Source organism: Hymenobacter fastidiosus (genome assembly GCF_039539565.1).
GTDB lineage: Bacteria > Bacteroidota > Bacteroidia > Cytophagales > Hymenobacteraceae > Hymenobacter > Hymenobacter fastidiosus.
On record NZ_BAABDJ010000022.1, the window covers coordinates 54877 to 110526 of the forward strand.

Consider the following 55650-nt stretch of genomic DNA (forward strand, 5'->3'; position numbering starts at 1 on the left):
CATGTGCGAGGAGCTGTTCGGCCCCGTGCTTACCGTGCACATCTACGACGCCGACAAGTTTGAGGAAACCCTGGAGCTGGTCGACTCCACCTCGCCCTACGCCCTGACCGGGGCCATCTTCGCCCAGGACCGCTATGCCATCGACCTGGCCTCAAAGAAGCTGGTGCACGCGGCCGGCAACTTCTACATCAACGACAAGCCCACGGGTGCCGTGGTCGGTCAGCAGCCCTTCGGCGGCGCCCGCGCTTCCGGCACCAACGACAAGGCCGGCTCGCTGCTGAACCTGCTGCGCTGGGTGTCGCCGCGCGCCATCAAGGAAACCTTTGTGCCGGTTACGGATTACCGCTATCCGTTCCTGGGCGCGGCCCCGGCCGAGGATCTGAACCGCGACAAGGGGCTGTAAGCCGTTTGGTTTTGACTGCAAAAGGCCGCTCCGGGATTCCGGAGCGGCCTTTTTAGCGTTTTCCACGCTTATTTCAATTGAAACTGCGGTGGCTGATCAAGCTTCACGCGGGCATATAGCTCAGCCAACGGCACCCGGATACCCAAGGCCGACAAGTGCAGTTCATCAGTGAGAGCATCATAGATCTGGAGCGTCCACTCGCTCTCCGCGTCCACGGCTTGTGCTTGCCGCGTTAGGCACTCCGCCCAGCAGTAGTCCTGACGGACCAGCACATAATGGCGCAGGCTGGGCAATTGCTGATACAGGCGCAACTTACTCGTCCGGTCGTAGTCGGCGCTACTGGGAGAAAGCACCTCGAAGATTACGACCGGATTTCGCAGCAACTTGGTCGATTCCAGGTCATCGGGGTGGCAGGACACCGTGAGGTCGGGATAGAGAATACAGGCTGCGCTTACCTGCACCATTGCCCCATCGACAAACGGTTCGCAAACGGTCAGGTCGAGTCGGTCGCCCAAGGCCCGGTAGCCGTTGCCGATAATTCGGTTATGCGGCAGTGATGCTCCGGACATGGCGAAGATTTCGCCCTGGTAAAACTCGTGGCGAATTTCGGATGCCTCCTCTAAGGCCAAGTATTCGGCTATTGTATAGCGGGGCGGCAGGCTGGTGGGCTGTTCCATAGGGCTCCCATATTATTGTTCTGTCGGCGGCTGGGCCCGCATCGGCGTGATGCTGATTTCATCGTAGATATCGGCCACCCGCAGCGTAATGGCCAGCTCCGGGATTTCCAGCGTGTCCGTCAGCTCGCCCAGCGGCGTGAATGACCACACGCCCGTGGGCTCCCGCCGAAACCACTCCACCAGGCAGGTATGCTGGGCCACCAATAGGTAGTGCTGCAACGACGGCAGCTGCTTGTACTGGTTGAATTTCCAGCTCCGGTCGTGGTCGGCGGTGGAAGGCGAGAGGATTTCGATGATGAGCACCGGATGGCGTATGATGCGCTCCTCATTCACATCTTCAGGATGGCAGGTCACGAACACATCCGGGTAAGTGTAGTAGCGTCCTTCGGCTACCGCCAGCTGCATTCCCTCATCATATACCTTGCAGCCCCGGCCTCGCAGGGAAGTCCGCAGGCTGATGACGCAGTTTTGCCGAATGGTGTGGTGCGTGGCCGAGGCGCCCGACATAGCAAACACGTCGCCCTCGAAATACTCGTGCCGCTGCTCCGACACGGCTTCTAGGGCCTGGTACTCTTCTACGGTATAGCGCCGGGCGGGGGTTTGGTTCTCGGGCATGGGGCCAAAAGCTAATTTGTCCAAATATACGCCATTCCGCCCCCCACCCCGCCGAACCTTTGTTCCCAACCCCGCAGGCCCTACCTTTGCCCTCTAATGCCTGTTTACACGGGCCCTAAACCGCTGAATCGTATGCTTCTCGCTGTAACCACTAATTACCAGCCGGTTGATTTTCTGCCCATTGTGGTGCAATTCGGCCTGGCCATTGCCTTCGTCGCCTTCGCCATGATTGTGTCTCACCTCGTGGGCCCCAAGCGTAAAAGCACCGTGAAGGACTCGTCTTTCGAGTGCGGAATCGAGTCGGTGGGCAACGCCCGCACCCCGATTTCGATCAAATACTTCCTCACCGCCATTCTGTTCGTGCTCTTCGACGTGGAGGTTATCTTCATGTATCCCTGGGCCGTGAACTTCCGCACCCTGGGCTGGGACGGCTTCGTGCAGATGATTGTATTCCTGACGCTGCTGATGGCGGGCTTCGCCTACGTCATCAAAAAGGGCGTTCTGAAGTGGACCGGCACCCACGCCTAAGCCCGTTTCGACCAAACCTTTACCGGCCCGCCGGTGTTCGGAAACAGGGAAACCCTCCCTTCCAAAACGACAAGTCCGATGAGTGATATTCGTGTTCCTGAGATAAAAATAGCTGAGGCTCCCGACGGAGTGGAGGGCGCAGGCTTCTTTGCCACGTCGCTGGAGTCGGTGGTGGGCATGGCCCGCGCCAACTCCCTGTGGCCGCTGCCGTTTGCTACTTCCTGCTGCGGCATCGAGTTCATGGCCACCATGGGCTCCCACTACGACATTTCCCGCTTCGGCTCGGAGCGCCCCTCCTTCTCACCCCGGCAGGCCGACCTGCTGATGGTGATGGGCACCATTGCCAAGAAGATGGCCCCCATCGTGAAGCAGGTGTACGAGCAGATGGCCGAGCCCCGGTGGGTGCTGGCCATGGGCGCCTGCGCCTGCTCGGGCGGCATCTTCGACTCCTACTCCGTGCTGCAAGGTATTGACCGGATCATCCCCGTCGACGTGTACGTGCCCGGCTGCCCGCCCCGCCCCGAGCAGGTTATCGACGGCCTGATGCGCGTCCAGGACCTGGCCCGCACCGAGTCCATCCGCCGCCGCAACGCCCCCGAGTACCAGGCACTGCTGGCTTCTTACAACATTAAGTAAGTAATGAGTATTGGGTATTGAGTAGTCAGACTAAACAGTCAGTATCTCAATACTCAGTACCAAATACTCAATACTAGACATGGCTGAAAACACCGAAGAATCGGCTGCCGCGCAGGAAACGGCCGTAATCCAGGACCCGCAAGCGGCCAAGAACGCCCAGCTGCTGGCCTTGCTGCACCGCCTGTTCGGCGCCGACGCGTTTACCGACGTGGAGGAACCCTACGGCATGCTGACGGCCACCACGACGCGGGAGCGGATTCACGCAATCATCGCCGGCCTGCAGCAGGATCAGGAGCTGCAGCTCCATTTCCTGACCACGATGTGCGGCATCCACTACCCCGAGAACGAGGGTAAGGAGCTGGGCATGGTGTACCACGTGCACAGCCTGGTGAACAACCTGCGCCTGCGCCTCAAGATCTACTTCCCCATTGCCGACCCGACCGTACCCACGCTCACCGACCTCTACGCCGCGGCGAACTGGATGGAGCGCGAGGCCTACGACTTCTACGGCATCATCTTCACGGGCCACCCCAACCTGATCCGCATCCTGAATGTGGAGGATATGGACTACTACCCCATGCGCCGCGAGTACGCGCTGGAGGATGGCACCCGCGAAGACAAAACCGACCTTTTCTTCGGACGCTAACCTTTTAGTACAGAGTAGCGGGTATTGAGTACTTGGTACTCCGAACTGATTTTCAACTTTTCGTCCTTACTCACTACTCAATACTTCCTACTCACTACTAGAATGGCAGTAAACGACACGCTGGAAGGCACTCACAAAATAGTCGAGTCGGCGCAGCAGCAGCAGCAGCACAGCGGCCTGATTCCGACGCTCAACGACTTCAGCCAGGAGCTGACGACTCTGAACCTGGGTCCGACGCACCCGGCCACGCACGGCATTTTCCAGAACATCCTGCAGATGGATGGGGAGCGGATCATTTCCGGCGTGCCCACCATCGGCTACATCCACCGGGCCTTCGAGAAGATTGCCGAGCGCCGGCCCTTCTACCAGATTACGCCCCTCACCGACCGGATGAACTACTGTTCGTCGCCCATCAACAACATGGGCTGGCACATGACGGTAGAGAAGCTGCTCGGCGTGACGGTGCCCAAGCGCGCCCAGTACATGCGCGTCATTGCCATGGAGCTGGCCCGCATCACCGACCATTTGATCTGCAACTCGATTCTGGGCGTGGACACCGGCGCTTTCACCGGCTTCCTCTACGTGTTTCAGGAGCGGGAGAAGGTGTACGAGATTTACGAGGAAATCTGCGGGGCCCGCCTTACCACCAACATGGGCCGCGTGGGCGGCATGGAGCGCGACTTCTCCGATGTAGCCATCCAGAAGCTGCGCGACTGGCTGAAAACCTTCCCGGCCGTGATGAAGGAGTTTGAAACCCTGTTCAACCGCAACCGCATCTTCATGGACCGGGTGGTGAACGTGGGCCCGATTACGGCGGAAAAAGCGCTGAACTACGGCTTCACCGGCCCCAACCTGCGGGCCGCCGGCGTCGACTACGACGTGCGGGCCATGAACCCCTACTCCAGCTACGAGGACTTCGATTTCGAAATCCCCATCGGCACCAAGGGCGACACCTACGACCGGTTCATGGTGCGCAACGAGGAAATCTGGCAGAGCCTGCGCATCATCAACCAGGCCCTGGAAAACCTGCCCGAAGGCCCTTTCCACGCCGATGCGCCCCACTACTACCTGCCCCCCAAGCAGGCCGTGTACCAGAACATGGAGGCCCTGATTTACCACTTCAAAATCATCATGGGGGAGATTGAAGCCCCGGTGGGTGAGGTGTATCACTCCGTGGAAGGCGGCAACGGCGAGCTGGGCTTCTACCTCGTCTCGGACGGGGGCCGCACGCCCTACCGCCTGCACTTCCGCCGCCCCTGCTTCATCTATTACCAGGCTTACCCCGAAATGGTGGTGGGCAGCAGCCTCTCCGACGCCATCGTGACCCTGTCGTCGATGAACGTTATTGCCGGCGAGCTGGACGCGTAACCGGTAGCTGACCATGCACCTCACCGACCAGGAATTAGAAACCATCCGGACGTTTTTCAGCGCGCAGCCCGTGCTGAAGGCCTACCTGTTTGGCTCCTATGCCCGTGGGGAGGCCGATGAGAAAAGTGACGTGGATCTGCTGGTCGAGCTGGACTATGAGAAGCTCGACGCGCTGGATTTTTTTCTCTGGCGCGAATACCTGGCCGAGCTGCTGGGCAAAAAGGTCGACGTGGTGTCGGGGTTGAAGCCCGCCAGCCGATTTGCCCGGGAGATTCAACCTGATTTACAGCCCATCTATGAAAAAGCCGCTTAGCGACCAGCAGCGGCTGACCCCTATACTGGACGCCGCCAACCAAATCATCCAAGCCTACGAAAGCCTGCCGGACGGCACGCTGCCCGACGGTGATTTCCGTTTCTTTGCCTTCGTAAAGCTGACCGAAATCATTGGCGAAGCGGCCAGCAAGCTAACGCCGGAGTTTCGCCAGGAGCAGCCAGCGGTACAATGGCGAAAAATCATCGGGCTGCGGCACATTCTGGTGCACGACTACGACACGATTGACGAAAAAGCCCTGTGGCAGGTCATCCGCCACGACATTCCCGTTTTGCGCGACTGGCTGCAACAATTTTTAACTTCCCCTGCTCTATGAGCTTACCAACTGAATCGATTCAGAAACCGCAGTTCTCCGCGGCGGCCCAGGCTGAAATAGACCGTATCTGCCAGCAGTACCCCGCGGACCGCCGCAAGTCGGCCATGCTGCCGGTGCTGCACATTGCCCAGTCCGAGTTTGGCGGCTGGGTAGCGCCCGAGGTGCAGGATCTGGTGGCCGAGGTGCTAGGCGTGAAGCCCATCGAGGTATACGAGGTTTCGACCTTCTACACCATGTTCAACCTCAAGCCGGTGGGCAAGCACGTGCTGGAAATCTGCCGCACGGGCCCCTGCCAGCTGCGCGGCTCCGACGAGCTGACCCTGGAGCTGGAGCGCATCACCGGCGCCAAAGTCGGCGAAGGACCTTCGGCCGACGGGCTGTTTACCCTGAAAGAGGTGGAGTGCCTGGCCGCCTGCGGTTTTGCCCCCGTGGTACAGGTGCGCGAGAAATACTACGAGCAGCTCGATACCGAGGAGTCGGTAGACGCCATGCTCAGCGAGCTGCGCACGATGGTGCACCGCCCCGCCCTGCCCTGGGAGCAAACCGGCCGGCCCAACGCCGTAGCCAACAATTAACTACTTGTTGCTGCTATGGAAGACCGGAATAAGGACCTGCCGCTGATTGTCTCGGAAATTCTCATTGAGATGCACGAGATGAAAGAGGGTATTCGCGAGATGAACCAGACGCTGACCCGAGTGGCATCGGTTGTGGTCAAGCAGCAGGAGCACATGAGCACGATGTTCAGCACCTTTCAGGAGGAGAATAAAAAGAACATGGAATACATGACCTCTTTGATAGCTGACGTGCAACGGGACAATCTCTCTCTCATCCATAAGACCAGGCAGGAAAATCTTGAATTGATTACGGGTGTACGGCAGGAAAACATTACTCTCATAGCTGCTATTCGGCAGCAGAATAAGGAAGACCGAGAGTTCCTGACCTACTCGCTCAACAAAACGCTGGGGCAACAGCAGCAAACCAACGGCGACTTTGAAAAGCGCCTCGCCGAATTAGAGGCTAAATACAACGGCTAACCGCTCAGACACTATGGGACGCAAACTGCTGACCGAACATATCAACGTTGAAGGCATCGATACCATTGAGGTATACCGCAAGCATGGCGGCTACCGCTCGGTGGAGAAGGCCATCAAAACCATGACCCCCGACGAGGTGGTGGAAGAGGTGAAGAAGTCGGGCCTGCGGGGCCGCGGCGGCGCCGGCTTCCCCACGGGCCTGAAGTGGAGCTTCCTGGCCAAGCCCGAGGGCGTGCCGCGCTACCTGGTCTGCAACGCCGACGAATCGGAGCCGGGTACCTTCAAGGACCGGCAGCTGATGTCGAAACTGCCCCACCTGCTCATTGAGGGCATGATTACGAGCTCCTACGCCCTGGGCGCCAACACCTCGTACATCTACATCCGCGGCGAGCTGCTCTACGTGCTGCGCATCCTGGAAAAGGCCATTGCCGAAGCCTACGCGGCCGGTTTCCTGGGCAAGAACATCCTCGGCTCGGGCTACGACCTGGACCTGTACGTGCACCCCGGGGGCGGCGCTTACATCTGCGGCGAGGAAACGGCCTTGCTGGAAAGCCTGGAAGGCAAGCGCGGCAACCCGCGTAACAAACCGCCGTTTCCGGCCGTGTCGGGCCTTTACGCCCGACCCACGGTGGTCAACAACGTCGAGTCGATTGCCGCCGTGCCGGTTATCGTAAACGAGGGCGGCGACGAGTACGCCAAAATCGGCATTGGCAAGAGCACCGGCACCAAGCTGATTTCGGCCTGCGGCCACCTCAACAAGCCCGGCATCTACGAAATCGAGATGGGCGTGCCGGTCGAGGAATTCATCTACTCCGATGAGTACTGCGGTGGCATCTGGAAGGGCCGGGAGCTGAAGGCTGTAGTAGCAGGTGGCTCGTCGGTGCCGATTCTGCCCAAGGAGCTGATTCTGAAAACCGCCGCCGGTGAGCCCCGCCTGATGACCTACGAGTCGTTGAGCGACGGCGGGTTCGTGACGGGCACCATGCTGGGTTCGGGTGGCTTCATTGCCATGGACGAAACCACCTGCATCGTGCGCAACACCTGGAACTTCAGCCGCTTCTACCACCACGAGTCGTGCGGGCAGTGCTCGCCCTGCCGCGAGGGGACGGGCTGGCTGGAGAAAATCCTGCACCGCATCGAGTACGGCCACGGTACCGAGCGCGACATCGACGTGCTGGCCAGCGTGGCCAAGCAGATTGAGGGCAACACGATTTGCCCCCTGGGCGAAGCAGCCGCCTGGCCGGTTTCGGCCGCCATCCGCCACTTCCGCGACGAATTTGAGTGGCACATCCGCCACCCCCAGGAAGCCACGCGCCCCGGCGCGGTGTTTCCCGGCAAAGCAGTGCTGGCCTAGCGGCAATTAAGAATTGAGAATTAAAAATTAAGAATTGACCTCTGCGAACCTCAGCGTTTCCTCTGCGCACCTCTGCGGGAACCGACGTTGAACAACTCAAAAGGGCCGATTTCTGGACTCTGAACCAATGGCTAAAATAACCTTCGACGGCATCGAGGTGGAAGTTCCGGACGGAACCACCATCCTCAACGCGGCCCGCACCATCGGCGGGGGCATTGTGCCCCCGGCCATGTGCTACTACACGCCGCTGAAAGGCTCGGGCGGCAAGTGCCGCGCCTGCCTCGTGCGCGTGGCCGCCGGCTCGGCCAAAGACCCGCGCCCCATGCCCAAGCTCGTCGCCTCGTGCGTGACGCCGGTGCAGGATGGGATGGTGGTCGAGAACACGACTTCCCAGCAGGTGCTCGACGTGCGCAAGGGCATCGTGGAGATGCTGCTCATCAACCACCCGCTCGACTGCCCCGTGTGCGATCAGGCCGGGGAGTGTGATCTGCAGAACTTCGCCTTCGAGCACGGCGTGAGCACCACCCGCTACGAGGAAGATCGCCGCACCTTCGAGAAAATCGACATCGGGCCGCTGATTCAGCTCCACATGACGCGCTGCATCCTGTGCTACCGCTGCGTGTACACCGCCGACCAGCTCACCGAAGGCCGCGTGCACGGCGTGCTGGGCCGCGGCGACGCCTCCGAAATCGGCACCTATATCGAGAACATCCTCGACAACGAGTTCAGCGGCAACGTCATCGACGTGTGCCCGGTGGGCGCGCTGACCGACAAGACCTTCCGCTTCAAGCAGCGGGTGTGGTTTACGAAGCCCGTAAACGCCCACCGGGCGTGCGAAAACCCGAAGTGCTGCGGCCAGGTGGTGCTCTGGTACAAGGGCAAGGACGTGATGCGCGTGACGGCCCGCAAGGACCAGTACGGCGAGGTGAAGGAGTGGATCTGCAACACCTGCCGCTTCGACAAGAAGGAAACCGCCGACTGGACCATCGAAGGCCCCGCCCGCATCGACCGGTCGTCGGTAATTTCGGCCAACCACTACGAGCTGCCCGTGCTCAATGCCCAGGTTATTGCCGACCTGCCCGAAAGCTCCGTCCGCGACCTGGAACAGAATCCTCCCATGCGCCTCGGGAATTAGTTTTTAGTTGTTGGTTTTTGGTTTCTGGCTTTGTTCCGACATCTGCCAGTCCAGAGGCCAAAAACCAAAAACCAGAAACCAAAAACCAACCATGATCGAACTACCAACCCTCGGCTGGCAATCCATTGTTATCCTCGTCGTTTTCGGCGTTTCCCTGCTCATTGCCACGTATTGCACCTACGCGGAGCGCGTCATTGCTGCTTTCCTGCAGGACCGCGTGGGCCCCGACCGCGCGGGTCCGCTGGGCCTGCTGCAGCCGCTGGCCGATGCCGTAAAGCTGTTCACCAAGGAAGAGTTCTTCCCCGCCGGGGCTAACCGCGCCCTGTTCATCATGGGTCCCTGCCTGGCCATGATTACGGCGCTGATGTCGTCGGCGGTAATTCCGTTCGGCAACGTGATTCAGTTCGGCAACAACGTCTTTAATCTGCAGGGCATCGAAGTCAACATCGGCATGCTGTGGATTTTCGGCATCGTGTCGCTGGGCGTGTACGGCGTGATGATTGGCGGCTGGGCTTCCAACAACAAGTTCTCCCTGCTCGGCGCCATCCGCGCCGGCTCCCAGAACATCAGCTACGAGCTGGCTATGGGCATGGCCCTGATTGCCGTGCTGATGATTTCGGGCACGTTGAGTTTGCGGGAAATTACGCTGCAGCAGTCGGTAGCCGGCGAGTGGCACTTCTGGAACATCGTGAAACAGCCGCTGGGCTTCATCATCTTCCTGGTCTGCGCCTTCGCCGAAACCAACCGCACACCCTTCGACCTACCCGAGTGCGAAACTGAGCTGGTGGGCGGCTACCACACCGAGTACAGCTCCATGAAAATGGGTTTGTACCTGTTTTCGGAGTACGTAAACGTGTTCGTGGCCTCGGCCGTGATGAGTGTGCTCTACTTCGGCGGCTTCAACTTCCCCTTCCAGTACGAGCTGCGCGACTGGTTCGTGAACAGCCAGGGCTGGGCCCTGACGTCGGCGCAGAACCTGATTTCCGTAGTGGGCCTGCTGGGCCTGTTCGGGAAGATCTTCGCCTTCATCTTCTTCTTCATGTGGATCCGCTGGACCCTGCCCCGCTTCCGCTACGACCAGCTGATGCGCCTGGGCTGGACCATCCTGATTCCGCTGGCCATCTTCAACATCCTGCTCACCGGCGGCCTGATTCTGGGCGGTATCATTAAGTAATCGAACCTATGCAGTCCTTAAGCAATAGAGCGAAAAAGCTGGAGGTGAAACCGATGACCCTGGCCGAGCGGGCCTACCTGCCGGCTATTTTCCAGGGCCTGAGCATCACGATGCGCCACTTTTTCCGGGCGGCGACCAAAAAGCAGATTACCATCCGCTACCCCGAAGAGCAGCGCCCCTTCTCCCCCATCTTCCGCGGCCTGCACGTGCTCAAGCGCGACGAAGCCGGCCGGGAGCGGTGCACGGCCTGCGGCCTCTGCGCCGTAGCCTGCCCCGCCGAAGCCATTACGATGGTGGCGGGGGAGCGGAAAAAGGGCGAGGAAGGGCTCTACCGCGAGGAAAAGTATGCTGTCAGCTACGAAATCAACATGCTGCGCTGCATCTTCTGCGGCCTCTGCGAGGAAGCCTGCCCCAAAGCCGCCGTGTACCTGCAGGCCGACAAGATGGCCCCGCCCCGCTTCGAGCGCGACGAGTTCATCTACGGCAAAGACCGCCTCGTGGAGCCCACTGCCCCCGACGCCCGCTCCGCCCGCGGCATCCAGCTCACCCCCGAGCAGGCTGCCGCCCTGGCTCAGCGCATGGCCCAGCAGTCGGCTTAGCCCATATCTGTCATCCTGAGCTTGCGAAGGACCTTCCTCTTTTCGCACTGAAAAACTCCTTTCAATGCTTAGCGTCTTTTACCGTCCGCTCGGAAAAGGCTTTGCTCATTGAAAGGCACTCGCAGATAACGAAGAGGAAGGTCCTTCGCTCTGCTCAGGATGACAGACGTTTTTTTTGCACCTCACATTCGCGCTATTTTCCGCCCATGGCCTCTTCCTCCCTGTTTTTCTTCCTGTCGTTCGTGGCGCTGTTTGCGGCGCTGGGCGTGGTGCTGGCCAAAAACCCGGTGCACAGCGTACTGTTCCTGATCCTGACGTTCTTCTCACTCTCGGGGCACTACCTGATTCTGAACGCGCAGTTTCTGGCCGCCGTCAACATCATCGTGTACGCCGGGGCCATTATGGTGCTGTTCCTGTTCGTGATTATGTTCCTGAACCTGAATGCCGACACCGAGCCCCACAAGCCCCTGCTGGCCAAGGTAGCCGCGGCCGTAGCCGGGGGCTCACTGCTGCTGGTGCTGGTTGCTGCCCTGCGCGACGTGCAGCCCGGCACCACCTACAATGCCGCTACCTTCGACTCGCAGATCGGCATGGTCAGCCAGCTGGGTATGGTTCTCTACACGAAGTACCTGCTGCCCTTCGAGCTGGCCTCGGTGCTGTTCCTGGCCGCTATGGTCGGGGCCGTGATGCTGGGCAAGCGCGAAACCGGGGAGCGGAACTTCTAGGATTTGGCAGCTTCTTAAGCAACGAAAGCGGCGTCTGAAGCATCAGGCGCCGCTTTTCATTTGCTACTCAGCCGGCGCGTTTAACGCCGTTTCGGCGGGCTGCCGGCGCATCCAGGGCGGGCTGCAGCTGGTGCGCATTTTCTGGCGGAATTGTTCCTGCTCCTCCGGCGTCATGCCGGCCAGGCGGGATTCCATCTGTTGCTTCCAGTCGTTTTTATGCTGCTGCCACTTGCGGCTGAAGCCGGGCCGGGCCCCACCGCCCCGGAAGCCGGTGAGCAGGCGGGTGAGCAATAGCAGGCCGATGGTCTGCCAGAAGGTGAGGACGGGGCCGTGGAACAGGTCGGGCACGAGCCAGTTCCAGAGGCGCATCGTGACGAAGCCCATGACGGCGACGAACAGCAGGCCGAGAAGAATGAATTTGAGGACGCGAAGCGGCCAGAGGGTACGGTTCATGAGTTTAATGTGCTGATGTGGAAATGTGCTGATCTGCTAGTGTGCTCTTTTGTGCGTTGTTGAAATTCAGTACCCGTTTGTTTTCGGCGACTTTTGAACAGCACATGAGCACATTAATCATTAGCCCATTGAGTTAGTCCGTGAACAGGTTGTTGTACAAGACTTGCAGGCGCTGGCGCAGGTGCTGCACGGCGTAGTGCTTGCGCGAAATCAGGGTTTTGAGCGGCACCCCGGTTTCGGCGGCCAGCTCCTTGAAGGTCTTGCCTTCCAGCTCGTGCCAGACGAAAACGTCGCGCTGGTTTTTGGGCAATTCATCCAACGCTTCGGCCAGGGCTTCCATGAGGGTTTCGCGCAGCAGGCGGTTTTCGGGGGCATCGTCGGCGGCGGGCAGCACGTCGGCCAGGAGCAGGGCGCCTTCCTCGTTGTCGTCGGCGTAGCGGAGCATTTCCTCCTCCAGCGAGGCCGTTTTCTTCTTGCGGTAGAGGTCGGTGATACGGTTGCGGGCCACGCGGAACAGCCAGGCGGCCACTTTTTCCACGGGTTTGAGCATCCGGTAGCTTTCGACCAGCTCCCCGAACACATCCTGCAGGATGTCCTCGGCGTCGGCGGGGTCGGGCACGCGGCGGCGGATGAAGGCCAGCAGCCGGCCGCGCTGTTCCTGCACGGCGGCTTGAATCTGCTGGTCCTGTCCTCTCATCGAGCCTAGGGGTAAGGCGGTTAATGCAAGTGCTTCCATTCTGAGCAAGCAGACGCGGCAGGCGGAAAAATACTTTATCGGCAGCAGAAAATTTTGGTAGGCCCATAATCAGCAACCGAAGCTGTTTAGAAAGTCAAAAGAACGTCATGCTGAGCGAAGCCGAAGCATCTCTACCGCTTCGTAAACAGTTCTAACGAAGCGGTAGAGATGCTTCGGCTTCGCTCAGCATGACGTTCTAATTGATTTTGGCGACTTTCTAAACAGCTCCACCATAAGAACATCATGCCGAGCGCAGCCGAGGCATCTCGCGTGCTGACGTTGGGTTACTAACTCAACGAAGCGAGCGAGATGCCTCGGCTGCGCTCGGCATGACAATACCGTTTTCGCAGTGCCTAGGCTACCCTGTTGCATACCATCGATTTTTGCGCCATTCCTTCCGATTCTTCCTATCAGCACCTGGCCCGGCACAACTGTACTTTTCCCTGTGGTTTTCCCGATTGTCTGGCTACCTTTGCCAGCTAATTCACCCCGGCTGCGCTTTAGCCGGGCTTTGCCTTGTCCGCTGAACCCATTGCATGGAACAGACCATTCCGGAAGTCATCCGCACCGTCCCACTGGAGTATTACCTCTACTTCGCCACGGCGCTATTCGCTATCGGTGTTACAGGCGTACTTACCCGGCGCAATGCCATCATCATCTTTATGTGCGTGGAGCTGATGCTCAATGCGGTGAACGTGCTGCTGACGGCCTTCTCGGCCTACCGCTCCGACCCCAACGGCCAGATTTTCGTGTTTTTCATCATGGCCGTAGCCGCCGCCGAAGTCTCGGTCGGGCTGGGCATCATCGTGATGATTTACCGCAACTTCCAGAACACCGACGTCAATCTGCTTAACCGCCTTAAGTGGTAGCCCCACCCCCAACCCCTCCCCAAAAGGGAGGGGCTTTAGCTTTAGCCTTCTACTTCGTTAGATTCTAAAACTAAAGCCCCTCTCCTTTTGGGGAGGGGTTGGGGAGGGGTTCCAGCATACTCTCTATGCAAGAAACTGTAATTCCCGCGGCCAGCGCGCCTTACTCCACGCTGCTGTACATCCTGATTCCGCTGCTGCCGTTCCTGGGTTTCCTGATCAACGGGCTGCTCAACAAGAAGCTTTCCGGCACGGTGGCCGGCGCCATTGGTAGCCTCACGGTGCTGGGCTCCTTCCTGATTTCGGTGTACCTGTTCAGCACCTTTCAGTACCAGTACACGGTGCACCTGTTCGACTGGATTTCGGTCGGCTCAATGCAGATTCCCTTTTCCTATCAGATCGATCAGCTCAGCCTGATCATGCTGCTGCTGGTCACGGGCGTGGGCTTTCTGATTCACGTCTACAGCATCGGCTACATGCACCACGACGAGAACGTGGGCAAGTTCTTCGCCTTCCTGAACCTGTTCGTGTTCAGCATGCTGGTGCTGGTGCTGGGCGCCAACTTCGTGATTCTGTTCATCGGCTGGGAAGGCGTGGGGCTGTGCTCCTACCTGCTCATCGGGTTCTGGAACCAGGACCACGCCAACAACAACGCCGCCAAGAAAGCCTTCATCATCAACCGCGTCGGCGACCTGGGCTTTTTGCTGGGCATCTTCCTGATCTACCTCACCTTCGACTCGGTACAGTACGCCGAGGTGTTCCAGAAAGCCTCCACGATGCAGATCGGGACGGGCGTGCTGACGGCCATTACGCTGCTGCTGTTTGTGGGCGCGATGGGTAAGTCGGCCCAGCTGCCGCTCTACACCTGGCTGCCCGACGCCATGGCCGGCCCCACCCCGGTTTCGGCCCTGATTCACGCCGCCACGATGGTCACGGCCGGTATCTACATGGTGCTGCGCGCCAACGTGCTCTTCACCCTGGCCCCCGACACGCTGAGCGTCATTGCCTGGATTGGCGGCATCACTGCCCTGTTTGCCGCCACCATCGGCCTGGCCCAGAACGACATCAAGAAGGTGCTGGCCTACTCCACGGTGTCCCAGCTCGGCTACATGTTCCTGGCCCTGGGCGTCATGGGCTACAGCACTTCCCTGTTCCACGTCTTGACCCACGCTTTCTTCAAGGCTCTGATGTTCCTGGGCGCGGGCTCCGTAATTCACGCCATGAGCAACGAGCAGGATATTCGCCGCATGGGCGGCCTGCGCAAAGCCCTGCCGATTACGTTCGTCACGTTCCTGATCGGCTGCCTCGCCATTTCGGGCATTCCGCCGTTTTCGGGCTTCTTTTCCAAAGACGAAATCCTGGAGCACGTCTTCCAGCACAATAAGATTCTGTGGGGCATGGGCCTGCTTACCGCGTTCCTGACGGCCTTCTACATGTTCCGCCTGCTGTTCCTGACCTTCTTCGGCGAGTTCCGGGGCACCGAGGCGCAGAAGCACCACCTGCACGAGTCGCCGGCCAGCATGACGCTGCCGCTGATTATGCTGGCCATCCTGGCGGCCGTGGGCGGCTTCATGGGCGCGCCGATGTTCCTGGGCGGCAAGCACTACCTGGCCGACTACCTCGCCCCGCTCTTCACCTACTCCCAGCGCCTCAACCCCGAAGCCTTTGCCGGCGAGCTGGACCACGGCACCGAGCTGCTGCTCATCGGCCTGTCGGTAGCCGCCGGCGTACTGGGCATCCTGCTGGCCTACGTGCAGTACGTGAGCCGCGGCGTACGCCCGGCCACGGACGACGCCCAACGCTCGGCCCCCGAAAGCCTGGTCTACCACAAATACTACATCGACGAGCTCTATAACGCCCTGTTCGTGCGCCCCGTCATGTGGCTCTCGACCGGTCTTTACCGCTTCGTGGAGCAGGGCCTCATCGACCCGGTGGTGAACGGCTTCGGCCGCGTCACGCTCGGCGGCGGGCAGCTGCTGCGCTACGTGCAAACCGGCTTCGTCGGCCTCTACCTGATTCTGATGGTCGTCGGCATCGTGCTGATTCTGGCGCTGAACCTGGTACGGCTGTAGCTTTTCAGATATGAAAAAGTGGTATTCGATTAATTCTCAAGGTAACTACAAGGAGTATATTTCCCTAGATCATGCTATTAAAGCAAATGGCTTAGTAGTTATAGAAACAGAGTCTTCATATATCCTTAGAGACTACACAAATAAATATTTCATATACACTTTTTACCAGGATGGGCAAGAGTCCATTTCTGCTAGAATTGGTAATTGTCAGCTAATAAGTACTGAAACAACGACTCCCAACTATGGCTTCGACAAATCAGAAGTGTACGCGGTTTTTGCAGACAGTGAAGGTGTCAGAATCGATCTTGGTAAACCTTATGGATCCAGAATCTCTGGTATAGCCAACGCAGTTGATTTTTTGCGCACTCTTGAAGATTGTGGAACCTTTGAGAATTACAGTCTTGCAAAAAAAGTTGAAGAATTAGAGAACAGGTTGCAAGTGCTAGAAGAAGAGTTAGAGGAATTAAAAAACACTAACGAGTAATATTAAGACTATCCTTTATCTCCCGACACGCACCTCACAGTAAAGTATGCTGACTGTCTTTCTCCTACTCTTTCCCGTCGCGGCGGCGCTGCTGCTGCACTTTGCCAAAGGCAATGCGGCCCGCGTACTGGCCCTCGGCGCGGCGCTGGTCGAATTCGCGGTGGCGGTGTACGCCGCCGTCTCCTCCCAGATTACCGCCCAGTCGCAGTCTGAAATCAACGTGCCCTGGGTGGCCTCAGCGGGCATCAACTTCCACGTCGGCATGGACGGGCTGAGTTTGGTGCTGGTGCTGCTGACGGCGTTTCTGGTGCCGCTCATCATCCTGGCCTCCTTCCGCCACGAGTACCCGAATGCCTCGGCTTTCTACGCCCTGATCCTGTTTATGCAGACGGGCCTGATCGGCGTATTCGTGTCGCTGGATGCGTTTCTGTTCTACTTCTTCTGGGAAGTGGCGCTGATTCCGATTTACTTCCTGGCCGGCGTCTGGGGCTCGGAACGGCGCATTGCCGTCACCTTCAAGTTCTTCCTGTACACCATCATCGGCTCGCTGTTCATGCTGGCTGCCTTCGTGTACCTCTACTTCCAGACCGGCCTCAACGGCGCCGTCCGCTCCTCCGACATCCTGGCTTTCTACAACCTCACGCTCAGCTCCGACCAGCAGGCCTGGGTGTTCTGGCTGATCTTCATCGCCTTTGCTGTGAAGATGCCGGTTTTCCCCTTCCACACCTGGCAGCCCGACACCTACACCGAGTCGCCGACGCCGGCTACCATGCTGCTGTCGGGTATTATGCTGAAGATGGGTATCTACGGCTGCCTGCGCTGGCTCTTGCCCATCGTGCCGAAGGGTGTGAGCAACTGGGGTCCGCTGGTGATGGTGCTCTGTATTATCGGCATCATCTACGGGGCCATCATCGCCATCCGCCAGCGCGACGTGAAGCGCCTGATTGCCTACTCCTCCCTCTCCCACGTAGGGCTGATGGCGGCCGGCGTGTTCTCGCTCACCATGATCGGGATGCAGGGCGCGGTCATTCAGATGCTGGCCCACGGCGTGAACGTGGTCGGCATGTTCTTCATTGCCGACATTATCCAGCGCCGCACCGGCACCCGCGACATCTCCGAGCTGGGCGGCCTGACCAAGCATACGCCCCTGCTGTCCGTCACGTTCCTGGTGCTGCTGCTCAGCACCGTGGCGCTGCCCCTCACGGCCGGTTTCGTGGGTGAGTTTCTGCTGCTCGGCGGCGTGTACCAATACAACCACTGGATGGGCGCCGTCGCCGGCGTAACCATCATCCTGGGCGCGGTGTACCTGCTGCGCATGTTCCAGCGCGTGATGCTCGGCCCCGACACCCGGTTCACCGCAACTATCAAGGATCTGACCGGCGCCGAGCTGGCCGTGCTGGTGCCGCTTATCGTGCTGGTGTTCTGGCTGGGCCTGTTTCCCGGCACGTTCCTGCACATCTCCGAGCCGGCCATCCTGCAGATCATGACGATAGTCAACCGCTAGCCCAGCCCCACCCCAACCCCTCCCCTAAGGGAGAGGGGCTTAGATTACCTTTCCTAACTTACTCCGCCTGACCTGCGGTATCATTTGGGAGAGGGTTGCAGCTTACCAATCTAACGCCTGCATTCGTCTGGCTCCCCCTCTCCCAAAGGGGAGGGGGCCGGGGGGAGGGGCTCACGACATGACTTCTATCATTCTGCTCTCCGTCTTAGGCATCATCAATCTGTTTCTGGGCTTTCTGCGCTCCAACAAGATTCTGCTGCCCGCCGCCATGGTCATCCTGGCCCTCGTCTTCGGGGCCAACCTGCTCGACTGGAACGCGGCTCCCCAGTCCTACTTCAGCAACATGCTCACCATCGACCGGTACTCGGTGGCCTTCACCGGCATCGTGGTGCTCACGACGCTGCTGCTGATTCCCTTCTCCCAGAAATACGTGCGCGACGGCGAGGAAAACCTGGCCGAATACTACTCCCTGCTGCTCTTCTCGCTCGTGGGCGCCATCATGATGGTGAGCTACGACAACCTGCTGATGCTGTTCGTGGGCATCGAAATCCTGAGCGTGTCGATGTACGTAGTGGCCGGCTCCGACAAGCGCAACGTGCGCTCCAACGAGGCCGCGCTGAAGTACTTCCTGATGGGCTCCTTCGCCACCGGCATCCTGCTCTTCGGCATTGCCCTGGTGTATGGCGCCACCGGCGCGTTCAGCCTGATCGACATTGCCGGGGCCGTGGTGCAGCCCGCCAACCTTACCTTCCGCCCGATGCTCTACATTGGCATGCTGCTCATGTTTATCGGCATCAGCTTCAAGGTGTCGGCCGCGCCCTTCCACTACTGGACGCCCGACGTGTACGAGGGCACGCCCACGTTCTTCACCGCCTTCATGAGCACGGTGGTGAAAACCGCCGGTTTCGCCGCCTTCTTCAAGCTGCTCATCGTGGCCTTCCGCGGCGCCGAAAGCTTCTGGATTCCGACCATCATGGCCATTACGGTGCTCACGCTGCTTATCGGCAACGTGGGCGCGGTGGCCCAGACCAGCGTGAAGCGGATGCTGGCCTACTCCAGCATTTCCCACGCCGGCTACCTGTTCATCGGCCTGCTGGCCCTGAACGGCCGCCTCTCCGCCAACGGCATCTTCTTCTACTCCCTGGCCTACTCGGTGGCTACCATCGCCTCGTTCGGGGTGCTGAAGCTGGTGTCGGATCAGCGCCAGCGCGAAGACTACAACGTGCTCAACGGTCTGGCCAAAACCAACCCGCTGCTGGCCTTCGTGATGACCGTGGCCATGCTGTCGTTGGCGGGCATTCCGCTCACCGGCGGCTTCTTCGGCAAGTTCTTCGTCTTCGGCGCGGCCGTGGATAAAGGCTACATCGGCCTGGTTATTTTCGCCGTGCTGATGTCGATGGTGAGCATCTACTACTACCTGCGCCCCATCATTGCCATGTACATGCGCCCGGCCGAGGAAGATATGACCGAGCCCATCGTGGTCAGCCCGTTCCAGTCGTTTATTCTGGTGGTGCTGGCGGTCCTCACGTTCGTGCTCGGCGTGCTGCCGGGCCTGTTCAGTGAGGTGCTGTAAGCTTTCGGCTTCCTGAAAACTAGAAAGAGCGGCCCGCAAGCCGCTCTTTTTTTATGGATCAGCCTGCATAGATTATGCTACGCGGGCTTGGCGACGGACATCGTAACCTGGTCGGCGTAGATGACGGCTTCGTCCGGAAAGGGCTCCTCGCCGCGGAACTTCTGCACCAGCCGGGCCGTGGTGATAATGTCCTTCTGGCAGTAGTGGACGATGCGGGGCAGGTCGTTGTCGGTGTAGTACACCCGGGCCACGTCGGCCCCGGTGATGTCGTCCTTGGGCGTGGGAATGTTGAACATGGCCGCCAGCAGCGACAGGGACGTGTAGGATTTCCGGTCGCCGAACTTCCAGAGCTCCATCGTGTCGATGTGATTTACCTCCCAGGGCTTGCGGCCGGCAATATCCAACTGAGGCGGCAGCGGCAAACCGTTGATGAGCAGGCGACGACCCAGGTAGGGAAAGTCGAACTCCTTGCCGTTGTGGGCGCAGAGCAGAAAGCCGGGCTTACGGGCCAGCAGGGCCGAAAACTCGCGCAGCATAGTCGGCTCGTCGTGGTCGGCAAAGCTTTTCACCCGGAAGCGCCACTGCTCCTCCTGCTTATTGAAGGTGAAGCAGCCGACGGAGATGCACACCACCCGGCCAAACTCGGCATAGATACCGGCCTGCTCGAAGAGGCTGGCGGCTTCCAGGGCCGAGGGCATGGCCTCCACGTCGGCCCGCGACGAGGACCAGCCTTTCTCGCGGCGCAGGGCGTGGCACTTGTGCTCCCAGAGCTGGCGCAGCAGGTCGTTCAGGTCATCGTGGCAGCCTACGCAGGGCACGGTTTCAATGTCGAGCACGAAGAGCTGATCGAGGGGAGTCTTGTGCAGAATCTGCATAGCGGGAAGCCTGTAATGCGGTAGTAGTATATCGAAGATAGGCTATTCGGACGGTTAGGCGGTGTTCGGGCTATATTTTCGGTTGTCATCCTGGGCAAAGCGAAGAACCTTGCGCACGATGACAACGGAAAAGACCGGGTTGCCCCCAAAAAATCCGCCCGCCTCCGGGATATGAATACCGGGGGCGGGCGGGTTGTCTGTCGGGGGATGCCGGACCCCGCGCTTACGAAAGCATTGCTGGGCAGCGGTAGCACTGACGGAAGTGGATTCAGGCCAGGGCAGGACGCCCGGTGAGCCAGAGACCCATCATCATCAAAAGCAATTGGCGGCGGGGCTTGGACATAGCAACAGACAGTTGGCGGGAAATCCAGTGACTCCGGATGCTGTCCGCCGAAGCGGTACTGCCAGGGTCAATGGTCATGATGAAGTTGCGTTTTTATTCTCCTTACTACAATCACATGATGATGTGAGAATCCCACCAGTGACTCAGGTCAGGCCCTGGCGGATGGCTTTGGATACGGCCTCGGTCATGGAGCGCACGTGCAGCTTCTCGTAGATTTTCTTGATGTGGGAGCGCACCGTATCGATGCTGATGCCGAGGTCCGCGGCAATCATCTTATAGCTGTAGCCCTCCACCAGCAAGCCCAGCACTTCCTGCTCCCGGGCGCTCAGGTTGGCCGGCGACTCATCGGCTAAGGTTATCGGAACCCGGGTGCGCGGGAACAGGCGCAGCACCTGCCGGGCAATGGCCGGCGTCATCGGTGCCCCCCCCTGGCGCACTTCCCCAATGGCATCGAGCAGCTTAACGGGGGGCGTTTTTTTCAGCAGGTAGCCGTCGGCCCCGGCACAGATGGCCTCAAAAACCCGGTCATTATCCTCGAATACGGTCAGCATCACCACATTCACTTTCGGCGCGACGGCCTTGATGCGCCGCAGCCCCTCGATGCCGGTCATGCCGGGCATATCGATATCCATCAGGATGACGTCCGGAGTCAGGCGGGCCACGTCGGCAGTAGCCTGCATACAGTTGCCCAGGGCACCGACCAGCTCCAGCCCCGGCGAGCCGGCCAGCAGCTGGCTCAGACTGGTCCGCAGGTCATTGTTGTCCTCATAAATAAGAATGCGGGTCGGCGTTTCCATTGGGCAGGTGAAAGGGTGAGACACGATTCAAGGTACGCCCTGCCCCGATTAAATACCTACACATAATGATGTGAGCCTGCCGAGCTTACCCGGTAGCGCGTTTGCGCACCGGCGGCCTGGACCGCCCATCGGCTAGCTTTTCAGGGGAATGGCTAATTGTAGCGTGGTACCCTGGCCGGGAGCAGTTGTGATAATCAACTCGCCGTGCAGGGTGGCGGCCCTGGTCCGCATGTTGGTCATGCCGTTGCCGCCGCCCTGGGCGGGGTTGGCCGGATCGAAGCCAACGCCATCATCCTGCACCAGCAATACGAGACGCTGCTTCTCGCAAGTCAGGGTGATAGTGGCGTGCTGGCACCGGGCGTATTTGGCCAGGTTATTTACGGCTTCTTTAAACAGCAGGAAAAACTCCCGGCGGGCGCGCATAGTCAGCTTCAGCCCGGCCACCGACGGATCGGTGCGGAAGCGTAAGTCGATACCGCGGGCTTCGAGCACGTCGGACGCAAAGCTGCGCATCCGGGCCGTCACGTCAGCCAGCGAATCGTGGGCCGGGTTGATGGTCCAGACGATATCGTCCATGGCATCGAGCATGCGGTGGGAGCTTTCGCCGATCTGCTCCAGCAGGGCCGCCGCCTGCTCGGGTCGCGCCTGCCGCTGGTGGTTGCAGGCAATCTGGCTCAGGATGGAAATGCTGCTCAGGGTGGAGCCCATATCGTCGTGCAGGTCGCGGGCGATGTTATGCCGGACCCGCTCCAGGGCCAGCACCTGCCGGATGCGCAGCTGATAAGCCAGAAAGAGCAGGCCAAAAACCACCCAGCTGATCAGAATGCGAAACCACCAAGTGCGGTACCACGGCGTCTGCACCACCACCACCAGCGACGTCCCGCGGGGGTTCCACACGCCGTCGTTGTTGGCTGCCCGGACCCGAAAGGTGTAGGTACCGGGGTCGAGGTTGGTGTAGGTAGCCTCGTGCCGGGTGCCGGCCTGCACCCAGTCCGGGTCGAAGTTCTCCAGCATGTAGGCGTAGCGGTTCTTATCGGGCAGGCGGTAATTGAGCGCCGCAAACTCCAGCGAGAAGAAATAGTCGCGGGGCGAGAGGGTAATGCGGCGCCGCTCCGTGATGCTGGTATCCAGCTCCACGGGCTGGTTGAACTTGCGGAATCCGGTGAGAACCACCACGGGGGGCACGGCGTTGGTCGGGACGGTGGCGGGGTGGAAGCTCATCAGGCCCTTCACGCCGCCAAAGTACAGTTGCCCGCTGCGGCCGCGGTGGTAGGCCCCGGCGTTGAACTCGTCGTGGGGCAGGCCATCGCGCACGTCGAACGTGTGGAACTGGGCCGTAGCGGGCGTGAAGCGGGCTAGGCCGTTGTTGGTCGACAGCCACAAATCGTGGGCGGCGTCTTCCAGAATACCATACACCACGTCGTTAGGCAGTCCCTGCGGCTCCCGGAAGGTGGTGAAGCGGCCGGTTTGGGGGTCATCGAGCCGGCAGAAGCCGCCGCCTTCCGTGCCGATCCAGAGTTGGCCGGCGTGGTCTTCGAGGATGGTGCGCACAAAGTTGCTGCTCAGGCTGGTGGGCGTGCGGGCATCGGTGCGAAAAGTGGTGAAGGTCTGCGTAGCGGGGTCGTAGCGGCACAGCCCCCCGCTGGTACCGATCCATACCAGCCCCCGGCGGTCCTGGTGCACCGCCCGCACGAAGTTGTTGCCGAGGCTTTGCGAATTACCAGGTTGCTGCCGGAAGGTGGTGAAACGTTTGCGGCCGGGCTCGTACCGGTTCAGGCCGGCTTCGGTCCCCACCCACAGCCGGCCCTCCCGGTCGAGCGAAACCGACCGGATGAAGTCGTCACTGAGGCTATTGGGCTGACCGGATTGGTGCCGGTAGTGGGTGAAGCTGGCGGCATCGGGTTCCAGACAGTCGAGCCCCTGGCTTTGGGTGCCAATCCATAGCCGGCCCTGCCCATCAAAGCACAGGGCGCGGACAAAATCTTCGCTCAGACTGCCGGGATTACGCGAATCGTGGCGATACTGCTGCCGGCGTTTGGTGACCGGGTCGTAGCAGACCAATCCTTCATTCTCGGTACCTACCCACACCCGGCCCCGCGCATCTTCGGCCACCGCCCATACCGGCCCCGGCACCGAGGCACTGATCGGGTAGGTGGTGAAGACCCCGGGCCGGGCTTCGAAGCTGCTCACCCCACCCTCGGTACCCGCCCAAAGCAAGCCGGAGCGGTCCTGGAACAGGCTCAGCACTACATTATCGGCCAAAGAATGGGGTTCGGCCAGCTCGTGCCGGTAGACGCTGAACGAGGCCGTAGCGGGCTGATAACGGGCCAGGCCGTTGTTGGTACCCACCCAAATCAGGCCCTGCGCGTCCCGGCGGATAGCCCGCACCGTAAGCCCGGGCAGGCTGTTGGGCCGGCCGGAGTCCGGTCGGAAGAAGCGCGGGGTGCCGCCGTCGGCCGGCAGGTAGCCCAGGCCATCGGTTTCGGTACCCACCCACAGGTCGCCGCGCGCAGCGGGGCACAGCACCGTGATGGCGCTACTGGTCACCCAGCGCGCCTCGGCCTCCAGCAGGCCCGTACTCTGATTCAGAAAACTGACGCGCCCCTCCCCGGTGCCGACCCAGATGCGGCCCCGGTGGTCCTGGGCAATGGTGCGGATAGAATTGCGGCGTTCCGTGATGGGCTCCGCAGCACGGTGGCGAAACAGCTGAAACCGGCCGGTTTTGGGGTCAAAGCGCTCCAGGCCGCCCTCGACGCCTACCCAGATGCGACCTTGCCGGTCGCAGAACACGGCCCGCACGAAGTTGTCGGTGAGGCTGCCGCTGCTGTCGGCATGATGCTGAAACGTGCGAAACCGATCAGTCAGCGGATTGTAGCGGCTCAGGCCCCCACCGCCGGTACCCACCCAGATCTGCCCCTGCCGGTCGGCCGTCAGGGCCAGAATGAAGTTGCTGCTCAGGCTCCCCAGCCGCTGCGGATCGTTGCGGAACACGCGCACGCCACTCCCATCGTAACGGCTCAGGCCATCCTGAGTGCCCAGCCAGAGGAAGCCACGGAGGTCCTGGGCCATGCAGTACACGCTGTTTTCCGACAGCCCGTTGGTGCTCGTAAGCGTGCGGAAGGTGAGGGTCGGCGGCGGTTGGCTTTGCGCCTGGCCCAGGCCGGCCAGGCTGAAAACCAGCCCGAGCAACCCCCAACGCAGCCCTAAAACGGCAGACTTATTCATGAGCAGAGTAAAGTCACTGACAATCGCTCCTCAATATAGGATTCCTGCCATCAACGATGTCTCTGTAAGCTGTCGGGGCTGCCGGGAAGTAAAAAAGCGGCCCCTGAGGCCTCCGGAGCCGCTTACAAGCTCAGATATTCGTTGTGTGGTGCTTCGCCCAGGTAATAGACTTGTTCCTAAATACAGAAAAGCGCAAATTCAGCGGTCATGCTTCATCTGGCGTCCGCGCAGTCGAAGCATCTCTACCGCTTTGTTGCTGTAGCATTGATTACTAATGCGGTAGAGATGCTTCGGCTGCGCGGACGCCAGATGAAGCATGACGTTCTTTTTTCATTATTGCTTATTCGGGAACAAGTCTAATAGATAAGCTCGCAGTGCCCAAATATCAGCACGATGCCCTCGGTGTATGCTACAATCTCGGCCAGAGCAGCTGCGACAGGAATTTGCCCACCATCCAAAGCCGGATTGACGGAAATAATGTAGCAGGAATCAATTGGCCTTCCCGCTATCCGCTTTAAGATTTCAGTTTTAAAAAAACCTTTCAATGGCTTAAGCTGACCTTTATCAAGGTCCTGTCCATGATAAAGCATTCCGAGAAATGTCCCCCGCCGCTTCGGTGACTCAATGAAACCTAAGTAGCGCTGGCGCTTATTCTTCACCACGTACTTGTCGATAAAAGCCTTTTCTAAATCGAAGTTCATAAAGTAAAAATGAGGCTGTTTAGGGTTTCAAAAAAGCTGTCATCCTGAGCGGAGCGAAGGACCTTATCACGTCCGTACCACTTGGAATTAGGCCAAAATGAGCAGTCGTGAGAAGGTCCTTCGCAAGCGGACGCCAGATGAAGGATGACAAACGACGAAAAAACCGAAACCCTAAACAGGTTCAATAGCGGAAACAGTAACGGCACCCGTTATAGGTGCCGCTACTTGTTTTGTGAGACTGCTTTGGCCCTACTTCTTCTCCGCCACCTTCGTCTCGATGCTCAGCTCCTTGAGCTGGGCCGCCGAGATCTGCGAGGGCGAGTCAATCATCACGTCGCGGCCGGAGTTGTTTTTGGGGAAGGCGATGAAGTCGCGGATGGAGTCGGCACCGCCGAAGAGGCTGCAGAGACGGTCGAAACCGAAGGCCAGGCCACCGTGGGGCGGAGCGCCGTACTCGAAGGCGTCGAGCAGGAAGCCGAACTGCGCTTGGGCTTCCTCATCCGAAAAGCCGAGCAGGCTGAACATGCGGGCCTGCACGGCCCGGTCGTGGATGCGGATGGAGCCGCCGCCCACTTCCACGCCGTTTATCACCATGTCGTAGGCGTTGGCGCGCACCTGCCCGATGGTGTCGGGGTTATCCAGCAGGGCCATATCCTCGGGCTTGGGCGAGGTGAACGGGTGGTGCATGGCGAAGTAGCGGCCTTCCTCCTCCAGATATTCGAGCAGCGGGAAATCCACCACCCACAGCGGGGAGAAGCTATTCTTGTCGCGCAGGCCGAGGCGCTGGCCCATCTCCAGGCGCAGCTCACTCAGGGCCTTGCGGGTTTTGTCGGCGGGGCCGGCCAGCAGCAGCAGCAGGTCGCCGGGGTTGGCGCCGAGGGCCACGCTCCACTTCTGCAGCTCCTGCTGGGAGTAGAACTTATCGACCGATGACTTCACGTTGCCGTCGCTGTCTACGCGGGCGTATACCAGGCCGGTAGCACCCACCTGGGGCTTTTTCACGAAGTCGGTCAGCTCGTCCAGCTGCTTGCGGGTGTAGTGGGCGCAGGTAATGGCATTGATACCCACCACCAGCTCGGCGGCGTCGAACACCGGGAAGCCCTGGCCTTGCACCACGTCGCTGAGCTCCACAAAACGCATGTCGAAGCGCGTGTCGGGCTTGTCGTTGCCGTACTGGCGCATGGCGTCGGCGTAGGTCATCCGGGGCAGAGTGCCGATGTCCACGCCCTTCACTTCCTGAAACAGGTACTGCACCAGGCCCTCGAAGGTGTTCAGGATGTCTTCCTGCTCCACGAAGGCCATTTCGCAGTCGATCTGGGTGAACTCAGGCTGACGGTCGGCGCGCAGGTCTTCGTCGCGGAAGCACTTCACGATCTGGAAGTAGCGGTCGAAGCCCGACACCATCAGCAGCTGCTTGAAGGTCTGCGGCGACTGGGGCAGGGCGTAGAACTCGCCGGGGTTCATGCGCGAGGGCACCACGAAGTCGCGGGCACCTTCGGGCGTGCTTTTGATGAGCACCGGGGTTTCCACCTCAATGAACTCCTGGCCGTCGAGGTAGCGGCGCACGGCCTGGGCCATCTTGTGGCGCAGCATCAGGTTCTGGCGCACCGGGTTGCGGCGCAAATCCAGGTAGCGGTACTTCATCCGCAGGTCGTCGCCGCCGTCGGTTTCGTCTTCGATGAGGAAGGGCGGCAGCTTGGCCGGGTTGAGCACGTCGAGCTTTGCCACCCGGATTTCGATGTCGCCGGTGGGCATCTTATCGTTTTTGGAGTAGCGCTCGGCCACTTTGCCGGTCACGCTGAGCACGAACTCGCGGCCCAGCTGGCGGGCCTGCTCGCGCACTTCGGCACTTTCCACGCCTTCTTCGAGCACCAGCTGGGTGAGGCCGTACCGGTCGCGCAGCACAATCCAGGAGATGCCGCCCGCGTCGCGGGTGCGCTGCACCCAGCCGGTGAGCGTAACGGTTTGGCCAACGTGGTCGAGGCGAAGTTCGCCGCAGGTATGGGTACGAAGCATTTGTTGAGAGCTGAGAGGTGAGAGCGAAGAACTTAGGTGGCCGAATTCCGCAACCCGCGCCAGCGGCCCGCTTCTAAATTCTCCGCGCTGCGTTCTACCATTCTATGGTACGGCGAAGGTAGGCAAGAAAAATAAGTCCGGAGTGACGTAAAATGACATTCCGGGCTTCCCAGGGGCCGCCCGTAGCACCTGATTCAGCGGCGGATACCGCCGTTATTTTTTTTATTCGGCCCCCGAGCGGGGCAAGCTCTACCCTTCGGGCGCAACCCGGGCTCTTCATTTTTGGTACGGAGTATGCAATGGGCCTTGCCGACCCTGACTTTTTCGCCTTTCCCTTCCTTTCCCCGATATGAAACGTACCGTTCTGCTCGCCGCCGTGGCGGCCCTGTTTTCCTTCTCGGCCGCTCAGGCTCAAACCACCCCTACCAAGGTTAAAACCAAGTCGAAGTCGGAGCAGACGGGCACGACGGTAAAAACCAAGACGGACGTGAATGCGGAGCCCGTGACGCTGAGCGGCCCCATCAAGCGGGTGGAAACCCTGTCGGGCATCGACGTATTCCCGGACCCCAACACGGGCACCATCTTCCTGAGCTTCACCCAGCAGTTTACCAAGCCGGGTACGCTGGTGATGACCAACTACAAAAACGAGCCGGTATACACCACCACCCTCGACCCGGCCAACAACACCGGTCAGCCCGTGGATCTGGGTCGGATTCCGGCCGGCACTTACCTGGTAGAAGCCAAGACCGCCAACTACGTGTACTGGAAGAAGGTCCGCATCAAGTATCCTTCGGCTCCGGTTTCGAAGACGAGAAAAAGACGCTAACCGGGTTTTTCCGGCTCTTCCCACCTCCGAAACCAGCCTGGTTTCGGAGGTTTTTGTTTGCTGCCACCCGGTCCCGGCCGTACTGCCGGCCGCGGGAGAGTCGTCTGGCAAGCGGGCGCTATCACTACCTTACCGTCGCAATATGAAAACCACCCCGCTTCCTTTTCGCCTCGTCACCCTCCTGCTGGCACTCACCCTGGCTTCGTTTGGCGGCCCCAAGCTCACCAAAACGGCTATCACCAAGGGCATGACTATTGGTATTCCGGCCGGCTTCGTGCCCCTGCCCGATGACGGCATTGCCGCCAAATACCCGGCCGCCCGCCGCCCCCTGGCCGTGTTCACCGACCCCAGCGGCCGGATCGACTTCAGCGTGGCCCAGAAACCCACCACCTTCAACGACCGGGACTATGGCCTGCTGCTGAAAATCTATAAGGCCAGCATCCAGAATATGTACTCCAAGGTGCAGTTTCTCGCCGAAGACATCCGCACCGTGAACAAGCGCGACTTCGTGGTGCTGGAGTTCGTCTCGACGGTGAATGACACGCGGCGCGGCGGCAACCTGTCCCCCATCCGCCGCTACCAGCTGGTGCAGTACGCCATTCAGACCGACCAGCTGCTGGTGTTCACCTTCAACTGCCCCGCCGACGAGCAAGCCAAATGGCAACCCACCGCCCAGGCCGTGATGCAGAGTATTATAATGAAGTAGGCCTTTTGGTAATGTGCTAAGGTGGGTTGAATGTGCTGATGTGCTGATGTGCATAATGTGGATAATGTGCTGATGTGGGTTGAATGTGCATAATGTGCTGATGGGAAAGTGCAGTGGTTCCTGAAATCAAGAATCAATCACCGGCACACTTTCCACATCAGAACTTCAGAATCTCAGCACATTCCTCCCATTTCCCACATCAGCACATTACCACATCGGCACATTCAACCACATTAGCCCATTCCTCCCACATCAGCACATCAGCACATTCCTCCCACATCAGCACATTATCCACAGTCCTCCCACATCAGCACATTCAACCACATCCGCCCATTAAAAACCATGACCCTTTCCCTGTATTCCGACGAGCAGTACATGCGGGAGGCGCTGAAGCAGGCCCGGTATGCGCTGGCGGAAGACGAAATTCCGATTGGGGCAGTGGTGGTGATGGACAAGCAGATCATTGCCCGGGCCTACAACCAGACGGAAAAGCTGCGCGACGTGACGGCCCACGCCGAAATGCTGGCCCTGACGGCCGCCGCCAACTTCGTGGGCAACAAGTACCTGGCCGACTGCACGCTCTACGTAACGGTGGAGCCCTGCGTGATGTGCGCGGGCGCCAGCTTCTGGGCCCAGGTAAAGCGCGTAGTGTACGGCGCGGCCGAGGAAAAACGCGGTTTTCGGCGTCATGGCAACCTGTTGCACCCCCGCACCGAGCTGGTTACGGGCCTACTGGCCGCCGAATGCGCGGCGCTGATGCAGCAGTTCTTCGCCCGAAAGCGGAAATAATCTACTTTTGCGCGCCGCAGTACCAAAGCCGGTGTAACCCTGCGGCGGCTTGCGCGGTTAGTATCTGACCACGCAGTCGCTTCCTTTCCCTCCAACCCTAATCCCTTTCCTATGGCTTTCGAATTGCCCAAACTGCCCTACGCCTACGACGCCTTAGACGCGCAAATCGACGCGCAGACGATGGAAATCCACCATACCAAGCACCACCAGGCTTACGTCACCAACCTCAACAACGCCGTTGCCGGCACCGATATGGAAGGCAAGAGCCTGGAAGAGCTGATGCAGAACATTGCTGCCGCTCCGGCCGCGGTGCGCAACAACGGCGGCGGCCACTGGAACCACTCCCTGTTCTGGACCATCCTCGGCCCGAACGGCGGCGGGGAGCCAACCGGGGCCGTGGGCGAAGCCATTACCAAGGCGTTCGGCTCGTACGAGAAGTTCAAGGAAGAATTCACCAAAGCCGCCACCACGCGCTTCGGCTCGGGCTGGGCCTGGCTCTGCAAGCAGGCCGACGGCTCGGTGCAGATCTGCTCAACGCCCAACCAGGACAACCCGCTGATGCCCGACACCGGCTGCAAAGGCACTCCGGTGCTGGGCCTCGACGTATGGGAGCACGCCTACTACCTCAAATACCAGAACCGCCGCCCCGACTATATCGCGGCCTTCTACAACCTCATCAACTGGGACGAAGTAAACCGCCGGTTCAGCGAAGCTGCCTGAGGTGTGTGAACCGCGGGTTAAAAAAACGGTGGTGGTCTGAGACCTGGTGAAAAGGTGATTTTCGCATCCCGTAAAATTGACTGCCGCCGCTACGCCGGAAGTTTTTTTGAAGCTGAACGGGAAGAGCGCATCACCCTGTCTTAGGCTACCCCCGCAAAGAGCCGCCCCGGAAAATCCGGGGCGGCTCTTTACTTTCCGGAGCCACGCGCCTGCCCCCCCCCAACTCGGCCACCCACCCTTACTGCCAGGTTTTCACGAGCCCGAAATACAGCAGCCGGCCCTGGAAATATTCGGGTAGCGCCTGGGTGTAGTCGGAGTAGTAGGTGTAGCGGCTCACGCTGCGGGTGCCCAGCACGTTGCTGCACACGGCGTAGAGCACCAGCGTGTTGCCGTTGGTTTTCTGCCGGATAAACTTGCTGGCCGTGACGTCGGCGCGGAAGTAGTTGGGCAGGTAGGCGGCGTGCAGCTGCGCGGGGTAGCGGGGCTGCTGCGCGCCGGTAGCGGGGTCGGTTTCGGTGCCCAGGACGGGCGTGAAGGGGGCGCCGGCCCGGTACTGCGCAAACGCGCCCAGCTCGCCCCACTTGCCCACCAGCCGGAGCGTGCTTTTCAGCTGAAAGCGCACATCGTAGCGGCGCTGGGCCAGCGCCAGCGCGCGGGCAGCGGGGTCGGCGGCATCGTAGCGGGCGGGACGGGCGTGCACCGTGGCGGCGGCCAGGTCGGCGCGCAGGCACTTGAAAAACGTGCGCTGCCCGAACACCTCGGCCCCCAGCACCCGCGTGCTCAGCACCGAAGCTTCCTGCTTGGCGTACACGGCGGCCGTGAGCGTGGCACCGGCCGGGTCGGAGCTGGTAGTGGCGTAGTCGAGGGCCAGCTGCCGGACGCGGGTACGGAGGAAGCCATACAGCGTAGGGTCGGGCGAGCCAAACGAGGTGTACTGCCCGCCCGATAAATTAAGGAAGCTACGGGCGTTAAGGTTGCGGCGCAGGTTCAGCTGGGCGCTGGCGTAGCCGGGCTGCGCCGGGCGCGGCAGGGCATTCAGGCGCAGGCCCGCGCCCAGCACCCAGGGGCCGCGCGTGAGTTTGGTGTACTGATACACCTCCCAGAGCGTGCGGCCCCGCCCGAAAGCGGCGGTGTAGGTGGGCGCCGCGGCATCGGGCTCACCACGACCCACCAGAAACTGCCCGGCCAGGTGCAGGCGACGCTCATCGTAGCTTGCACCCAGGCGGGTGCTGAGGCGCTCGGTCCAGTAGCGGCGGTAGTGGGCGGCGGCGAAGTAGTCGGTGCCGCGGCGGGTGGTGCGGTAGGCGCCCAGCGCATCGGTGGCGCGGCGCCGGCTGAGGCCCTGGCTGAGGGCCAGGTCGGCACGGGACCAGGCCTGCTCATAGCTGAGCGTATAGAAGCCCCGCAGGTTGCGGTAGCGGTAATTTTCGGCCCCGCCGGTGGTGGGGCGGTAGGCGTACTGCTCGCGCAGGCCGTAGACGTAGGCTTTCAGGGTACCGTATTCGCTGGTTTTGGTAGCGAAGTGCAGGCCGCCATCCAGCAGCCCAAACTGCCGCAGCTGCCGGAACGAGCCCGGATTCAGAGCCCGCAGCAGCTGGCCGTCCTGCCCGTTGACGTACCCTTTCAGCATGCCCCGCCGGCCCACCGGCTGCCCGGCCAGCAGCCCCGAGTTAGCCAGCCCCGCCGAGGCCTGCACGAACCGGGACCGTTGCCGCTCATCCGAAGTCAGGCTGATGAGCCCCGCCCCGGCATTGCCGAACTCCAGCGGCGGGTTGCTCGGAAACACCAGCACCGACTTCACCATATCCACGCTGAAAATCCCGAATGTGCCGATGCCCGTCAGCTGGGCAAACTTCACGGCGTCGTAGATGGGCACATTATTGAGGTAGATGCCGGTCTGGCTGGGGTCGGAGCCGCGCAGACTGATGCTGGCCGACTCGTCGAGGGTGGTAGCGGCAGGCAGGGTGCGCACGGCCAGCAGCGGGTCGGCGGCGGCGGCCGGATTGGTCACGATCTGCAGAAAGTCCAGCTCCTTCACGATGAAGTCTTCGGCAATGGGCCGCCTGGCCGTCACTTCCACCTGGGCCAGCGCCAGGCCGCCGCCCGGCACCAGCCGCACCGCCAGCGGCCCGGCCGGCACCGCCGCCAGCGGCAGCCGAAAGGTGCGGTAGCCCACGTAGCTCACCAGCAGCGTATCGGGGCGGCCAGCAAAAAGCAGCGCGAAGGCCCCGTCGAGGTCGGTGGCGGTGGCAGTGGCCGGCTGCCCGGCCAGCCGCACGGTGGCACCCAGCAGCTTTTCGCCGGTGGTTTTGTCGGCCACGGTGCCGCGCAGCGGGGGCGTCTGGGCGGCGGCGGCCGGCGCCAGCAGACACAGCACGGCCAGGCTGCGCAGCACACGCCGCGCGCGGAGTAGGTTCAGAAAGGTCATCATGGTCGGGAGAAAGGGAGCACAGGAAGCTTCAGGCTGCAAGTGCTGGTCAGATGGTAGTGCGGCAGCTTGCCGCCTGAGGCTTACAGCTTGCCGCCTGCTATGCTACATTTTGGCCAGAAACCCTTTCAGCTTGCTGTGCTGCGGGTATTTGCTCAGGCCCTCGGTGGCGGTGGTGCGGGCCTGCTCCGTCTGGCCGGCGGCTTTATAGGCCTGGGCCAGATACCAGTAGGCGTCGGGCTTGCCCCAGTTGGGAGCGTAGGGGTTGGCGTCGGGCTTGTCGGGGGCGGCAATGGCTTTTTTGAAATGCTCAATGGCCACTTTCCCGCCCCCGTACTGCTTGGGCGTGTAGTAGTCGTTGATGCCGCGGGCGTAGCGGGCGCGCAGGTTGTCGGGAGCCAGAGCCACGGCCTTTTCAGCGTTTTCCTTCACGGTACCAGCCTTAAAGGCCACGGTCAGGAAGCTGGCAAACTCCAGGTTGAGGCCCTGCAGCAGCGAGAGCAGCGCGTAGTGCTCGGCCGTTTTGGCGGGCAGGTCTTCCAGCAGCGCCATGCCCTTCTGCAGCGCCGCCTCGGCCTGCTGCTTGTGCTGGCCGGCCCGGAAATACAGATGGTACTGCGCAAACGCCCCCCAGTAGCTCAGGTAGGGATTCGGCTTTTTCGCCCGCAACTCGTCCAGGGCGCGGGCCAGCTGCTGCAGCGAGTCGGTGGGCGTGCGCCAGGTTATTTTCTGCTGGATGCCAGCCAGTACGGCCGCGCCGTTGGTTTGGGCCTTCGTCCGGCCCGGCAGCAGCAACACCATACACAAGAGCAGTAGCAGGCACTTTTTCATGGCAACAGAATGAAGAAAAGTGGAAGAAAAAAAAGGCAAAAGCGTGGCCCGGCTGGCCCTGAAAACAGGCTGGCAAGGGGAGAAAAGCGCGAAATCAGGGGATTGCCGGGCCGGGGCTACTCCGGCTTGAGGTAGCGCTGCAGCGTGGCTACGTAGGCCTCGAAAGCGGCCACGCCGGCCGGCGTGATGGCGCAGCGCGTAAGCGGGTAGGAGCCGCTGAACTCCTTGGTCATGGTGAGGTAGCCGGCTTCTTTGAGCTTGCTGATCTGGGTGCTGAGGTTACCGGCGGTGGCGCCGGTTTTCTCTTTCAGGAAGTTGAATTCGGCTTCCCGCACGCTCAGCAGCAAACTCATCACGGCCAGTCGCAGCTGCGAGTGCAGCAGCGGGTCGAGGTCTTCAAACGGTGCGGCCACGGCGGTACTGGCTTTTGAGTAAATGGCCCGGCACGATGTAGGCCACCAGCACGGCGGCCGCTACCAGCAGCAGCTGCGTATCGAGCTCAACCTGAAACGCCACCGTAGCCAGCAGCCAGCAGGCCGCGCCGCCCCAGATCAGGGGCCGGAACCGTAGCGCCCCGCCCGTGGCAAACGTGCCCAGACCGTAGAGCGCAATGATGAGCGGATAAGCCTTATGCCAGCCGTAGGCATAGCCGACCCCAATCAGCATTAGCATCAGCACGCCGAAGCCGGCCCACAGATAGATCATGAAGTCGGTCTGGGCCGTGCGGACCCGCTCGCGGCGGCCGCGCCGGAACCCGTGCACGAAGGCGGCCACCGAGCCCAGGCTCATCAGCACCGGCCAGGCCAGCCAGGGTTTGTCGTAGCCGACCCGTAGCAGCACGTAGTGGCTCAGGGCCGCCACCAGCACCAGCCAGCCCCAGAGCAGCAGGTCAAATGAATTGTCGCTCAGCTCCTGCTTGGCGGACTGAATCATGTCCTGAATCAGGCGCAGGCTGTCGGGCGCGGAAAAGGGTTTTTCGGAAGGCTCCATTATTCGTTGTTCGATTGGCGGTTTTCGGGATTCAGTTTGGTCTTTTGGTTTTCGGGGCCTGTTGTTCGTTTGTGGTTGCTTGTAACCGGCTGGTCGTTGCCTCCGGGTATCGAATCAGGAACCACGAACGACAAATCACGCCAGACGCGCGGCCGCGCGCAGCAGGTAGCCCGGCACCACGTAACTCACCAGCATGGCCGCCGCAATCAGCAGCAGCTGCGTATCGGCGGGTACGGCGGCGGCGACAGCCCCCAGTAGCGCACAGAGCCCACCGCCTACCCGCAGCGGCCGGAAATTCAGCAACCGGCCCGCGGCTACGGTGCTGGCTCCGTACATCGCCAGCATAAGCGGGTGCGCATGCTGCCAGCCAATGAACGGCGCAGCCCCCAGCGCCAGCAAAATTACCAGCAGGAAGCTTTTCTGGAGCAGCCGCAACCGCTTGTCGGCGGCCGTGGTGGGCACCAGCCCCGCCTCACGCTGCCGCCGGTCGATGAGGCTGATAACCATGCCCATCGTCGGCATCAGCACCACCCACGTCAGCCAGGGCGCCGCAAAATGCACCTGCTCCAGCGTGTACTGGCCCAGCGCCGCCACGGCCGCCACGCTGCCCCGCAGCATGTAGCGGAAGGCGTAAGCACGCAGGTTGGCGGCGGTAGGCAGCTCGTTGCCCAGCGGCAAGGCAGAAACGGCGGGGCGGAGGGCGAGACTTTTCATGGCAGTAAAGGAAAAGTGGCTGGAGAACGATACAAACATAAACCACTTTGCATTGCAAACCAAATCACAGCGCAAACTTTTTTATTATCTAAAGCAGACTGGCTCCGGCCCGCCTCGTTTTCGTTTTTCTCTATCTTTGAATGCCCGGTCTGCGCCAGTGCCCGGGTTGTTCTTTTTTCCTGCCTTCCTCACTTCTTTGGCGCAGCCCGGCTCACCGGGCTGGCGCTGGTTCTGCTGCTCCCGACGGCGCTCAGCCATTCGTGCCGCGTCTTCCAGCAGCACAGTCCCCCTTACACACCGAAAATTCCCTTTTTTCTAACCTGCCCCCCCATGAGTACCAAGCTGCGTCTTATCATACTGAGTTTCTTACAGTTCTTTATCTGGGGTTCCTGGCTGATTACGATCGGCGCTTACTGGTTTCAGACGAAGCAATGGTCGGGCGCGGAGTTCGGGGCCATCTTCTCGACCATGGGCATTGCGGCTATCTTCATGCCCTCCATCATGGGTATCGTCGCCGATAAGTGGGTGAATGCGGAAAAGCTCTTTGGCATTCTCCACCTCCTGGGCGGCATCGTGCTGTTCACCATCCCCCTGGTCGATACTCCGGGCACTATGTTCTGGGTGATGCTGCTGAACATGATGTTCTACATGCCAACCCTGGCCTTGTCGATTGCGGTGTCGTACTCGGTGCTCAAAAATAAAGGCGGCGACGTGGTGAAGGACTATCCGCCCATTCGGGTGTGGGGCACCATTGGGTTCATCGTGGCCATGTGGACGGTTAGTCTGCTGGGGCTGGAGAAATCGGCCAGCCAGTTTTATGTAGCCGCCGGGGCGGCCATTTTGCTGGGTATCTACTCCTTCACGCTGCCCAAGTGCCCGCCGCCCTCGAAGAATGCTCCCGCCCGCTCCCTGGTTGATGCGCTGGGGCTAAAGTCGTTTGCCCTGCTGCGCGACGGTAAGATGGCGACCTTCTTCTTTTTTGCCCTGCTGCTGGGAGCCGCGCTGCAGCTGACCAACGCCTACGGCGACACGTTCCTGCACGACTTCGACAAGACCCCGGCCTACCAGGACACCCTGGCCGTGAAGTACCCGGCCATTATCATGTCCATCTCCCAGATTTCGGAAACGCTGTTTATTCTGGCCATTCCCTTCTTCCTGCGCCGGTTCGGCATCAAGCAGGTCATGTTTTTCAGCATGGTGGCCTGGGTGCTGCGCTTTGGGCTGTTTGCCTACGGCAACCCCGGCAGCGGCCTGTGGATGATTATCCTCTCCTGCATCGTCTACGGCATGGCCTTCGACTTCTTCAACATCTCGGGCTCGCTCTTCGTCGAAACCCAGACCGACTCCAGCATCCGGGCCAGCGCCCAGGGCTTGTTCATGATGATGACCAACGGCTTTGGCGCCGTGCTGGGCAGCTCGCTGAGCGGTATCATCATCCAGAAGTACTTCACCCTCGCCGACGGCACCAAGGACTGGCACAACATCTGGCTCACGTTTGCCCTGTATTCGCTGGGCATTGCGGTGCTGTTCGTAATTCTGTTCAAGCACAAGCACGACCCCAGCGCCATCAGGAATACCCATCCCGAGCCCCTGCTGTCCGTCGAACAGGTTTAAATCAGGCGGCGTCCGGGCTCATTTTCCGCCGTCTGGTCCGGCAGCTCGTTCCGCTTCGGCGAGCTGGAACCGGCCCCGGCAGGGCTACTTAAATCCCTGGCCGGCACAAAATAAGTTTATAAATAGTCCATTTATAGCAAACGAAAAATCCCGCTTTGCAGGCTGCAAAGCGGGATTTTCAGGTTTAGCAGCAGCTGCCAGGTTTAGAACTGCTCGTCAGCGGCAAAGAAGAAGTCGCCTTCGATTTTGGCATTCTCGTCGGAGTCGGAGCCATGCACGGCGTTGGCTTCGATGCTCTTGGCGTATTTCTTCCGGATGGTGCCTTCCGCCGCCTGGGCGGGGTTGGTGGCACCAATCAGCGTGCGGAAATCCGCTACGGCGTTGTCTTTCTCCAGAATAGCGGCTACGATAGCGCCCGACGACATATACTTTACCAGGTCGCCGTAGAACGGACGCTCGGCGTGAACTTCGTAGAATTTGCCGGCGCGCTCGGGCGTCAGGTGTACTTTCTTGAGTGCGACGATGCGGAAGCCCCCTTCTTCGATCATGCTCAGAACACCACCAATGTGGTTCTCCTGGGTCGCGTCGGGCTTAATCATCGTGAACGTGCGGTTCGTTGCCATTCGGAAAAATTTAGGGCTGAAAAATGAGATGGATCAGGCAGGTGCAACCAGTAGAATTGCGGCCGCAAAAGTAGGCGAATAATCCCGTAGAAATAATTTCGCCGCCGCCGGCCCGGGAAATCAACCCGGGATTCGGGGCCGCCAATGGCGCTGGCTTGCCCTATTACCCGCTTTTCTACTCCCCGGCCGGGGCCGGCCCGAACCCAAAACGCGCGGACGTTTGTTTAAAGAAGCGAATGTCTGGAGAATATTTCCGACTTTTGCCGCCTTGCTTCCGGCTTAACACCCCGAATTTCAGCCACCTATCAGTAGGCAATGTCCACTATCAGCGACCTGAAGGAGCTGCTCGCGCAGCCCCGGCAGATTTTCATCACCACCCACCACAAGCCTGACGCCGACGCCCTGGGCTCCTCCCTGGGCTTAGCGGGCTACCTGCGCAAGAAAGGCCACCACGTCACGGTGGTTACGCCTTCCGACTACCCCGATTTTCTGGCCTGGATGCCCGGCAACGACGAAGTCGTGGTCTACGACGCGCGGCGTAACGACGCCCGGGTCCGCGAGATCATCGGGACGGCCGAGGTTCTTTTTTGCCTCGACTTCAGCTGCCTGGGCCGCATCAACGAGATGGGCGAGTACATCCGTCAGGCGCCCGGCACCAAGGTTCTCATCGACCACCACCTGGAGCCCGAGCAGTTTGCCGACCTCGACTTTTCCAACCCCAAAGCGGCCGCTACGGCCGAGCTGGTGTTTGAGGTAATCCGCGACCTGGGCGACCAAGACATGATTGACGTGGGCATCGGCGAAAGCCTGTACGCGGGCATCATGACCGATACGGGCTCGTTTCGCCACCCCAGCACTTCGCGCAACGTCCACCTCATCATTGCCGAGCTGCTCAACGCCGGCATCGACCTTTCCTCGGTCCACCGCCGCATCTACGACTCTCATTCGGAGATGCGCCTGCGCTTTCTGGGCTTCGTGCTGAAGGATAAGCTGGTGGTGCTGCGCGAATACAACACGGCCTACATTGCCATTACCCAGGACGAGCTGCGCCAGTACCAGTCCAAAACCGGCGACACGGAAGGCCTGGTCAACTTCGCGCTCAGCATTGAGGGAGTCGTGTTTGCCGCCGTGCTCATCGACCGGGGGCAGGCCGTAAAGATTTCCTTCCGCTCGGTTGGCAGCTTCTCGGTGAATGAGTTTGCCCGCAAAAACTTCAACGGCGGCGGCCACCACAACGCGTCCGGCGGCATCAGCTACGACCCGCTTGAGACTACTGTAAACCGCTTCCTGGCCCTGCTGCCCGAGTATCAGACCCAGCTTGTGACGGCCCCGCTAGCGGTTGCGCCGCCGACGGTGTAACTTGCCCCAAAATCTCTTTCTCAACCCTTCCCTTTTCATGCTCCTTCAACGCAATTTTCTGAGCCTGGCCCTGGCGGCCGGTGTCATGAGCCTGGCTTCCTGTAACAAAGGCGCCGGTAATTTCGCCAAGACTCAATCCGGCATCGAGTATAAGATCTTCAAAAGCGAAGCCGGCAAGTACAACAGCCGGGAAGTAGCCCCTACCGGGGACGATACCTACAAAGCGCGCCTGGGCAAAATCCTGGCGATGAACGTAGAGTACCGCACCTACAAAGACTCCATCCTGTTCAGTTCGCGCAAGCAGCAAGGGCCGCCAATGCGGATTGAGCTGCAGGAGCTGAAGGTAAAGGGGGGTATTGAAGAAGCTATTGCCATGCTCCAGCCCGGTGATTCGGCCGTGTTCCGCTTTAATGTGGACACCATTTTTGCCAAGTCGTTCAAGCAGCCGGTGCCGCCCTTCATGAGAACCAAGCCCGCCAAAGGCGCCAAGCCCGGCGACAAGCAGGACCCGTCGTTCATGACCATGTACGTGAAGGCCGAGAAGCTGCAGACCCGCGACGAAGCCACGGCTGACCAGCAGAAGCAGATGGAAGAGCAGCAGAAGAAGATGATGGCCTACGCGGAGGAGCAGATCAAAAAGGACGACGTGATCCTGCAGAACTACATCAAGAAAAATAACCTCACGGCCAAGAAAGACCCTTCCGGCATCTACTACGTGGTAACGCAGCCCGGCACCGGCGCTACGCCCAAGCAGGGCCAGACGGTATCCGTACTCTACAAAGGCACGCTGCTCGACGGCAAAGTATTCGACTCATCGGAAAAGATGGGCAACAAGCCGATTGACTTCCCCCTGGGTGTTGGTCAGGTGATTCCGGGCTGGGATAAGGGCATTGCCCTGCTCAACAAAGGCACCAAGGCCACCCTGCTGATTCCGTCGTCGCTGGCTTACGGGCAGCGCGGGGCCGGAGCCGATATCCCGGCCGATGCCCCGCTGCGTTTCGACGTGGAACTGGTTGACGTAAAGTAGTCGTTAGCTTCCTTACAGGCCGTCGTACCTGCGCCCTTGGGACGGGGACGACGGCCTTTTTTTTCGGTAATAATCAGGCGATGAAAAAACACGTTTCAGGGGCCGCAGCCCGGGTGCTGCTGCTTACGCTGCTAGGTTTTGCGGCGCTGCTGTCAGCCTGCAAGAAAGACTACGTCAAGATTGATGAAACCCTCATCAAGAAACATATTGACGGCAACAAGCTGACCGGAGCCCAACGGCAGGAATCCGGGCTCTACTACGTCCCGCTTTCCACCGACAGCAGCACGATCCGGCCGGCCGTAGGCCAAACCGTGTCGGTGCTCTATACCGGCAAGCTGCTCAACGGAACCGTGTTCGATGCCTCGTCGCGGCACGGAAATGTTCCCATCAGCTTTGTCCTTGGCCGCGGCCAGGTGATTGCGGGCTGGGATGAGGGCATTGCCCTGATGCACAAAGGCGATAAATCCCTGCTGCTGATTCCTTCGGCGCTGGGGTATGGCGCCGATGGATCTCCCCCCGTTATTCCCGCCAATGCAGTGCTGCAGTTTGAGGTAGAGCTGGTAGATGTAAAGTAACCTGTGCCCCCGCCCCGGCCGCGGATGCAACCGGGCGGGGCGGTTTTCGCTCTAATGTTTAGTATGACCATGAAGCTTTCGATGAAAAACCCGATTCTCACCCGTTTGGCCGTGTTGCTGCTGGCCCTGCTACCCGTACTGTCGGCCTGTAAAAAGGAAACTGACCTGCAAAAGGGCTTCCGCGAGCAGGAGGAAAAGTACAAAGCCATCGACGACCAGCTGATCCAGGACTACTTCAGCCGCCATAAGATCACCAGCAAGGACTATACCCGGCTGGAGTCGGGCATATACCTGGTGAATATTGCCGCTGGCACCGGCGAAAACCTCAAGGCCGGGCAGACGGTACAGGTGAAGTATACCGGACGGTTTATCACTCCCTCCCGCGAGGACGTCATCTTTGACCAGTCGTTTGGCAACCGCTCGCTCTGCGAGTGTTTTGAGGTAGTCATCGACCAAAGCGCCGTTATTAAGGGGTGGCACGAGGCGTTGAAAAACATGAAGCTGGGGGGTCGGCAGGATGTTTTTATTCCGTCCTACATGGCCTACGGGGCCGGGGGCTCGGCTGCCACCATTCCCCCGAACGAGCCCCTGAAGTTCTACATGGAGATTGCCAAGGTCCGGTAACTTTCCTCCTTCCTGATCATGCCCCGGCTTCCCCTCGTCACTGCGCTAAGCAGCTTATTGCTTTTCGCCGCGCTGACGGCGCAGGCGCAGCTGCGAGCTGATACGGTGCGCCTGACCAGTGGCGTCCGCTACGTGGTTCGTACGGCCGGAACGGGTGCTTCGGCCCAGCCCGGCGACCGGATGGCGGTACACTACACGGGCTTTCTTCCCGACGGACATATTTTCGACTCCTCCGTGGCGCAAGGACGGCCGCTACGCCTGCGCGTGGGGCAGGGCGAAGTTATTCCGGGCTGGGATGAGGTGCTGCTGCACCTGCCGACGGGCACCCGCGCCTGGGTTTCCATTCCTGCCCGCCAGGCGTACGGCAGCTCCGGAGTCCGTGACCCGGATAACGAAAGCCGCTATTTGATTCCGCCGGATAGCCAACTGATTTTCGAGCTGGAAGTAGTCAGAATCCGCTGATCAACAAGCAAAAGGCCCTTTCATTCTGAAAGGGCCTTTTGCTTTAGAGCCTGCTCTTAGTCGGCCAGCACTTCCGAGAGCACGGCTAAAGAACGAATGTCGCCCAGCTTCTCAACGTGCAGCTGGTAGTAGCGAATGAGCACATCGAGCAGCTCGCGACGGATCCGGCCGTTGGGGATGGTGGAGTGCAGCGGGTCGCGCAGCAGCTCGTCAAAATAGTGGTCGAATTCGCGGAACCGGAGCGCAGCAGGGCCATTGCCCGCGGCACTGGTAGCCGGTGCGGCGGTGGCAAAGGCCACCTGGCTGGTCACCTCCGCGCCCGATTCAATCCCAAAGCCGAGGTAGCCGGCCAGGTGGAGCAGAAAGTCCAGAGCAAAGTTCTCGAAGCCGGCCGGCTGCTGGTCGAAGGCCAGAATAGAATCGTGCAGGAAGTTGAACAACGGCTCGTTCTCCTCCTCCTCCAGCAGCACCCGGCCCACGATTTCGGATAATACCAGCACTACGCTGCTCTTGTGCACGTTGTAGGGCAGGGTGCTGAAGGGAATAGCACACCGGTACTCCGAAAGCCGGGCAATACCGCCCTGCCGCGACGTGTAGGCAACCAGATCGAGCAGGGTGAACGGCTGAAACAACGCAATGCGGCCCGGCGGCTTAGCTTTCCGCACACTGTTCACGATATACGTCTGCAGCCCCAGCCGTTCGGTATAGACCCGGGCGATGATGGACGTTTCGCGGTACTTGATGTAATTCAGGACAATGCCCCGGGTCTTGATCAGCATGGCAATCAATTGAGACCTAACAATCCGCCTTGCGGCGTTGATATCCCGGCTTGCGGTAGCTAGTTTAAAACCGGGTTTAACTCCGGACCGGGCGGGGAAGTCTTAATTCGCGACAACCGCTACCTTGCTAATGCAGCTATTCTTACCGTCGGCATCCGACGAGAGCACCAGATAGACGCCCGACTGCACCTTGCGGCCGTTGTAGTCGGTCAGGTTCCAGACTACCGTGCCGCCGCTGGGCCGGGTCTGGTACACGAGCTTGCCGGTGACGTCGGTAATTTTCACGTAGCCGTTGTTGGCGATGCCCGAAATGCCTACCTGCCCCGTGAAGTTGGTACGCACGGGATTGGGCGATACTTTGGCGCAGGACACTTTACCCTCCGTCACGGTGGCCGAGCCCCGATAGGCCACCAGCCCCGCCGTGGTAGCCACGAATACCTCGCCGGTTCGGTCGTTTATCCCGATATCGACGATGTTGTTAGACGGCAGCGGACTGTTTTCGGTGGTGAAGTGCAGCAGTTCCTCGTCGGCATTCTCATTGAACAGCCATAGCCCCCGGTCAGTACCGAACCACTTGCGGTTGCCGCCATCTATTGCTATAGCATGTACCACCTCATCGCTTAAGGTGCGAAAGCCGGTGCTGATGCCCCGCTGCACGATAGGACGCAGGAAGTTGGCACTGTTGCCAGCCACAAACACCTGGCTGGGGTCGCCGAACACTGCCACGCCTTTGTCGGTAGCCACCCAGATATCGCCCTTGCGGTCTTTCACCGCGTCGTAGATACTCCCCGAGGGCAGGCCTACGCCATCGGAAGTGAAATACCGCACCTGCTTGGTTTTGTCGTCGTAGCACACCATACCGCTGCCACCCAGACGCGCCTGCGAGGCCCAGGCGTAGCCGTTATCATCCAGCACCAGGCGGTCCAGGTTTTCCGAGCCCGCAAAGTACGGGGTGCTGCGCCAGGTGTTGGCCGCGGGAGAATAGATGTGCAGCCCCGGCAGACCGGCCTTCTGGTGGCGGTTTACCACCCACACGTTACCGCCGCCATCCGCGGCCAGGTCCGTGACCCGCGTGAAGGCGGGGTTGCCGTCGAGAGCGGAAATCAGCGGCACTCCCGGCGTACCCTGAGTGAACTGCTTGAACTGGCCCAGCCCTTTCCACTGCAGCAGGCCATCGCCGTAGGCAGCAATGTACAGCGTCCCATCGGCGGTGCGGATGCCGCGGGCGAGGTCTTTGAGGTTGGGATACTGAGTGCGGTCCGGAAAATTCTGCGCCGTGAAGTTGGTCCAGCGCCCCTCCTTGTACTCGTAAAAGCCCCCGAAATAGTCTTGCTGCACATAGCGGTCGGCGTACCCGCCACTGAATATATCGACCGTGTTGGTCCGGGCATCAGCCAGCACGCTGAACGAGCGGGCAAATGCCGGAGCGTTGGTCACAAATTTTTCAAACTGCTGGCCCGCGGTGGTTTTCAGCAGCCCATCCTGAAAATCGGCGATGTAAAAAACGCCGTTCTTGTCCTGCAGCGCCATCTGCGGATCGGGTACCTGCGCCGCCGTGCCGAGCCGGCGGCTGGTATTGTCGGCTTTCAGCACCAGCAGAATTTTCTCTCCCCCACTCTCCCCCGTGATCAGCAGCCCCGCCGCCGAGGCCGTCAGCTGCCGGTAACGGTCGGCATAGACGGAGAATACGGGCTGCCAGCCGGGGCTACCACAGTTGTAGCACAGCACGTTGCTGGCATCGGCCCCGGCATATACCCGGTCGGCCTGCACGGCCAGGGTGCGGTACTTGGCGTTTAGCCCCCCGGAGAAGTCGGGCAGATCGATGGTCCAGCGCCGGTAGTCGAACAGGTTATCCGTAAGCTTACCCCGCATCAGGCCGTGGGAAGTGGCGGCGAACAGGGTTCCATTGGCGATGGCCGTAGCATAGACCTGGGCCAGGGCCCCGTTGCGGCCGATGTTCCCATACGTGTCGCGCACCTCCAGCTTGGTCATATCCAGCACCACCAGGCCGAAGCTGCAGGACAGGTAAGCCAGGCGGGCATGAAAGGAAATATGATTGATGGTCTTGCTGCCCGTCAGCCGCTTACGAAAGATGTCGCTGATGTTGCGGATGGTACCGTCTTCCCGCAACACGTCCAGATTGCCGTTGGTGTAAGCGACGAGAGTTTGCTTCGTCACGGCGTCGTAAGCTACCGTACTCACCCTGGCGTCGTACAGGCCGTCGCGGCGCGACAGCAGCTGGGTGGTGTTGAGGTCCTTATCGTAGAAGAAAAACGCGTCTTCCGTGGCTACGTAGATCCGGTTGCCCGCATCGGCCAGGGCCCGGGCCCGGTTGTTGGGCAGGTGCAGCTGCCAGTCGCCAAAGCCAGCGGTACTCTGGCCCGCCGCGGTAGCAGCCGTCAGCAGCAGAAAGGACAGAAAGCCGGACCAGCGGCGGACGCGTAGCAAAACACTCATGGGCACGGACTAGCAGCGGGATAGAAAATCTGGGACTCTAACGCCTCCCAGGGCAGATTAGTGCTTGGCCACGGCGCTGACCGGCTCGGTATTTTTTTCGCGCATCCCCTCCAGAAAGCACTGGCGGCAGCGGGCTTCGTAGGAATCAGTTTCGCCAAGCAGAATCTTGCTTTCCGACGCCGTGATCCGAAACGAGTAGGAGGCAATTTCGCCGCAGCACACGCACACGGCGTGCACTTTGGTCACGTACTCGGCCACGGCCATCAGCGCGGGCATGGGGCCGAAAGGCTTGCCCAGAAAGTCCATGTCGAGGCCGGCTACGATAACGCGGGTACCGCGGTTGGCCAGCTGCACGCACACCTCCACGAGCGACTCATCGAAGAACTGGGCTTCATCTACGCCCACCACGTCGCAGGCGCCGGTCAGCAGCAGCATTTCCTGAGCCAGGGGAATGGGCGTGGAGCGGATGCTGTTGGCGTTGTGCGACACCACGTCCCGCTCGTGGTAGCGGGTGTCGAGGGCGGGCTTGAAGATTTCAACCCGCTGGCGGGCAATCTTGGCGCGGTTGAGACGGCGAATCAGCTCCTCGGTTTTACCCGAAAACATGGAGCCGCAGACCACTTCAATCCAGCCCCGGCGGGCGGTCATTTCGCGGCTGGTGCCGACGCGGGGTTCTATAAACACAAGGGTATCAGTTAAGAGTTGCCAGTTGCCAGTTGTCTGGCCTCAATCGGGACCTCTAAAGTACGGCTTTCGGCGGCTAGGCCCAAAGCCCAAACCGACTCCGGTAAAACAGGTAGCAGGCCGTCAGGGCGGTAGGCTCGCGGAAAATATTCGGCCGGCTGGGCTACCTCATCCTTCACTGTACCGCTGGTGGGGCAGCTTGGTGGCGTCGGGAGTCCGGCCGACAACGTCACCTTCGGGCAGGCGGGTCTGGCAGGTGAGGCGCTCATGGGGCTGCAGGCGGCCGGCAACCTGGTAGCGCAACTCCGCGTCGGTGGGTGGCGTTAGGTGGTCGAGTCCACTCCCGACTTCGATCCGGCAGGTGGTGCAGCGGCCCTTCGCCCCGCAGGCGTGCATCCAGTCGTGGCCGGCGGCTTGCAGGGCGGCGAGTAAAGTAGCGCCGGCGGGTACGGCGAGTACGGCACCAGGCAGGTTTTGCACGGTCAGAGTGGGCATCTTTACCTAAATTGCCCGTTGAATCAGGCTTTCAATGAAAGACAAATATAGCCCCGCCAAGCGCGAACAATACGGCCGCCGGCTGGCCGCCCACCTCTGCGACCAGCATTTTGCCGCCCAGGCCACCGCGGCCCTCGACGGTCCCGCGGTGTTGCGGTTCTGCCCCATCCGGCAGGTAAACCTGTTTGTGGTGCAGCAGCTGCTGGCCCAGTGGACCGGCGAAATGGCCCGCCTGCGCAGCCCGTACTTCGATTTTGAGGCCGACGACGTACGTCAGGCCCTCACGCAGTTCATGAACACCCTCTCCCGCCGCATCAAGGTCAGTCGGGAGGCGTTTGAGCCCCTGCTGGCCCGGGCCATCAGCGATACGCTGGGCGTGGTAACGGATTCGGCGCTGACGTTTGAGGACAAGCTGGTGGGTGCGCAGCCGACCGCTACCGCCGAGCAGCTGCGCGACGCGTTGCGCTACCTCGACCTCGATAAGTCCTTGTTTCAGGGTTTCATCGACACGCTCACGCCGGGGACGCCGCTGGAGCGCGGGTTTCTGGTTAGCCGCTTCCGGCTCTACCAGGAAGCCAACTACAAAAACCATCAGCCCCTGGAAAAGCTGGTGGGCGAATTCAGCAGTCTGCTCCCGATTACGGTCGCCGACCTGTGGACGGATGGGCCGGTGGCGGTAGCCCCCGCAGCAGTAGCCCCGCCCGTACCGGCAGCCGTATTTTCCCCGGCCGCGCTGGTAGCGGCGGCAGCTCCGGTATCCGTCACTGCTTCCGAGCCCACCCCCGTCGCGTCGGTAGCGGCAGCAGAGTTTACAGAATCAGTGGCTCCCGCTACACCAGCGGTTGCACCACCCCAGTTCACGACGCCGGTCCCAGCGCCAGGGGCTATGCCCGCCGCGCCGGAGCCCGAGGGCCCGCGCCGGCCCCTGACCGAAGCGGCCGCCAACGGGGCCGTGCCGCTGCATGAAAAGCTGAAAGCGGAACACGCCACGACCACCCCGCTCAGCGAGACGCTGCGCTCGGAAAATACGGCCACCACCCTGGCCGATAAGTCGGCGCCGAAGGTGGAATCGTTGCGGGAAGCCATTTCCATCAATCAGCGCTTCAGCTTTATCAATGAGCTGTTCAACGGCGAAAACATGGAATACCACACCGCCATTCAGCACCTCGATTCGCTGCACAGCGCCGATGCCGCCAGGCGCTACGTGACCGAGGAGCTGGCCCGTCAGTATGGCTGGGTGCGTAAGGAGGAGCACATCAACAAGCTGCTCAAGCTCCTGGACCGCAAGTTCGCTTAAGTGCTGAAGCCCGTGTCTGCTTCCCTCCCGCCGCGGCCCGGACTGGTTCTGCGCTGGCGGCAGCTACTGCTGGTATACCTGTTGTGCGTGGGCGTGCTGGCCGGCAGCGCCTACACTATGTACGTGCACTACGACTTCTCCCACTCCCTCGATACGCGCAGCTACCTGAGCGTGGCGCGCGGGGAATTTCGGGGCGTGAGCATCACCCGCCGCTACCGGGTGGTGGTGCCGGCCCTGGCGGCGGCCGTTGCCTGGCCTCTGGAGCAGGTATACGCCCGAATCTGGCCCCAGCGGGCTACCACCGACTGGCCCTTGCGCCTGGCGTTTTACGTGGTCAACACCCTGCTGCTGGCGGCGGCGGCGCTGTTTATATTCCGTAGCTGCCTGCTTTGTGGTGCCTCGCCGGGAGCGGCGGCGCTGGCGGTGGTAGCCGTACTCTGCAGCCGCTGGGCCGTGTATATTGCCGGCCTGCCGCTGGTCGACAGCCTGTACATGCTGGTATTTGCCCTGGCATTTTACGGGGTGGTCAGCAACTCGGGCTGGGCGCTGGCCGTCTGCATTCTGCTGGGTCCCCAGGCCAAGGAATCGTTCGTATTTCTGGTCCCGTGGCTGCTGATCTTTGGTCGTCGCCCGCTGTCCTGGCCAAAGCAGCTGGTGCTTTTCGCGTTGTCGGGGGCCCTGGCTTACGCGGTACGGCACTGGATTGACGCCCAGGCCGGGGCGGCCCCCCAGGAGAGCGTGAACAATGCGCTGGATCATCTGAGCAACCTTACTTACTCCTTGCAGCGGCTGTTTTCGGTGAAGGGCGCGGGCGAAGTCTTCAGCATCTTCGGCTTTTTCTGGCTGGTGCTGCTGGCTGGCTGGCGAAGCAGCCGCGCCGTCCGCCGCGGGCCGCGGCCACTGGCCCGGATGGGCGGGTCGTTGGTAGCCGTGGTGCTGGTTCATATGCTGCTGTCCGGCGACCTGGGGCGGATGGGCTACCTGGCCGCGCCGGTGTTTGCGGTAGCTTTTGCGCGGATCCTGACCGACCATCCGTGGTTCAGCTGGCTACGGCTGGACGCGCCCCCTACTCCGGCGTAGCTATCGGCGGCAGAATTTCCGTCAGGTAGCGAGGGCCGGAGAAGGTGGCAAAGGAGTCGATCCGGACGGTGCGGAAGGGCTGGAGCAGCGCCGCATTCTGGTCGCCGTACACGATTTGAGCCCGGTCGAGCAGCTTAGGGCCGCCGAGGCAATCGGTGAAGAGACGGTGGCCGGCCCGCTGCTGGCCCCGCACCCACGCCCGGAACCGCGCGGGCGACTGGCCGGCCCGCTGCACGAGCAGCGTGGGGGCCGGCCACACATTGGCCGGGTTGACGGGGTTGCCGGTACGGTAGTGCAGCTGATTGAGCACCAGGTTGTGGTTGTCGAGTAGAAACCAGGCCTGGGGTTGGGCCGGAATTGCGGTCAGCAGCTTATCGGTATTGGTGAAGCGCAGGAAGTGGGCCGGACCGAGGCCGAAAGCCAGATTCCAGAGCAGCAGCCCGCCCCCCAGCGCCGTCAGGCTGCGCGCCGGCACCCACCGCAGCTGGCTGAAGGCAATTGCCACCAGCGCCGGGACCATCACCATGAACTCCGCGTTGCCCGCCGCGTAGGCCGCAAAAGCCAGTTGCGCCAGCAGAATAAGGCCGTGCGTATGACCCACAGCCGCCAGCTCAACCGGCCGGGTCAGATCCGCAGCCGGGGTAGCCGCCCGGGCCCGGAACGCCCGCCAGCCCGTGAGGCCGGCCCATCCAAACAGGAACGCGCAGAGTAACGGCACTACGGCCAGCAGCGGCACAGCCCGCAACAGCGCCGGGAGGGAGCCATGCACCTGCAGAAACGTGCGCCCCAGATTGACGACCGTCAGCAAACCACCCTGAACCGACACGCTGCCACCGGCCAGGCCCGCGTAATAGTCGTGGAAGACGAAGCGCCACAAGGCCGGCAGCGTGAACGGCTCGTGCCAGACCGGCAGCGCCGCCACGTAGGCGGCCGGCACCAGCAGCGCGGGCAGGGTATAGAGCAGAATGTCGCGCCGCTTTTTCTCCGCGGTCCAGGCCGTGCCGAGCAGCAGCCCCAGCCACCAGAAAAAGTGGATCTGATGAAACAGGCAGGCCCCCGCGGCTCCAAGGCCCGCCCACACCAACAGCGCCGGACGTGGTAAGGCCGCTACCTGATAGCGCGTCCAGCAGAGGCTACCCAGCAGCGAAAAAAGCACTGGTAACACGTAGGCCTCGTTTTCGGTGGCGAAGCGCATCATCCCAAAGCTGGCCCCCACCACCAGCACCCAGGCCATGACCATGGGTTCAGGCTGCTTCAGCTGGCGCAGGATGCGCAGCAGCACCCACAGGCTGGCCCCGGCGGCCAGGGCATTCAGCATTTTAAGGGCGGCCAGCGTATCCAGGCTCAGCCCCAGGCCGGATAAAAGGCGCGTCCAGAGCAGGCCGGCCGGATTGTAGAGCAGATGGTGGGGCAGCAGCAGCTCGTGCTCGTGGCGCACGCAGGCCGCGTAGTACCAGGCATCCAGCGTGGAGTTGCGGGTGGGCAGCAGCAGGCAGACCAGGGTGAGGAAAAGGATTATAAATTCTGAATTATAAATTCTGAATTGGCCTTTCGGCTGCCCGGGACGCAAATCATAATTCATAATTCAGCCTTCATAATTCCTACCGGACCAGGTCCTGCTTACGGTAAGCATCGATGGCCAGCAGGATGAACAGCAGCGTGGTAAACGACCAGAGCGAGGAGCCGCCGTAGCTGAACAGCGGCAGCGGAATGCCCACCACCGGCGCCAGCCCAATGGTCATGCCCACGTTGATGGCAAAGTGGAAGAAGATGATACTGGCCACGCAGTAGCCGTAGGTGCGCCCGAATACGGATTTCTGGCGCTCCGCCACGTACAGCACCCGGCCCAGCAGCGCCATGAAGAGTCCGATAACCACCATGGTGCCCGCCCAGCCCCACTCCTCGCCCACGGTGCAGAAGATAAAATCGGTGCTTTGCTCGGGCACGAAGTCGAACTTGGTCTGGGTGCCCTGCAAAAAGCCTTTGCCCACCAGGCCGCCCGAGCCGATGGCAATCTTGGACTGGGTTACGTTCCAGCCCACGCCCAGCGGGTCGGCCGAGGGGTTAATGAGCACCTCGATGCGCTTGCGCTGGTGGGGCTGGAGCACCTGGTTGAAGAAGAAATCCACGCCGAACACCATCCCAACCACCACCGCCCACACGCTCAGAGCCACCGGCAGATGGTGGCGCAGCACCTTGGTGTTGAAGGCGAAAACGCCCCCCAGAATCAGGGTAACAGCCCCGATCAGCCAGATCTTAGGCACCAGCAAGGCCAGGATCAGAATAACGCCCGCGGCGGCCAGAATGATGAGGATGAGCGGCGACATTCCTTCGCGGAAGTAAGCCAGCAGAAAGGCCGCAAACACGAGGGCCTGGCCGGTTTCGTTGGCCGCGATAATGAGCAGCGGCGGCAGCAGGGTCAGGCCCGCCAGCACCAGCTGGTCGCGGAAGTGCTGGTGGCGCAGGTTGATGCCGGCCATGTAGCGCGACACGGCCAGGGCCGTAATAAACTTGGCAAACTCGGCCGGCTGCAACCGCACCGGCCCCAGCTCCAGCCACGAGCGGGAGCCCGCAATGGGCCGCGCAATAAAGGGCGTCACAATCAGCAGCACGATCATAATGCCGTAGAGTACGAAGGCAAACGTGTCGTAGGCCTTGTAGTCGATGACGACCAGCACCACGATGAGCACCAGGGCCGTGCCGATCCAGAGGATCTGCTTAAACCAGTTGTACTGCATCAGCTCCCCGAAGCTCTGCCCGTTGAACAGGCCGCCGGCCGGGGCATCGGGCGAGTAGCTGGCCGCGTACACGCTGAGCCAGCCCAGGCCCAGCATCACCACGTAAATGAGCACGGTAACCCAGTCGAGGCTGCGGCTGTAACGTGCGGGAGAAGAGGCCATGGTAAACTAAACTATTGGGCAAAGATGCGGGTAAAAACCGGCGGTTGTGTGGCAGCTGTTAGACAATAAGGAACGTCATGCTTCATCTGGCGTCCGCGCAGCCGAGGCATCTCGCGTGCTGACATATGAGTAGTAATCCAACGACGCCACGCGAGTTCCCCGGTCCCTGGCTTGATGCGCCACATGCTCGGCAGGACGCTCTGGCATAGCCATTACTTGCGCACGATGAACCGCTCGGTGCCGGGGCCCACGAGCCAGTTCTCCCAGCGGGGGTTGTTGGCTTTGCCGCGGAGGAATTTTTCCATCATCAGCGCGGCCATGGGCGCGGCGGAGTTGCCCCCGAAGCCGGCGTTTTCGATGAACACGGCAATGGCGATTTTGGGGTCGTTGGCGGGGGCGAAGGCGGCGAAAGTGGCGTGGTCGTCGCCGTGGGCATTCTGCACGGTGCCGGTTTTACCCGCCACGGCAATGCCGTAGCGGGCCAGGCTGGCATTCACGCCCGTCGCACCGCGGCCCCCGTCCATCACCGCGCACATCCCCGGTACCAGCGCCTCGAAGTACTGCGGGTCGACGGTGGTTACGTGGCGCTGCAGGAATTCGGGGCGGGGGCCGCCCGTGCCGATGCCCCGTACGAAGTGGGGGGTGTAGTAGTAGCCGCGGTTGGCGATGGTGGCCATGACGTTGGCCATCTGCAGGCCCGTAATGCCGATTTCGCCCTGGCCGATGCTCAGCGAGTACACGGTACGGAAGTTCCAGTGGTGGTAGCCGCGCAGCTTGTCGTAGAACTCGGGCGCCGGAATCAGGCCCTTCTTTTCACTGGCCATATCCACGCCCAGCTTGTTGCCCAGCCCGAACGACATCACCTGCCGCCGCCACTCGGCAATGCCCAGGCGGGCATCCTCAAACTTGTTGGTGGAGCGCCCCCGCAGCACGCTGGCCCGCATCACCTGGTAGAAATAGGGGTTGCAGCTGTTCTTGATGGCAATGCTCAGGTTGCGCGGGGCCTCGTGGCGGTGGGTGCAGCGCACCAGCTTCCAGTTGCAGTCGAAGCCGGTTTCGGGCGTGACCACCCCCATCTGCAGCGCCACCAGCTCATTCACCAGCTTGAACACCGAGCCCGGCGGGTAGGTGGCCATCAGCGGGCGGTTGAACAGGGGCCGCTCGGGGTTGTTGAGCAGGTCCATGTAGCGGTTGCCCATGCCCTTGCCCGTCAGGATCGACGGCTCGTAGAGCGGGGCCGACACCATCGCCAGGATTTCGCCGGTTTTGGGGTCGAGGGCCACGATGGAGCCGCGCTTGCCGGCCATCAGCTTCTCCCCATACTGCTGCAGCTCAATGTCGATGCTGGTGTGCAGGTCCTGCCCCGCTACCGAGAGCGTGTCGAACTCCCCGTTGCGGAAGGCGCCCTTCTCAATGCCGCGCACGTTCACCATGCGGTACTGCACCCCGCGCCGGCCCATCAGATCCTGCTCGTAGAACGACTCCAGGCCGGTGATACCGAGGTTGTCGCCGGGCAGGTACTTGGCGTATTTGGGCTTTTCGAGAAAGGCCGGGGTGATGGCACCCACGTAGCCCAGGGCGTGGGCCATGTTCTCGGTTTTGTAGGAGCGGGCCATGCGGGCCTTGATGCTGAAGCCGGGAAAGTCGATCAGGTTGTCCTGAATGGCGGCCAGCTCGGGCGTGCTCAGGTTCTGCACCAGCGGCGAGGCCTTCACCCGGGAATAGGCCCGGGCATCTTTCAGGGAAACCCGAAACTCCTCCAGCGGCAGCTGCAGCAGCTGGCAGAAGCGGGCCGTGTCGAGCTGCTTCACCTCCCGCGGCACCACCATCAGGTCGTACACGGGCGTATTCTGCACCAGAATCTGGCCGTTGCGGTCGTAGATGAGGCCCCGGTAGGGCACCTGCACCAGGCGCTGCAGGGTATTGCGGTCGGCGGCGCGCTTGTAGCTGCCGTCGATGACCTGGATATAGAACAGACGCACCCCAAACAGCAGCGCCACCGCCAGAAAGATGGCGTGGACCACGTATTTGCGGCCTTCGAGGTATTGCAAAGCGAGAAGAAACTGGGGGTAAATGCATTACGGCCCACCGGCCGGACTACAAAGATACGTCAGATGAAGGATGACAGTACCATTGCACAACTTCACCATTTCACCGTTTCCGGCGCGAGGGAAAAAAGAGCAGCTGCAGAATCAGCAGCGACAGGCCCGTGAACAGGGTGCTGACCAGAATTTTGGCCAGCGTGAGCCCGAAAGCGCGGAAGCTGCCCAGCTCCAGCACAAAGAACGCGGCGTGGTGCAGAAGCACCAGCAGCCCCAGGTACACCACAAACCATTGCCCACCCATCTGGTGCACGTTCACCGAGTCGGCCGAATCGTAGCCGTCGCGGGGGGTGAGCAGGCGCAGCACCCAGGGCCGCAGGAAGGCCAGCAGCACCGCCGCCGCCGCGTGTACGCCGCCGGTATCGTAGAACAAGTCCAGGCTGAAGCCCAGCACGAAGCCCAGCAGCAGCTGCACTACAATGGGCGTGGCAATGGGTAGAAACAACAGGAAGCCCAGGTAGAAAAAGCACCAGCCCAGATCGAACAGCACCAGCTTGCTGATGATGAGCGTATGAATGGCGATGTAGGCCCCCAGCCGCAGCAGCTGAATCAGGATAACCCCGGCTTCCCTCATGGCCGCCCCTCCTCCCCTTCCGGCTTCACCCCGGCGCGCGCTTCCACCGTGTCGCGCTCCATCTTGGGCCGGCTCGTGACCACGTACACGTAGGTCAGCTTGGTGAAATCGACGGCCAGCCGCACCCGCACGGTCCAGAAGTTTTTGTCGGCCTCTTTCACGAACGAGTCGATGGTGCCGATGCGCACGCCTTCCGGGAAGATGGCGTTGTAGCCCGACGTAACCACCGTGTCGCCGCGCACGAGCTTGTTCTGGCGCGGGATGTAGTCGAGCAGGGCGTGGGTGGGGTCGTCGCCGAGCCAGCGGATGCTGCCGAAGGTGCCGTCGCGCTGAATCTTGGCCGAAATCGAGGTTTTGGAATGCAGCACGGAGGTCACGGTAGCGTAATGCTCACTGGTCACTTTAACGCGGCCCACCACGCCCGCCGCCGCCAGCACGCCCATGCCGGGCTTCACGCCGTCGCGCGTTCCCACGTTCAAAGTGAGGTAGTTATCCACATTTCGGAGCGAATTGTTGATAACCCGGGCCGGAATCAGTGGATAACCCGGGTCGTGGGCCGGAATCTGCCGGAAACCGAGTAGCAGCGAGTCGGGGCGGGCTGATAAAAGGAGTCGGGCCTGCGCGGCGCTGTCCGGGCTGACCGGCAGTACCGCCGCCACGCGGTTGGTGGTATCGGCCGGGTAGAGCTGCTGGCGCAGGGCGGCATTTTCGGCCACCAGCTCCTGATTCACCTGTACCAGGCGGAAGTAGCCGTAGATGCGGGTGCGCAGGTCGAGCACCTGCCCCACGTAGGCGTTAGAGGAGTTGAAAAACGCCGCCCCGTGGTAGCTGCTGTTGCGGACCAGCAGCGTCAGACTCAGCACCTCCAGCAGCCCAAATACCAGCATGCCCCGGTAGCGGAAGAGGAAGGTGAAGAGATTACGCATGCTTCAATTAAGAATTAAGAATTAGCAATTAAGAATTGGCTCTACCCGGTGGTCTTAGTCCGCAATACTGCGCCTCCGGCTCCGAATCGGCCATTATTAATTCTTAATTACTAATTACTAATTGAAGTCTACGTCAGCAAAACGCCCTTGAAGGCTTGCAGGTCGTTGATGGCTTTGCCGGTGCCGCGCACCACGGCGCGCAACGGGTCGTCGGCAATGTGGATGGGCAGCTTGGTTTTGGCGGCCAGCCGCTTGTCGAGGCCGCGCAGCAGGGCCCCGCCGCCGGTAAGGTGAATGCCGTTTTCGTAGATGTCGGCCGACAGCTCGGGCGGCGAAATTTCCAGCGCCTTCAGCACGGCTTCCTCGATCTTGGCCACCGACTTATCCAGGGCAATGGCAATTTCAGACGACGTGACTTTGATAACCTTCGGAATGCCGGTCATCAGGTCGCGGCCGCGCACCTCGAAGTCGGGTGGGGTGATGTCCAGCTCGGTCAGGGCCGCGCCGACTTCAATTTTGATGCGCTCGGCGCTACGCTCCCCGATCAGCAGGTTGTGCTGGCGGCGCATGTAGTCGAGGATATCCTGGTTGAACACGTCACCGGCCGTCTTGATGGACTGGTCGCAAACGATACCCGACAGGGCGATAACCGCGATTTCGGTGGTGCCGCCCCCGATGTCGATAATCATCGAGCCCACGGGCTGCTCCACGTCGATGCCAATGCCGATGGCGGCGGCCATGGGCTCCTGAATCATCCAGACTTCCTTGGCCCCGGCGTGCTCGGCGCTGTCGCGCACAGCGCGCTTTTCCACTTCGGTGATGCCCGAGGGAATGCAGATAACCATGCGGTGCGAGGGCTGAAACAGCCGGCGCCGGGTGTCG

General features: G+C 61.0%; 56 protein-coding genes (2 of these 56 cut by a window edge). 31 read left to right on the forward strand and 25 right to left on the reverse strand.

Going from position 1 to position 55650, the window contains the following annotated elements; translation table 11 throughout:
- Nucleotides 1–403, forward strand: the end of a protein-coding gene (pruA, locus tag ABD833_RS11260) for an L-glutamate gamma-semialdehyde dehydrogenase (protein ID WP_345073060.1). Its footprint begins 1262 nt before the window's first position; the window shows 403 of its 1665 coding nt (coding positions 1263–1665); the start codon falls outside the window, past its left edge; it ends in the stop codon at nt 401–403.
- Nucleotides 404–471: 68 nt separating this feature from the next.
- On the opposite strand, the gene ABD833_RS11265 is transcribed toward pruA, so the two are convergent.
- Both ABD833_RS11265 and ABD833_RS11270 read right to left on the reverse strand, forming a co-directional pair.
- Nucleotides 472–1080, reverse strand: a complete 609-nt coding sequence (locus ABD833_RS11265; RefSeq protein ID WP_345073061.1) for a Uma2 family endonuclease — start codon at nt 1078–1080, stop codon at nt 472–474.
- A gap of 12 nt (nt 1081–1092) precedes the next feature.
- Nucleotides 1093–1695 carry a Uma2 family endonuclease gene (locus ABD833_RS11270; protein WP_345073062.1) on the reverse strand — a complete coding sequence of 201 codons (603 nt, stop codon included), beginning with the start codon at nt 1693–1695 and terminating at the stop codon, nt 1093–1095.
- A gap of 132 nt (nt 1696–1827) precedes the next feature.
- On the opposite strand from ABD833_RS11270, the gene ABD833_RS11275 reads away from it, so the two are divergent.
- From ABD833_RS11275 to ABD833_RS11335, 13 genes are all read left to right on the forward strand, one after another.
- A complete protein-coding gene (locus tag ABD833_RS11275; protein ID WP_345073064.1) occupies nt 1828–2223 on the forward strand; it encodes an NADH-quinone oxidoreductase subunit A in 396 nt (131 codons plus the stop codon).
- A gap of 78 nt (nt 2224–2301) precedes the next feature.
- Nucleotides 2302–2859, forward strand: a complete 558-nt coding sequence (locus tag ABD833_RS11280; protein WP_135497240.1) for an NADH-quinone oxidoreductase subunit B — start codon at nt 2302–2304, stop codon at nt 2857–2859.
- Between the two features lie 79 nt (nt 2860–2938).
- A complete protein-coding gene (locus ABD833_RS11285; protein WP_345073066.1) occupies nt 2939–3505 on the forward strand; it encodes an NADH-quinone oxidoreductase subunit C in 567 nt (188 codons plus the stop codon).
- 102 nt (nt 3506–3607) lie between these two features.
- Complete coding sequence (gene nuoD / locus ABD833_RS11290; protein WP_345073068.1) at nt 3608–4873, forward strand: NADH dehydrogenase (quinone) subunit D; 1266 nt, start codon at nt 3608–3610, stop codon at nt 4871–4873.
- A 13-nt stretch (nt 4874–4886) separates the two neighbouring features.
- Nucleotides 4887–5186, forward strand: coding sequence for a nucleotidyltransferase family protein (locus tag ABD833_RS11295; protein ID WP_345073070.1), 300 nt, complete (start codon nt 4887–4889; stop codon nt 5184–5186).
- Nucleotides 5170–5520 carry a HepT-like ribonuclease domain-containing protein gene (locus tag ABD833_RS11300; RefSeq protein ID WP_345073072.1) on the forward strand — a complete coding sequence of 117 codons (351 nt, stop codon included), beginning with the start codon at nt 5170–5172 and terminating at the stop codon, nt 5518–5520. Before ABD833_RS11295 ends, ABD833_RS11300 begins: the two co-directional genes overlap by 17 nt.
- The gene (locus ABD833_RS11305) at nt 5517–6095 is read left to right on the forward strand and encodes an NADH-quinone oxidoreductase subunit NuoE family protein (protein WP_345073073.1); all 579 of its coding nucleotides are present in this window, start codon (nt 5517–5519) and stop codon (nt 6093–6095) included. Before ABD833_RS11300 ends, ABD833_RS11305 begins: the two co-directional genes overlap by 4 nt.
- 15 nt (nt 6096–6110) lie before the next feature.
- Nucleotides 6111–6554 carry a hypothetical protein gene (locus tag ABD833_RS11310; protein ID WP_345073074.1) on the forward strand — a complete coding sequence of 148 codons (444 nt, stop codon included), beginning with the start codon at nt 6111–6113 and terminating at the stop codon, nt 6552–6554.
- A gap of 13 nt (nt 6555–6567) precedes the next feature.
- On the forward strand, nt 6568–7908 hold the full coding sequence (gene nuoF / locus ABD833_RS11315; protein ID WP_345073076.1) for an NADH-quinone oxidoreductase subunit NuoF: 1341 nt from the start codon (nt 6568–6570) through the stop codon (nt 7906–7908).
- A 127-nt stretch (nt 7909–8035) separates the two neighbouring features.
- Nucleotides 8036–9043 carry an NADH-quinone oxidoreductase subunit G gene (locus tag ABD833_RS11320; protein WP_345073077.1) on the forward strand — a complete coding sequence of 336 codons (1008 nt, stop codon included), beginning with the start codon at nt 8036–8038 and terminating at the stop codon, nt 9041–9043.
- A 91-nt stretch (nt 9044–9134) separates the two neighbouring features.
- A complete protein-coding gene (nuoH, locus tag ABD833_RS11325) occupies nt 9135–10217 on the forward strand; it encodes an NADH-quinone oxidoreductase subunit NuoH (RefSeq protein ID WP_425553634.1) in 1083 nt (360 codons plus the stop codon).
- Nucleotides 10218–10225: 8 nt separating this feature from the next.
- Nucleotides 10226–10816, forward strand: a complete 591-nt coding sequence (locus ABD833_RS11330) for a NuoI/complex I 23 kDa subunit family protein (RefSeq protein ID WP_345073078.1) — start codon at nt 10226–10228, stop codon at nt 10814–10816.
- A 206-nt stretch (nt 10817–11022) separates the two neighbouring features.
- Nucleotides 11023–11541, forward strand: a complete 519-nt coding sequence (locus tag ABD833_RS11335) for an NADH-quinone oxidoreductase subunit J family protein (RefSeq protein ID WP_345073080.1) — start codon at nt 11023–11025, stop codon at nt 11539–11541.
- Nucleotides 11542–11604: 63 nt separating this feature from the next.
- Here ABD833_RS11335 and ABD833_RS11340 read toward each other — a convergent pair whose 3' ends face one another.
- On the reverse strand, nt 11605–11994 hold the full coding sequence (locus ABD833_RS11340) for a hypothetical protein (RefSeq protein WP_345073081.1): 390 nt from the start codon (nt 11992–11994) through the stop codon (nt 11605–11607).
- 133 nt (nt 11995–12127) lie between these two features.
- A complete protein-coding gene (locus ABD833_RS11345; RefSeq protein ID WP_345073082.1) occupies nt 12128–12691 on the reverse strand; it encodes an RNA polymerase sigma factor in 564 nt (187 codons plus the stop codon).
- A 575-nt stretch (nt 12692–13266) separates the two neighbouring features.
- Here ABD833_RS11345 and nuoK point away from each other — a divergent pair.
- From nuoK to ABD833_RS11370, 5 genes are all read left to right on the forward strand, one after another.
- Complete coding sequence (gene nuoK, locus ABD833_RS11350; RefSeq protein ID WP_345073083.1) at nt 13267–13599, forward strand: NADH-quinone oxidoreductase subunit NuoK; 333 nt, start codon at nt 13267–13269, stop codon at nt 13597–13599.
- Between the two features lie 125 nt (nt 13600–13724).
- The gene (nuoL, locus tag ABD833_RS11355; protein ID WP_345073085.1) at nt 13725–15668 is read left to right on the forward strand and encodes an NADH-quinone oxidoreductase subunit L; all 1944 of its coding nucleotides are present in this window, start codon (nt 13725–13727) and stop codon (nt 15666–15668) included.
- Nucleotides 15669–15678: 10 nt separating this feature from the next.
- Nucleotides 15679–16152: a hypothetical protein gene (locus ABD833_RS11360; RefSeq protein WP_345073086.1), complete on the forward strand. Its 474-nt coding sequence runs from the start codon at nt 15679–15681 to the stop codon at nt 16150–16152.
- A 46-nt stretch (nt 16153–16198) separates the two neighbouring features.
- Complete coding sequence (locus ABD833_RS11365; RefSeq protein WP_345073087.1) at nt 16199–17656, forward strand: complex I subunit 4 family protein; 1458 nt, start codon at nt 16199–16201, stop codon at nt 17654–17656.
- A gap of 178 nt (nt 17657–17834) precedes the next feature.
- Nucleotides 17835–19229 carry an NADH-quinone oxidoreductase subunit N gene (locus tag ABD833_RS11370; protein ID WP_345073088.1) on the forward strand — a complete coding sequence of 465 codons (1395 nt, stop codon included), beginning with the start codon at nt 17835–17837 and terminating at the stop codon, nt 19227–19229.
- 77 nt (nt 19230–19306) lie between these two features.
- On the opposite strand, the gene ABD833_RS11375 is transcribed toward ABD833_RS11370, so the two are convergent.
- From ABD833_RS11375 to aspS, 5 genes are all read right to left on the reverse strand, one after another.
- Nucleotides 19307–20104 carry a 3'-5' exonuclease gene (locus ABD833_RS11375; protein WP_345073091.1) on the reverse strand — a complete coding sequence of 266 codons (798 nt, stop codon included), beginning with the start codon at nt 20102–20104 and terminating at the stop codon, nt 19307–19309.
- A gap of 486 nt (nt 20105–20590) precedes the next feature.
- On the reverse strand, nt 20591–21244 hold the full coding sequence (locus ABD833_RS11380; RefSeq protein WP_345073092.1) for a response regulator: 654 nt from the start codon (nt 21242–21244) through the stop codon (nt 20591–20593).
- 132 nt (nt 21245–21376) lie between these two features.
- Nucleotides 21377–24469 carry a sensor histidine kinase gene (locus tag ABD833_RS11385; RefSeq protein ID WP_345073093.1) on the reverse strand — a complete coding sequence of 1031 codons (3093 nt, stop codon included), beginning with the start codon at nt 24467–24469 and terminating at the stop codon, nt 21377–21379.
- Between the two features lie 356 nt (nt 24470–24825).
- A complete protein-coding gene (locus tag ABD833_RS11390) occupies nt 24826–25170 on the reverse strand; it encodes a hypothetical protein (RefSeq protein WP_345073095.1) in 345 nt (114 codons plus the stop codon).
- 249 nt (nt 25171–25419) lie between these two features.
- Nucleotides 25420–27186 (reverse strand): aspartate--tRNA ligase, encoded by a 1767-nt coding sequence (gene aspS, locus ABD833_RS11395; protein WP_345073096.1) that lies wholly within the window; start codon nt 27184–27186, stop codon nt 25420–25422.
- A gap of 349 nt (nt 27187–27535) precedes the next feature.
- Between aspS and ABD833_RS11400 the strand changes: the two genes are divergently transcribed.
- From ABD833_RS11400 to ABD833_RS11415, 4 genes are all read left to right on the forward strand, one after another.
- Nucleotides 27536–28012, forward strand: a complete 477-nt coding sequence (locus ABD833_RS11400) for a hypothetical protein (RefSeq protein ID WP_345073097.1) — start codon at nt 27536–27538, stop codon at nt 28010–28012.
- 142 nt (nt 28013–28154) lie between these two features.
- Nucleotides 28155–28718 carry a hypothetical protein gene (locus tag ABD833_RS11405; RefSeq protein ID WP_345073098.1) on the forward strand — a complete coding sequence of 188 codons (564 nt, stop codon included), beginning with the start codon at nt 28155–28157 and terminating at the stop codon, nt 28716–28718.
- A gap of 342 nt (nt 28719–29060) precedes the next feature.
- A complete protein-coding gene (locus ABD833_RS11410) occupies nt 29061–29507 on the forward strand; it encodes a nucleoside deaminase (RefSeq protein ID WP_345073099.1) in 447 nt (148 codons plus the stop codon).
- A gap of 111 nt (nt 29508–29618) precedes the next feature.
- Nucleotides 29619–30227 carry a superoxide dismutase gene (locus tag ABD833_RS11415; RefSeq protein ID WP_345073101.1) on the forward strand — a complete coding sequence of 203 codons (609 nt, stop codon included), beginning with the start codon at nt 29619–29621 and terminating at the stop codon, nt 30225–30227.
- Nucleotides 30228–30465: 238 nt separating this feature from the next.
- On the opposite strand, the gene ABD833_RS11420 is transcribed toward ABD833_RS11415, so the two are convergent.
- The 5 genes from ABD833_RS11420 to ABD833_RS11440 form a co-directional block, all read right to left on the reverse strand.
- On the reverse strand, nt 30466–32658 hold the full coding sequence (locus ABD833_RS11420; RefSeq protein ID WP_345073103.1) for a carboxypeptidase-like regulatory domain-containing protein: 2193 nt from the start codon (nt 32656–32658) through the stop codon (nt 30466–30468).
- 102 nt (nt 32659–32760) lie between these two features.
- Complete coding sequence (locus ABD833_RS11425; RefSeq protein ID WP_345073105.1) at nt 32761–33486, reverse strand: tetratricopeptide repeat protein; 726 nt, start codon at nt 33484–33486, stop codon at nt 32761–32763.
- A 116-nt stretch (nt 33487–33602) separates the two neighbouring features.
- The gene (locus ABD833_RS11430) at nt 33603–33899 is read right to left on the reverse strand and encodes a winged helix-turn-helix domain-containing protein (RefSeq protein ID WP_345073107.1); all 297 of its coding nucleotides are present in this window, start codon (nt 33897–33899) and stop codon (nt 33603–33605) included.
- Nucleotides 33883–34476: a hypothetical protein gene (locus ABD833_RS11435; protein ID WP_345073108.1), complete on the reverse strand. Its 594-nt coding sequence runs from the start codon at nt 34474–34476 to the stop codon at nt 33883–33885. Before ABD833_RS11435 ends, ABD833_RS11430 begins: the two co-directional genes overlap by 17 nt.
- Nucleotides 34477–34611: 135 nt before the next feature.
- Nucleotides 34612–35190, reverse strand: a complete 579-nt coding sequence (locus ABD833_RS11440; protein WP_345073110.1) for a hypothetical protein — start codon at nt 35188–35190, stop codon at nt 34612–34614.
- A gap of 330 nt (nt 35191–35520) precedes the next feature.
- Between ABD833_RS11440 and ABD833_RS11445 the strand changes: the two genes are divergently transcribed.
- Nucleotides 35521–36804, forward strand: coding sequence for a nucleoside permease (locus ABD833_RS11445; RefSeq protein WP_345073112.1), 1284 nt, complete (start codon nt 35521–35523; stop codon nt 36802–36804).
- A gap of 203 nt (nt 36805–37007) precedes the next feature.
- Here the strand turns inward: ABD833_RS11445 and ABD833_RS11450 are convergent, their stop codons facing one another.
- A complete protein-coding gene (locus tag ABD833_RS11450; RefSeq protein WP_345073113.1) occupies nt 37008–37427 on the reverse strand; it encodes a nucleoside-diphosphate kinase in 420 nt (139 codons plus the stop codon).
- A gap of 315 nt (nt 37428–37742) precedes the next feature.
- Here ABD833_RS11450 and ABD833_RS11455 point away from each other — a divergent pair, with 315 nt between their 5' ends.
- The 5 genes from ABD833_RS11455 (at nt 37743) to ABD833_RS11475 (ending at nt 41474) form a co-directional block, all read left to right on the forward strand.
- On the forward strand, nt 37743–38786 hold the full coding sequence (locus tag ABD833_RS11455) for a DHH family phosphoesterase (protein WP_345073114.1): 1044 nt from the start codon (nt 37743–37745) through the stop codon (nt 38784–38786).
- Nucleotides 38787–38823: 37 nt separating this feature from the next.
- The gene (locus ABD833_RS11460) at nt 38824–39813 is read left to right on the forward strand and encodes an FKBP-type peptidyl-prolyl cis-trans isomerase (protein WP_345073115.1); all 990 of its coding nucleotides are present in this window, start codon (nt 38824–38826) and stop codon (nt 39811–39813) included.
- A gap of 80 nt (nt 39814–39893) precedes the next feature.
- Entirely contained in the window at nt 39894–40388 is a 495-nt protein-coding gene (locus ABD833_RS11465; RefSeq protein WP_345073117.1) for an FKBP-type peptidyl-prolyl cis-trans isomerase, read from the forward strand.
- A 63-nt stretch (nt 40389–40451) separates the two neighbouring features.
- Nucleotides 40452–41012 carry an FKBP-type peptidyl-prolyl cis-trans isomerase gene (locus tag ABD833_RS11470; RefSeq protein WP_345073118.1) on the forward strand — a complete coding sequence of 187 codons (561 nt, stop codon included), beginning with the start codon at nt 40452–40454 and terminating at the stop codon, nt 41010–41012.
- 18 nt (nt 41013–41030) lie between these two features.
- A complete protein-coding gene (locus ABD833_RS11475) occupies nt 41031–41474 on the forward strand; it encodes an FKBP-type peptidyl-prolyl cis-trans isomerase (protein WP_345073119.1) in 444 nt (147 codons plus the stop codon).
- Between the two features lie 56 nt (nt 41475–41530).
- Here ABD833_RS11475 and recO read toward each other — a convergent pair whose 3' ends face one another.
- From recO to ABD833_RS11495, 4 genes are all read right to left on the reverse strand, one after another.
- Nucleotides 41531–42253, reverse strand: coding sequence for a DNA repair protein RecO (gene recO / locus ABD833_RS11480; protein WP_345073120.1), 723 nt, complete (start codon nt 42251–42253; stop codon nt 41531–41533).
- 102 nt (nt 42254–42355) lie between these two features.
- Entirely contained in the window at nt 42356–44710 is a 2355-nt protein-coding gene (gene porZ / locus ABD833_RS11485; RefSeq protein WP_345073121.1) for a type IX secretion system anionic LPS delivery protein PorZ, read from the reverse strand.
- 57 nt (nt 44711–44767) lie between these two features.
- Entirely contained in the window at nt 44768–45394 is a 627-nt protein-coding gene (locus ABD833_RS11490; RefSeq protein WP_345073123.1) for a thymidine kinase, read from the reverse strand.
- A 168-nt stretch (nt 45395–45562) separates the two neighbouring features.
- The gene (locus ABD833_RS11495) at nt 45563–45889 is read right to left on the reverse strand and encodes a 2Fe-2S iron-sulfur cluster-binding protein (protein ID WP_345073124.1); all 327 of its coding nucleotides are present in this window, start codon (nt 45887–45889) and stop codon (nt 45563–45565) included.
- Between the two features lie 34 nt (nt 45890–45923).
- On the opposite strand from ABD833_RS11495, the gene ABD833_RS11500 reads away from it, so the two are divergent.
- Both ABD833_RS11500 and ABD833_RS11505 read left to right on the forward strand, forming a co-directional pair.
- On the forward strand, nt 45924–47186 hold the full coding sequence (locus ABD833_RS11500) for a hypothetical protein (RefSeq protein WP_345073125.1): 1263 nt from the start codon (nt 45924–45926) through the stop codon (nt 47184–47186).
- A 12-nt stretch (nt 47187–47198) separates the two neighbouring features.
- Nucleotides 47199–48266 (forward strand): hypothetical protein, encoded by a 1068-nt coding sequence (locus ABD833_RS11505; RefSeq protein ID WP_345073126.1) that lies wholly within the window; start codon nt 47199–47201, stop codon nt 48264–48266.
- Here the strand turns inward: ABD833_RS11505 and ABD833_RS11510 are convergent.
- From ABD833_RS11510 to ABD833_RS11535, 6 genes are all read right to left on the reverse strand, one after another.
- Nucleotides 48253–49848, reverse strand: coding sequence for a hypothetical protein (locus tag ABD833_RS11510; protein WP_345073128.1), 1596 nt, complete (start codon nt 49846–49848; stop codon nt 48253–48255). The genes ABD833_RS11505 and ABD833_RS11510 overlap by 14 nt on opposite strands.
- 19 nt (nt 49849–49867) lie before the next feature.
- Nucleotides 49868–51166 carry a rod shape-determining protein RodA gene (gene rodA / locus ABD833_RS11515; RefSeq protein ID WP_345073130.1) on the reverse strand — a complete coding sequence of 433 codons (1299 nt, stop codon included), beginning with the start codon at nt 51164–51166 and terminating at the stop codon, nt 49868–49870.
- 212 nt (nt 51167–51378) lie between these two features.
- Nucleotides 51379–53217: a penicillin-binding protein 2 gene (gene mrdA / locus ABD833_RS11520; RefSeq protein ID WP_345073132.1), complete on the reverse strand. Its 1839-nt coding sequence runs from the start codon at nt 53215–53217 to the stop codon at nt 51379–51381.
- Nucleotides 53218–53317: 100 nt separating this feature from the next.
- Nucleotides 53318–53842: a hypothetical protein gene (locus ABD833_RS11525; protein WP_345073134.1), complete on the reverse strand. Its 525-nt coding sequence runs from the start codon at nt 53840–53842 to the stop codon at nt 53318–53320.
- Nucleotides 53839–54768, reverse strand: a complete 930-nt coding sequence (gene mreC, locus ABD833_RS11530) for a rod shape-determining protein MreC (RefSeq protein WP_345073135.1) — start codon at nt 54766–54768, stop codon at nt 53839–53841. Before mreC ends, ABD833_RS11525 begins: the two co-directional genes overlap by 4 nt.
- Nucleotides 54769–54896: 128 nt before the next feature.
- Nucleotides 54897–55650, reverse strand: partial view of a rod shape-determining protein gene (locus ABD833_RS11535; protein ID WP_345073136.1) — the 3' portion only. It continues 272 nt past the right edge of the window; only the last 754 of its 1026 coding nucleotides appear in the window; the start codon falls outside the window, past its right edge; it ends in the stop codon at nt 54897–54899.

Bases quoted from the DNA above. Each gene is read 5' to 3' on its own strand.
- ABD833_RS11500 (WP_345073125.1), top strand. From the start codon at position 45,924: ATGAAAGACAAATATAGCCCCGCCAAGCGCGAACAATACGGCCGCCGG.
- ABD833_RS11335 (WP_345073080.1), top strand. From the start codon at position 11,023: ATGGCCTCTTCCTCCCTGTTTTTCTTCCTGTCGTTCGTGGCGCTGTTT.
- porZ (WP_345073121.1), bottom strand. From the start codon at position 44,710: ATGAGTGTTTTGCTACGCGTCCGCCGCTGGTCCGGCTTTCTGTCCTTT.
- ABD833_RS11360 (WP_345073086.1), top strand. From the start codon at position 15,679: ATGAAAAAGTGGTATTCGATTAATTCTCAAGGTAACTACAAGGAGTAT.
- ABD833_RS11370 (WP_345073088.1), top strand. From the start codon at position 17,835: ATGACTTCTATCATTCTGCTCTCCGTCTTAGGCATCATCAATCTGTTT.
- ABD833_RS11275 (WP_345073064.1), top strand. From the start codon at position 1,828: ATGCTTCTCGCTGTAACCACTAATTACCAGCCGGTTGATTTTCTGCCC.
- ABD833_RS11410 (WP_345073099.1), top strand. From the start codon at position 29,061: ATGACCCTTTCCCTGTATTCCGACGAGCAGTACATGCGGGAGGCGCTG.
- ABD833_RS11280 (WP_135497240.1), top strand. From the start codon at position 2,302: ATGAGTGATATTCGTGTTCCTGAGATAAAAATAGCTGAGGCTCCCGAC.
- ABD833_RS11380 (WP_345073092.1), bottom strand. From the start codon at position 21,244: ATGGAAACGCCGACCCGCATTCTTATTTATGAGGACAACAATGACCTG.
- ABD833_RS11440 (WP_345073110.1), bottom strand. From the start codon at position 35,190: ATGAAAAGTCTCGCCCTCCGCCCCGCCGTTTCTGCCTTGCCGCTGGGC.
- ABD833_RS11365 (WP_345073087.1), top strand. From the start codon at position 16,199: ATGCTGACTGTCTTTCTCCTACTCTTTCCCGTCGCGGCGGCGCTGCTG.
- rodA (WP_345073130.1), bottom strand. From the start codon at position 51,166: ATGGCCTCTTCTCCCGCACGTTACAGCCGCAGCCTCGACTGGGTTACC.
- ABD833_RS11340 (WP_345073081.1), bottom strand. From the start codon at position 11,994: ATGAACCGTACCCTCTGGCCGCTTCGCGTCCTCAAATTCATTCTTCTC.
- ABD833_RS11495 (WP_345073124.1), bottom strand. From the start codon at position 45,889: ATGCCCACTCTGACCGTGCAAAACCTGCCTGGTGCCGTACTCGCCGTA.
- nuoK (WP_345073083.1), top strand. From the start codon at position 13,267: ATGGAACAGACCATTCCGGAAGTCATCCGCACCGTCCCACTGGAGTAT.
- ABD833_RS11320 (WP_345073077.1), top strand. From the start codon at position 8,036: ATGGCTAAAATAACCTTCGACGGCATCGAGGTGGAAGTTCCGGACGGA.
- mreC (WP_345073135.1), bottom strand. From the start codon at position 54,768: ATGCGTAATCTCTTCACCTTCCTCTTCCGCTACCGGGGCATGCTGGTA.
- nuoF (WP_345073076.1), top strand. From the start codon at position 6,568: ATGGGACGCAAACTGCTGACCGAACATATCAACGTTGAAGGCATCGAT.
- ABD833_RS11475 (WP_345073119.1), top strand. From the start codon at position 41,031: ATGCCCCGGCTTCCCCTCGTCACTGCGCTAAGCAGCTTATTGCTTTTC.
- ABD833_RS11525 (WP_345073134.1), bottom strand. From the start codon at position 53,842: ATGAGGGAAGCCGGGGTTATCCTGATTCAGCTGCTGCGGCTGGGGGCC.
- ABD833_RS11460 (WP_345073115.1), top strand. From the start codon at position 38,824: ATGCTCCTTCAACGCAATTTTCTGAGCCTGGCCCTGGCGGCCGGTGTC.
- ABD833_RS11435 (WP_345073108.1), bottom strand. From the start codon at position 34,476: ATGGAGCCTTCCGAAAAACCCTTTTCCGCGCCCGACAGCCTGCGCCTG.
- ABD833_RS11425 (WP_345073105.1), bottom strand. From the start codon at position 33,486: ATGAAAAAGTGCCTGCTACTGCTCTTGTGTATGGTGTTGCTGCTGCCG.
- ABD833_RS11455 (WP_345073114.1), top strand. From the start codon at position 37,743: ATGTCCACTATCAGCGACCTGAAGGAGCTGCTCGCGCAGCCCCGGCAG.
- ABD833_RS11385 (WP_345073093.1), bottom strand. From the start codon at position 24,469: ATGAATAAGTCTGCCGTTTTAGGGCTGCGTTGGGGGTTGCTCGGGCTG.
- recO (WP_345073120.1), bottom strand. From the start codon at position 42,253: ATGCTGATCAAGACCCGGGGCATTGTCCTGAATTACATCAAGTACCGC.
- ABD833_RS11400 (WP_345073097.1), top strand. From the start codon at position 27,536: ATGAAACGTACCGTTCTGCTCGCCGCCGTGGCGGCCCTGTTTTCCTTC.
- nuoL (WP_345073085.1), top strand. From the start codon at position 13,725: ATGCAAGAAACTGTAATTCCCGCGGCCAGCGCGCCTTACTCCACGCTG.
- ABD833_RS11420 (WP_345073103.1), bottom strand. From the start codon at position 32,658: ATGATGACCTTTCTGAACCTACTCCGCGCGCGGCGTGTGCTGCGCAGC.
- ABD833_RS11445 (WP_345073112.1), top strand. From the start codon at position 35,521: ATGAGTACCAAGCTGCGTCTTATCATACTGAGTTTCTTACAGTTCTTT.
- aspS (WP_345073096.1), bottom strand. From the start codon at position 27,186: ATGCTTCGTACCCATACCTGCGGCGAACTTCGCCTCGACCACGTTGGC.
- ABD833_RS11415 (WP_345073101.1), top strand. From the start codon at position 29,619: ATGGCTTTCGAATTGCCCAAACTGCCCTACGCCTACGACGCCTTAGAC.
- ABD833_RS11285 (WP_345073066.1), top strand. From the start codon at position 2,939: ATGGCTGAAAACACCGAAGAATCGGCTGCCGCGCAGGAAACGGCCGTA.
- nuoH (WP_425553634.1), top strand. From the start codon at position 9,135: ATGATCGAACTACCAACCCTCGGCTGGCAATCCATTGTTATCCTCGTC.
- ABD833_RS11470 (WP_345073118.1), top strand. From the start codon at position 40,452: ATGACCATGAAGCTTTCGATGAAAAACCCGATTCTCACCCGTTTGGCC.
- ABD833_RS11305 (WP_345073073.1), top strand. From the start codon at position 5,517: ATGAGCTTACCAACTGAATCGATTCAGAAACCGCAGTTCTCCGCGGCG.
- ABD833_RS11265 (WP_345073061.1), bottom strand. From the start codon at position 1,080: ATGGAACAGCCCACCAGCCTGCCGCCCCGCTATACAATAGCCGAATAC.
- ABD833_RS11390 (WP_345073095.1), bottom strand. From the start codon at position 25,170: ATGAACTTCGATTTAGAAAAGGCTTTTATCGACAAGTACGTGGTGAAG.
- ABD833_RS11330 (WP_345073078.1), top strand. From the start codon at position 10,226: ATGCAGTCCTTAAGCAATAGAGCGAAAAAGCTGGAGGTGAAACCGATG.
- ABD833_RS11405 (WP_345073098.1), top strand. From the start codon at position 28,155: ATGAAAACCACCCCGCTTCCTTTTCGCCTCGTCACCCTCCTGCTGGCA.
- ABD833_RS11310 (WP_345073074.1), top strand. From the start codon at position 6,111: ATGGAAGACCGGAATAAGGACCTGCCGCTGATTGTCTCGGAAATTCTC.
- ABD833_RS11300 (WP_345073072.1), top strand. From the start codon at position 5,170: ATGAAAAAGCCGCTTAGCGACCAGCAGCGGCTGACCCCTATACTGGAC.
- ABD833_RS11345 (WP_345073082.1), bottom strand. From the start codon at position 12,691: ATGAGAGGACAGGACCAGCAGATTCAAGCCGCCGTGCAGGAACAGCGC.
- ABD833_RS11465 (WP_345073117.1), top strand. From the start codon at position 39,894: ATGAAAAAACACGTTTCAGGGGCCGCAGCCCGGGTGCTGCTGCTTACG.
- ABD833_RS11450 (WP_345073113.1), bottom strand. From the start codon at position 37,427: ATGGCAACGAACCGCACGTTCACGATGATTAAGCCCGACGCGACCCAG.
- ABD833_RS11375 (WP_345073091.1), bottom strand. From the start codon at position 20,104: ATGCAGATTCTGCACAAGACTCCCCTCGATCAGCTCTTCGTGCTCGAC.
- ABD833_RS11270 (WP_345073062.1), bottom strand. From the start codon at position 1,695: ATGCCCGAGAACCAAACCCCCGCCCGGCGCTATACCGTAGAAGAGTAC.
- ABD833_RS11295 (WP_345073070.1), top strand. From the start codon at position 4,887: ATGCACCTCACCGACCAGGAATTAGAAACCATCCGGACGTTTTTCAGC.
- ABD833_RS11510 (WP_345073128.1), bottom strand. From the start codon at position 49,848: ATGAATTATGATTTGCGTCCCGGGCAGCCGAAAGGCCAATTCAGAATT.
- nuoD (WP_345073068.1), top strand. From the start codon at position 3,608: ATGGCAGTAAACGACACGCTGGAAGGCACTCACAAAATAGTCGAGTCG.